Raw genomic sequence first — 57,092 nt, forward strand, 5'->3', positions numbered from 1 at the left:
GGTGCCGTCCTGAACGGCATCTCGCCTTCCTGGCCCGAGCGAGCGACGTGGACTCCCACAACCGCCCTGCTGGCAGCACTGGCTTGGCGAGCTCGCCGGGACGGCTGAGACGTTCCTCCGAGCGGCATGTCCGGATGTTCTGCTCGTCGCTGTGGGTTGGCTTAGAGGCCGCAGGCTGGGACGGGGCCGATGGGCACCACCTAGTGCTACCTCCTGGCTGCGTAGCGAAGCGAGTCAAGCGGGTGTTCCGGCTCAGCCCCTTCGCGACGACGACAACTATTCGAATCAGTTACATGGGGCCGAAGTCCTTAAGTGGTGCCCGACTTTCGGGACGGATGAGTTGGATGCGCTTATGGCGGTACCGTTCGTGGAGGGGGTGATTCTAGTGCGGCGATATCCCATCGTGTGGGTGCTGGTAGTTGGCTCCGTCGCGGCGTTAGTCACCGGCTGCACGTTGAACATCGAGGTACCCACACGAACTGCTGCATCACAGCCCGCGATGACGATCGCGCCCACGGTTGTGAGCAGCGTGACCTCATCCCCTTCGGAGTCTCCTTCGTCCCCTGCCGCCCCTTCGCAAACCAGCGCGAGGACTCACACGCCCGTGCCAGCCCCCATCGACACATCCATCGAGACCCTGGAGGAGTACTCCGAGTTCGTTAGCCCGTCTGGACGGATCTTTTGCGGAATGACGCGTAACCGGGCTTGGTGCACCTTCCCGGACGGGATGGACCGTTCCAGCATTCCGCCCGCGACGGAGGTGTGCGCGCCCGACAGTGGCCCCGTCGGTTCCGTCGAGGTGTCCCCGACGGGCGTCAACTTCCACTGCGGGGATGTGGGGGCAATTGGGGCACCGCCAAACAGGCCAGAAACCCGATGGGCGGACGGCCACAATTTCGGCCTCGTGAACGGCATGGTGACGTTGCCTTATGGCTGGACTTTGGCTGCCCCTCGGGTCTACTGCGTCAGTGCTGAGAACGGCGTGAACTGCGTTCACGTGACGACTGAGGAGGGGTTCCGCGTGGCTCGCGCCGGAGTCACGCAGGTGCGCGCCTGACGCACACGGAGCGATGCTCGGTCGTCGCTGCCAAGGGCACGTTTGGGGAGCGGAGCGGTGTCGGAATGATTTGGCCAGGGTGAACACGAGCACTGTCATCGCCGTGCTGGACACGTTGGCCGGCTTAGTGACCCGCGGGTGCTCCTGCGGCGGGTGTTGCCAATCGCGTTAGCCTCGGTCTTTCGTCGGGCTGGCTTGGGTCGTTGTGACGGCTTGAGGATCACCGTGTTGGTGTGATTCTGCCGGGTGGGTGTGACGGTTTCCCGGAGGTGGCTCCGGTGGGCAGGGGGTTCCAGGGTCCCGGTGGGTGTTTCGGCTTGTCGGGGCAGGGTCCGGGCTGTCGTGTCAGGTGCTGTCCAGAGTGGTGAGGGTGGTCAGGGCGCCGATGAGGACGGCCGCCCAGGGGTGGTGGGCGGCGTAGCGGAGCCGCACCTGTCGGCTGCCCCGGACCAGGACGGCGGGGATCGTGTACAGCCGGTAGCGGAGCCTCTTGGGTTCCCACCGGCGGGCACTGTCAGCGTCGGCCAGGGCGAGCATCTGCATCCAGGCGGTGAGGTCGCAGGCGAGGGCGACGATGGCGCACCAGACCTGGTTCTGCGCGAACGAGTACAGGGGCAGGTTCGTCAGCCCAGTGTCTTTGGCGAGCCGGATCCGGTCCTCGCAGCGGGCCCTTCGACGGTGGCGGAGTTCGAGGTCGGCCAACTGGCCGCGGGTGGTGTTGGTGGCGAACGCGGTGATGCGGTGGCCGTCGACGTCGGTGATCCGTAGTTGGGCGCCGGGATGGGGGCGTTCTTTGCGGATGATGACCCGCATCCCGGGTGTCCAGCCCGACAGGTCGAGCAGCCCGGTGAGTTCGGCGACCCAGGCGCCGTCGCGGGGCTGGCGGTCGGCGTCGTAGGCGGGGGTCCACACGCGGTCTGGGATCTTCTCGATCAGCATGCCGGCGTCGCTGGGCAGGGTCCAGCCGACCGAGTACTGGACCCGTTGGCCGGTGAGCCAGTCGAGGAGTTGGTGGCTGTGCCCGGCACCATCGGCCCTGACCAACACCCGTTTCCCGGGCCGCGTGGCGGACCGGCCCGGCAGCTGCTTGAACGCTTGCCGCAGGACGGTGATGTGGTCGGCGGCGGTGTTGGAGCCGGCGTTCCCGGGCCGCAGCAAGAGGGCGAGGGGCTCCCCGGTCCCATCACGGCCGTGGTCGACGAACACGCACAAGGGGTGGAACCCGTAGCCCTTCTTGAACGTCGGCTTGGCGTGCTCCTTGTCCGAGTGCGCCGTCACCAACGTGGCGTCCACGTCCACGATCAACGGGTGCTCCACGCTCATGCCGGAGTCGGGGGCGTGCTCACCGGCCAGCAACCAGGCGCGGGTCCGGGCGGCGGCGCGGGCGGCGTCGATGGCCTTCAACACCCGTGGGGCATCGGCGGCGAGCAGGCTGATCAGCCTCGAGATGGTCGGGTCGGAAGCCACCATCCCGTAGACGGCCGGCTCGGACCGGAGCAGCGCAGCATCGGCGAGGCAGTCCCCACCCAACGCCAGAGTGATCGCCAGGTCGGACAGGATCTTGCCCGGGTCGTGGGTCGCGAGCGGTTTCCGCCACCGCGCCAACGCCGTCGACAACTCGCGGGTGAGGCCGGTCACCACCGCTGTCTTCGTGAGCAGCATGCCGCCGGCGTGGCCCACGACCCGGGTGGCTCCGGCGTCGTGGCGGGGTTGGGGATACGCGGCGGTACGCTTCACGTTGAAAGTGCTTCCTTCGCGTGGGGTGAGTGGGACTTCGCAATCACATTCTCCCAAGCCGGAAGCACTTTCGCTGTTCAAACCACCGAGTCAGACCCCACCCTCATGAAAGCGCGAGGCTAGTCTTGCCAGTCTCTGGCGCTGCCCTGCCAGGCCGAGAGCGCAGCCGACCATCCGACTTTGCCGCAAGCCTGGCGGCTCGTCCGGGGAGATGCAGGTCGAAGCACCCTAATCGGCTCGATCCTTCGGGCGCTTTGGTGGCTGACCAGGACACGTCTAGTCGGAGTTCGCGAAGCCTAGCGAGGCGTAGATCGCGAGCGCTGCCGGCGACGTTCCGCCCCCGATTCGCAGACTCAGCGCTGCGTCTCCGGCCAGCGCACAGATCTGGACTGCGTGCTGTACCAGGGACCGCCCAACCCCGCGACCGCGAGCCTGGGGAGACACGAATAGGTCGATGATGAACGGACCTTCCAGACCTTCGTCCCAGATGGACCGCTCGACCACCATCACGGCTCCTACGGGATGGTGGTCGATCCATGCAGTGGCGCTGGCATCGGTACGGAGGATGCCGAACTCACCTCGGAAGGTGGCGGCGATCTCCTGCTGGGCGTCGGACAGGTCAGCGGCCGCGGCACCCGACGGGTAGCTCACGAGGTAAAGGTCGGCTAGATCGTCCGCGCTAGCGGCTGCGAGGGTCCCAGGGCGACGTGGGAACTGCTCGCCCCAAGAAACTGGCGGTCGACAAGAGGGAGAGTCAGAAGGTCCTTGGGCATGGGTGATCCGATCGAGGGCAATACGGGCAGCGAGCGTCTCAGAGGCGGAACATGTTGCAGCACTGTACGGGCGAGCGGCAAGGAGGAGCGATCGCGCTCAGCGATCGGTCAGGTACTGTCGACAGAGCTCGGCGACGATCGACTTCCAAGCCGTCGAGGTCACGGTAGTGGTACAGCTGGAACGGCTGCTGAGTCCAGGCGGACTGCTTTCGCAACTCCAGCGCGACGCACTGCTCGGCAAGGGCTCCGAAGTACTCGCGTCCCCCACAGTGCCGACTGCGGCGTTGGTGAAGCCCGTGAGATGGGCGGACAAGCCAGTGTCGTTCAAGGCGACCTTGGGACGGCGCGCGATGCGACCGCGCGGCGACCTCGTCCATGGAGGAAGGAGGACCAGAAGCCGGCTAAACGCTGCCCAAGAACTTGCAGATTTGAGCAGCGAAACTTGCGGATTTGAGGTGCTGAACCCGAAGGTTCGCGCCCAACGTGAGTCGGTCAGTTGCCGCCGAAGCGCTGTTGCGCCGCCAGACGGGTCGTGTCCAGCGCGGACGCCCAGGATCCGACGGGAGTACACGGCGTCGCGGGTCGGGTGTACCGCCGGGGTCGATCTGATCCGCGCTGGCCACGTCGTTCTCGGCGCTGCTCATCTGCAAGCTCCAGTTGTGCGCCTACCGGCCGCCAGTGAGCAGCGCAAGGATCTGGTGGACCTGATCGACCTGCGCGAGCGCGTGAGGCGCGGGGTCAACGCGGGTGACACGGTCGATCGACATCGACTTGACCTGTTCACACATCGCCACGGTGGTTGCCGAGTCTCGGGACGCGAGCTTCACGTGGGTGGACCACCCGCGATCGGTGTGCGTCAGCGGCACCGCGATGAGCAGACCTCGGGCTCGATGGAGCGCTGGCTCGGACAGCACCAGCCAAGGCCGGTGCTTGGCCTGCTCGCGGCCGTTGGTCGGGTCCATGCTCGCCCAGACGACATCACCACGGGCAATCTGCTGGATCACTCGCCCGCCTCGAACCGGGCGATGGAATCCTCGGCGTCGCCGGCGAACGCCGCGTCCGCCTCGGCAAGGTCGTCCAGATACTCCTGGTCGGGGGTCTCGGCTTCGAGCGCAGCCCAGAACTCAGCCTTGCGCCTCTCTTCGAGCATCTCCTCGATGAGCTGGGCCTGGGTCAGGTGCGCCGCTCGGGCAGCGTCGCGCACGCGGTCACGCACCACGCGAGGAACCTTGATGGTAGCCACATCAGTCATACCCAAATGGTACCTCGCCGGGATGCCGGAGTTATGGGCTCAACTGAGCCAGAACGGACGCAGCATGGCGTCGACGTCCTCCGGACGGACGTGCAGGATGCGCCGTCCGCTGGAGAAGACCGGGAGCTGACCGGACGCGATCCGGCGACGCAGGGTCTTCCGGCTGATCCCCGTCCGCTCGGCCGCCTGGGCCAGGGACTCGTAGCGCTGCTGTTCCATGGTGAACTCCTTCCGCAGCCTTAAGCCTCAGAAGGGACCCAATCCGGACACCGGAGGACCAGGGGATGTGAGATCTGCCACCCGACGACCGGGTCGCGCAGACGGGCCTCAGATCTCCGCGAGCTTTGCTCATGTTCTCGGCGAGCCGCGAGCGGGACGCCCGCGTCGCGTGCTGGTAGCGCTCGACCATCCCGGCGGTGGCGTGGCCCATCATGGCCTTCAGCTCGGCGGTCGGGGCGCCGGTCATGCCGGCCAGCGAGGCCGCGGAGTGACACATGTCGTGGAAGGTGAGATCTTCCCGGCCGATGACCTTGCGCGCCTTGCCATAGGCGTAGCGCAGCGCCTTCTCCGACATCGGCGAGACGCCGTCTCCACCCGGGAAGAGGAAGCCGTCGCGTCCGGTCATCGGGAGCGCGGCCACGTACTTCGCCAGGTACGGGATCGGGTGCGGCGGGATGCCGACGTCGCGGGTGCCGGCCGCCGCCTTCTGCGCGCCGACGTGCACCTGGCCCTTCGTCCGCGTCACCGCTTGCCGGACGCGCACCACGCCCTCGGTCAGGTCCAGGTCACGTCGGCGCAGCCCACGCACCTCCCCCGACCTCAGGCCGCACCACCCGGCCAGCAGCACCGGCAGGCCCTGCTTCGGCGGAAGATCCAGCAGCTTGTTGAGTTCGGCGGGCGTAGCCGGCTCGATGTCGCGCGTCCGGCGCACCTTGCCGACGTTCCGGACGCGGCACGGGTTGCGGTCGATCAGGCCCTCGTCCTCGGCCTCGCGCAAGATCGAACGCAGCAGCGAGTAGGCGTGCTTGCGCTGCACCGGACGGTCCGCCGAGAGCACCGTGGAGTACCAACGCCGAATGCGATCCGGCTCGAGGTGCTTCAGCTGGATCGCTCCCAGCGTCGGCGCGATCAGCTTCTCCAGCAGCCGGCCGTACTCCTCGCGCGTCCGCGGCGTCAGCTCGCGCTCGGCCAGGCAGTGCCGCGCGTAGCCGGCCAGGGTGTCCAGGTCGTCCGGCCTGCCCTTCACCTTCACCGGCGGACGCCACTCCTCCCGCGAGATCGAGCGGTGCACCTCGCCCAGCCAGTGCTCGGCGTCGATCCGCTCAGAGAACAGGTGCGGCGCGTCGTGGCGCTGCCGATCGGCGCCGACGTAGCGCGCACGGAAGTACCCACTCCGGCGCTCGATGCTGCCGAAGGACCGCCCCTCCTGACCCATGGGAACCTCCTGATCGGCAGGAAACCCGAAATCCAGTATATCGCTCTGACTAGGGGTTTCGCTTGCCCCAAGTTTGCCCCAATTGGGGCTTAACTGGGGCACCAGAGGTCTTGACATGGCCTCTTCTGGGTGCAGGTCGCCTGTCGCCCCTGCGGCGTTTTGCCTAGTCAGCCAGGCATAATGCCCGGGCGGGGCGGGGGGCACACATGGTCGGGGCGACAGGACTCGAACCTGCGATCTCCTGCTCCCAAAGCAGGCGCGCTAGCCACTACGCTACGCCCCGGTGACTCGGGCGAGTCTACGGGCCTGCGGGGCACTGTGCCCAACCGGCGCCCAGAACGAACGACGGAGAAACCATGTCCGATCGACCTGCGGTGTCCTACGACGCCGACGGACCCGGTGCCGAGATGGTGCGCACCTGGCTGCTCCAGTTGGGGGCCGACCCGGTCGACCGGGCCGCGCCCGGGGCGTCCGACCTGCCCAGCACACCCCAGCACGCGGACGTGGAGCGGGCGGAGGTCGCGAGCTTCGTGCGGGGCCTGCGGGGGAGTGAACGGACGCGGTGGGAGCGCTTCGACGACCACGGTTCGGCCGAGAACTGGCCGCGCGGCAGCTTCTGAGAATCCGCTAGGCTGTAGCGGCGCGTGAGCGCACGCGGATGTAGCTCAATGGTAGAGCCCCAGTCTTCCAAACTGGCTACGCGGGTTCGATTCCCGTCATCCGCTCCGAAGGTTCAACCCGAATCGTCGTCCACACACAGGAGTCAACCAAGTGCCCAGCACCGTCGAGAAGCTCGGCCCCTCGCGGGTCAAGCTCACCATCGAGATCCCCTTCGCCGACCTGAAGCCCCATCTCGACAAGGCTTACAAGGACATCGCCGGACAGGTGAACATCCCTGGCTTCCGCAAGGGGAAGGTGCCCGCCGCGATCATCGACCAGCGCTTCGGGCGCGGCACCGTGCTGCAGGAGGCGATCAACGCCGCGCTGCCGGACGCCTACGCCGCCGCCGTCGCCGAGAACGAGCTCGTGCCCCTGGGCCAGCCCGAGGTCGACGTGACCAAGCTCGAGGACAACGAGCTGGTCGAGTTCACCGCCGAGCTGGACGTCCGCCCCGACTTCGAGGTGCCGGACTTCGCCGAGCTGTCCGCCGAGGTCCCCGCGATCGCCACGTCGGACGCCGAGGTCGACGAGCGCATCGAGGTCATGCGCCAGCGCTTCGCCACCCGCTCCGACAAGGACGGCGCAGCCGAGGAGGGTGACATCGTCACCATCGACCTGGTCGCCTCCAAGGACGGCGAGGAGATCGAGGACGGCTCCGCCGAGGGTCTCACCTACAAGGTCGGCTCGGGCGGCATGCTCGACGGCCTGGACGAGGCCGTCACCGGCAAGTCCGCCGGCGACGAGGTCGAGTTCACCTCCGAGCTGGTCGGCGGCCCCGCCAAGGGCGAGCAGGCCGACATCAAGGTCACCGTCACCAAGGTGCAGTCCGAAACCCTGCCCGCGCTGGACGACGAGTTCGCCCAGATGGTGTCCGAGTTCGACACCGTGGACGAGATGAAGGCCGACCTGGCCGAGGCCGTCGCCCGCATGGCTCGCGCCGAGCAGGTCAACGCCGCGTCGGACAAGATCGTCTCCGACCTGGTCGCCAAGACGCCGTTCGAGCTCCCCGAGGCCCTCCTGGCCACCGAGGTCGAGAACCGCAAGCAGCAGATCAACGACCAGCTCGCCCGCGCCGGTTACACCATCGAGCGCTACCTGGAGGACACCGAGGAGGAGACCGCCAAGGACGCCGACGAGTTCTGGGCCCAGGTCGCCACCAACGCCGAGACCTCCCTCAAGGCGCAGATCATTCTCGACAAGCTGGCAGACGACCGCGAGGTCACCGTCAACCAGCAGGAGCTGACCGAGCTCATCTTCCGCCGTGCCCAGCAGGCCGGCACCTCGCCCGAGGCCGAGATGCAGCACATGATGGAGCACAACCACGCCCCCGAGTGGATGGGTGAGCTCCGCCGCGGCAAGGTCCTGCGCGAGGTCGTGCTGGCCTCGTCCGTGACCGACAGCGACGGAAACGTCGTCAACGTTGCGGCGGTCCGCCCCGACGGCAGCATCGACGAGACCGTCGAGGCCCCCGAGCCTCAGGCCCCGGCCAAGAAGGCGTCCGCGAAGAAGGCCCCGGCGAAGAAGGCCGCCGCCAAGACCGAGGACGCCAAGGCCGACGACGCAGGCAAGAAGAAGGCCCCGGCCAAGAAGAAGGCCGACGCCGAGGAGGCGAAGGCCGAGGAGGCCTGAGTCCCTGACCCACCCGTGACGTGCGGTCCCCGACACCGGGGGCCGCGCGTTCGGCGTCCGGGCCCTCTCTGCCGTCAGCGAACACCGGCGTAGCGCCCTCCGAAATGTCGCCGGCAGCGGGTAGCGTCTGGCACGTGACGGAAAACATGCTTCCCGGCCTGCGAGCCGCAGCCGGCGCCTCGGGCGTCGGCATGAGCGACTCGGTGTACCAGGCCCTCCTGGCCAACCGCATCGTCTTCCTCGGGTCCGAGGTCCGCGACGAGAACGCGAACGCGATCTGCGCGCAGCTGCTGCTGCTGAACGCGGAGGATCCCGAGAAGGACATCTACCTCTACATCAACTCCCCGGGCGGTTCCGTGACCGCCGGCATGGCGATCTTCGACACCATGCAGTGGATCAGCAACGACGTGGCCACCGTCGCGATGGGCCTGGCGGCCTCGATGGGCCAGTTCCTGCTCAGCGCCGGCACCAAGGGCAAGCGCTACGCGCTGCCGCACGCGCGCATCATGATGCACCAGCCCTCCGGCGGCCTGGGCGGCACGGCGTCCGACATCAAGATCCTCGCCGAGCAGATCATCGCCACCAAGCGCGAGATGGCCGAGCTGATCGCCCAGCACACCGGCCAGCCGATCGAGCAGATCGAGGCCGATTCCGACCGCGACCGCTGGTTCACCGCGCAGCAGGCCCTCGAGTACGGGTTCATCGACCACGTGTACGAACGCGCCGCGCAGATCCCGGGCTCTGACGCCCCGAACCAGTGACCAGGAGCTGAACCCAATGGACATTGCAGGCATGAACAAGATGCTCGCCGGCGGCACCGCCCCGGCCGGGCCGATGATGGACTACTTCATCCCCCAGTGGGAGGAGCGCACCAGCTACGGCGTCCGGCGCGTCGACCCCTACACCAAGCTGTTCGAGGATCGCATCATCTTCCTCGGCACCCCGATCGTCGACGACATCGCCAACGCGGTGATGGCGCAGCTGCTGGTGTTGCAGTCGATGGATCCCGAGCGCCCGATCTCGATGTACATCAACTCACCCGGTGGCTCGTTCACCGCGTTGACGGCGATCTACGACACGATGCAGTACATCAAGCCGGATGTGTCGACGGTCTGCCTCGGCCAGGCCGCCTCGGCCGCCGCCGTGCTGCTGGCCGCCGGCGCCAAGGGCAAGCGCTTCGCCCTGCCGAACAGCCGCATCCTCATCCACCAGCCGGCCACCGAGGGTGGCTACGGGCAGGGTTCGGACCTGGAGATCCAGGCCAAGGAGATCCTGCGCATCCGGTCGCTGATGGAGCAGATGCTGGCCAACGACACCGGCCAGACAGTGGAGAAGGTCAGCCGCGACATCGAGCGCGACAAGTACCTGACCGCCACCGAAGCCGTCGAGTACGGCATCGTGGATGAGATCTTCACCTCGCTGAAGGACGTCCGCTGACGCCTGGCGTCTGAGGAAGAAGGGGGAGCGTCATGGCACGCATCGGGGAGACCTCCGACCTGCTGAAGTGTTCTTTCTGCGGGAAGAGCCAGAAGCAGGTGCGCAAGCTGATCGCCGGTCCGGGTGTGTACATCTGCGACGAGTGCATCGAGCTGTGCAACGAGATCATCGAGGAGGAGTTCTCCGAGGCGACCGACGTGGGCCTGCTGGAGGAACTCCCCAAGCCCCGTGACATCGTCGCCTTCCTCGACTCCTACGTCATCGGCCAGCCGACCGCCAAGAAGGCGCTCGCCGTGGCGGTGTACAACCACTACAAGCGCGTCCAGGCCCAGGCCACCAGCCCGCGTCGGGCCGCCGAGGACGAGTTGGTGGAGCTCGGCAAGAGCAACATCCTCCTCATCGGCCCGACCGGTTGTGGCAAGACCTACCTGGCGCAGACGCTGGCGCGCATGCTGAACGTGCCCTTCGCGATGGCGGACGCCACGGCCCTGACCGAGGCCGGCTACGTGGGGGAGGACGTGGAGAACATCCTCCTCAAGCTCCTCCAGGCCGCCGACTTCGACGTCAAGAAGGCCGAGACCGGCATCATCTACATCGACGAGATCGACAAGGTCGCCCGCAAGAGCGAGAACCCGTCGATCACGCGGGACGTGTCGGGCGAGGGCGTCCAGCAGGCGCTGCTGAAGATCCTCGAGGGCACCACGGCGTCCGTCCCGCCGCAGGGCGGGCGCAAGCATCCGCACCAGGAGTTCATCCAGATCGACACGACGAACATCCTGTTCATCGTGGGCGGCGCGTTCGCCGGACTGGAGGACATCATCAACGCCCGCGTCGGCAAGCGCCCGCTGGGCTTCAACAACGACTCGGCCGTGCGCCGCAGGGACGGGAACAACCCGTTCGAGGAGGTCCGCCCCGAGGACCTGCACAAGTTCGGCCTGATCCCCGAGTTCATCGGCCGTCTGCCGATGATCTCCACGGTCAACCCGCTCGACCTGGACGCCATGGTGCGCATCCTCGTCGAGCCGCGCAACGCGCTGACCAAGCAGTTCCGCAAGCTCTTCGAGCTGGACGGCGTCGACCTCGAGTTCACCGAGGACGCGATTGCCGCCATCGCCGAGATGGCGCTGGCCCGTGGCATCGGTGCCCGCGGCCTGCGGTCGATCCTGGAGGAGATTCTCCTCAACGTGATGTTCCACGTTCCCTCCGACGACACCGTCGGCCAGGTCGTGGTCACCGCCGAGGTCGTCCGCGACGGCGCGGAGCCGCGCATGCTGCCGCGCGCGGCGTCCTCACGCAGCAGCAGGCGTAGCAAGTCGGCCTGAGCCGACCGGCCTGCTGTTACTCGCTCGGCACCAGTTGGGCGGTGACCATGACGGCCTCCGCGCCCTGCCACGTGATGGGCGTCGTGATGCGTCCCACGGCCCGCAGGTCGGCCTCCGCGCCCTGGAGCCGCTCGATCGTGGCGTCCGGCCCGGCGACCAGCGCCGAGATCAACTCGGTCTTCATCGAGACCTTCGCGTTCGACTTCACGCCTCGGATGCCGATGAGCGCCGCCGACACGTCCGCCAGCAGGGCCGCGTCGCCGCCGGTGGGCAGCTCGGACGCGCTCGGCCAGGCCGCGTGGTGCACCGAACCCGACTTCCACCACGACCACACCTCCTCGGTCACGAACGGCATGAACGGCGCGAACAGGCGCAGCTGCACGTCGAGCGCCAGGGTGAGGGCCGCCCGGGCCGAGGCCGCGGCGTCCGGCCCCTGGGCGCCGTAGGCGCGCTCCTTGACCAGCTCGAGGTAGTCGTCGCAGAACGTCCAGAAGAACTGCTCGGCGGCCTCCAGCGCGGCCGAGTAGTCGTACGCCTCGAAGCCGCGGGTCGCCTTGTCGACGACCTCGGCCAGCGCCGCGAGCATCGCGCGGTCGACCGGCGTCGACACGTCGGACGCCGTGGGCAGGGCCTCGGCCTGCGCCGCGATGCCGAGCACGAACTTGGACGCGTTGAGCACCTTCATCGCCAGGCGGCGGCCGACCTTCATCTGGGTCTCGTCGAAGGGGGAGTCCATGCCCGGGCGGGCCATCGCCGCGCGCCAGCGCACGGCGTCCGCCCCGAACTTGTCGAGGATCTCGGTCGGCACGACCACGTTGCCCTTGGACTTGGACATCTTCTTGCGGTCCGGGTCGACCACGAAGCCCGAGATGGTCGCCCGCTTCCACGGCAGGGCGTCGTGCTCCAGGTGCGAGCGCACGACGCGGCTGAACAGCCACGTGCGGATGATGTCGTGGGCCTGCGGGGCGATGTCCATCGGGAACGTGAGGTTCCACAGCTGCTCGTCGCGCTCCCAGCCGCAGGCGATCTGCGGCGTCAGCGACGAGGTCGCCCAGGTGTCCATGACGTCGGGGTCGCCGATGAAGCCGCCGGGCACGCCGCGCTGCGCCTCGTCGAAGCCGGGAGCGGGCTGCGAGGCCGGGTCGACCGGCAGGGACGCCTCGTCGGCCAGAATGGGGTGGTCGTAGTCAGGCTCGCCCTCGGCGTCCAACCGGTACCAGACCGGGAAGGGCACGCCGAAGAAGCGCTGGCGGCTGATCAGCCAGTCGCCGTTGAGGCCGTTCACCCAGTTCGAGTAGCGGTGCCGCATGTGCTCGGGCACCCACGCGAGCTCCTCGCCGCGGGCCAGCAGCTGCTGCTTGAGCGCCTCGTCGCGGCCTCCGTTGCTGATGTACCACTGGCGGGTCGACACGATCTCGAGCGGCTTGTCGCCCTTCTCGTAGAAGTTCGCCATGCGCTGGGTGGGCTTGGGCTCGCCGTCCAGGTCGCCGGAGGAGCGCAGCAGCCCCACCATCGCCTCCCGGGCGCTGAAGGTGGTCTTGCCGGCCAGCTGGGCGTAGGGCTCACCGTTGACGAGCCACTCGGGGGTCTCGGCGGCGAGGCGGCCGTCGCGCTGCAGCACCACCCGCGTGGGCAGGTTGAGCTCGCGCCACCAGATCACGTCGGTGAGGTCACCGAAGGTGCAGACCATCGCGATGCCGGCGCCCTTGTCCTTCTCGGCGGCGGGGTGTGCGAGCACGGGGATCTCCACGCCGAACACCGGCGAGGTCACGGTCGTGCCGAACAGCGGCTGGTAGCGCTCGTCGTCGGGGTGGGCCACCAGCGCGCACACGCTGGGGATCAGTTCCGGCCGGGTGGTCTCGATGTGGATCGGCCCGTCGGCGCCGTGGAAGGCGACGCGGTGGTAGTGGCCCGGGTATTCACGTGCCTCGAGCTCGGCCTGGGCGACCGCGGTCTGGAACGTCACGTCCCACATCGTCGGTGCCTCGGACAGGTAGGCCTCGCCGCGGGCGTGGTTGCGCAGGAACGCCCGCTGGGCGACGGTCTGCGACTCGTCGGAGATGGTGGCGTACAGGGTGTCCCAGTCCACCGACAGGCCGAGATGGCGCCACAGGTCCTCGAAAACCTGCTCGTCGACGGCGGTCAGCTCGTGGCACAGCTCGACGAAGTTGCGGCGGCTGATCGGTACCTGGCGCTTCGGGTCCGGCTTGGCCGGCGGAGTGAAGTCGGGGTCGTAGGGCACCGACGGGTCGCACCGGACGCCGTAGTAGTTCTGCACGCGGCGCTCGGTGGGCAGGCCGTTGTCATCCCACCCCATCGGGTAGAAGACGTGCTTGCCCGTCATGCGCTGGTAGCGCGCCACCAGGTCGGTGTGGGTGTAGGAGAACACGTGACCCACGTGCAGCGAGCCGGACACCGTCGGTGGCGGCGTGTCGATGCTGAACACCTGCTCGCGCGACTCCGGGCGCACGAATGCATAGGTGCCCTGCTCCTTCCAGCGGGCCGACCACGTGTCCTCGAGGCCCTCGAGCACGGGGCGCTCCGGTACGACCCACGACGACGTGGTCGACGTGGGCACGGGAGGGAGCGGCTGAGAAGTCATGCGCGCGATCTTAGTGCGCCGGGTAGGCTGTGCCCGCCATGACAACCCACGCCGAGATCTCCCGCGCCCTGCAGGCGCGCTGGCCCGAGCACCGCGTCGCACCCAGCCTCCACCGCATCCGCGCCCTCACGGACCTGCTCGGCGAACCGCAGCGCGGCTACCCGATCATCCAGGTGGCCGGCACCAACGGCAAGGGCAGCACGGCGATCATGATCGAGGCCCTCCTGCTGGCGCTGGGGCTGCGCGTGGGGCGCATCGCGTCCCCGCACCTGCACGACCTCACCGAGCGCATCAGCATCGACGGGCGCCCCATGGCGGTCGAGGCCTTCGACGCGCTGGTCGCCGACGTCCTGCCCCTGGTGGAGATGGTGGACGCCCAGGCTCTCGACGGCGTCTCGATGACCTTCTTCGAGGTCATGACCGGGCTGGCCTACGAGGCGTTCGCCCAGGCACCGGTCGACGTCGCCGTCGTCGAGGTTGGCCTCGGCGGCACCTGGGACGCGACCTCGGTGGCGGACGCCGACGTGGCCGTCGTGTGCCCCGTCGACCTCGACCACACCCACCTGCTCGGCGGCACCGTCGAGGAGATCGCCGCCGAGAAGGCGGGCATCATCAAGGCCGGCTCGGTGGCCCTGCTCGCCCACCAGCAGGCTGAGGCGGACGCCGTCCTTGCGGCCCGCGCGGTCGACGTGGGCGCGCGGGTGCTGCGCGAAGGCGTCGACTTCGGGCTGATCGAGCGCTCCGTCGCCGTGGGTGGCCAGGTTCTCCGCGTCGAGACCGCCAGCGGGCCCGCCACCGACCTGCTCCTGCCCGTCCACGGCGAGCACATGGCCCGCAACGCCGCGCTCGCCGTCGCCGCAGTCGAGGCGTTCCTCGGCGGCAAGCCGCTGCCGCACGACGTGATCGCCGAGGGCTTGGCCGCCGTCACGTTGCCCGCCCGGCTGGAACGCGTCCGCTCCGGCCCCCCGATCGTTGTGGACACCTGCCACAACGTGCACGGCACCCGGGCGACCCTGGCCGGGCTGCGCGAGGCGTTCGACTTCACCCCGCTCATCGCGGTGGTCGGCATGATGGCCGACAAGGACGTCGAGGGCGTACTGGCGTTGATCGCCGAGGAGGCCACGACCGTCGTGTGCACCCAGGTCGCCTCCACCGACCGCGGCCTGCCGGCCGATGAGCTGGGCGAGCTCGCCGCCGAGCACTTCAGCGACGACAACGTGCACGTCCGGGCCTCCCTGCCCGACGCACTCGAGCTGGCGGTCACCCTCGCGGACGAGGCGGGCGCCGGCGCCGGCATCCTCGTCGCCGGCTCGGTGATCCTCGCAGGTGAGGCGCGCACCCTGCTGGTCCACGACGAGGAGGCCGACCGATGAGGCTCCCCGAGGGCAACCCCATGACCAAGACGCTGGCCCTCACCCTGATCTTCGAGGTGGTCGTCTTCGTGCTGGCCGTCCCGGGCATGATCCAGGTCAACGACGTCCCGCCCGGGCTGGCGTTCGGGGCCGGCGGCGCCGCCGCGCTGCTCGCCGGCGTGGCCGGTGGCCTGATCGGACGCCGCCCCGTCGGGTGGCCGCTCGCGTGGCTGGCGCAGCTGGCCGGCATCGCGCTGGGCTTCCTCACCCCGTGGATGTGGGCGGTCGGCGGCGGCTTCGCCGCGCTGTTCGCCGTGGAGTTCTTCCTGGGCAGGAAGATCACGGAGCAGCACTAGGCTGTCGGCATGACCGAACGTTCCCTCGTCCTGATCAAGCCGGACGCCGTCGCCCGTGGCCTCACCGGGACCGTCCTGGCCCGCTACGAGGCCAAGGGGCTCAAGCTGGCCGCCCTCGAGCTCCGGACGATCGACGCCGCGCTGTCGGACGCGCACTACGCCGAGCACCTCGAGCGCCCCTATTACCCGAGCCTGCGTGAGTTCATCACCGCCGGCCCGCTCGTGGCGCTCGTGCTCGAGGGCGAGCGCGCCATCGAGGCTGTCCGCGCCCTGAACGGCGCGACCGACGGTGTCAAGGCCGCCCCAGGGACGATCCGCGGCGACCTGTGCCTGTCCGGCTCGCAGAACATCGTGCACGCGTCTGACTCGCCGGAGTCGGCGGCCCGCGAGATCGCGCTCTGGTTCCCCGGCCTGTGACTCAGCTCGCATACCCACCCCTGGACCCGCGACGCCTGCCCGTCCACCTGCAGCCGTCCCTGCCCGTGGGGGAGCAGGACTACTACGCCTTCTGGCGCGCGCCGCGCTACCGCTGGTGGAAGGGGCTGCTGGCCATCGCCCTGGCCGGCTTCGCCTTCCTGGTCGCCTCCACGATCCTCAGCTTCGTCGGCTGGGCCATCGACGACGTCGACTGGACGGTGGTGGCCACCGGCGCCCTCCCGCCCGTGGGCCCCGGCTTCTTCATCGCCAACAACATCGCCCTGGCCCTGTGCATCCCGTTCGCCGGGCTGTCCGCCTGGCTGTGCGTGCAGCAGCGCCCGGGGTGGCTCTCGTCGGTGGAGGGGGGCGTTCGCTGGGGCTGGCTGCTGCTGCTCCTGGCGGTGTTGCTGCCGCTGTGGGCCGTCGTCATCGGCGGCCTGACGCTGCTCGGCCCGCTCGACGACGTCCGAATCCGCGACCACACCCTGGTGATGATCGTCGGCATCCTGCTCACCACGCCGCTGCAGGCTGCGGGTGAGGAGTACCTGATCCGCGGCCTGCTGGGCCGCGCTGTGGGCTCCTGGTTCAGCTCGCCGGTGTTCGGCGTCGTCGCGGGAACCATCGTGACGGCAGCGGTGTTCATGGCGATGCACGGCGCCGACGACCCGTGGCTGAACGCGTTCTACGTCGTGTTCGCGGTGGTGGGCTCGTGGGTGACGTGGCGCACCGGCGGGCTCGAGGCGGCCGTCGCGCTGCACGTGGCCAACAACCTGACGGCCACGGCCATCCTGCCGTTCATCGATTTCTCCGACCTGTTCAACCGCGAGGCCGGAGCGGGTGACGCGTCCGTCCTGGTCAACGTCGGCCTGCTGCTGGCCGGCGCCGGTGTGGTGGAGCTGCTGATGCGCCGCCGCCGGAACCTGGTGATCCGGTCCGCGCCCGGGCGTCCGCAACTGGACGCCCTCGCCGCGCCCCCGCCCGGATTCGGCGGCCCGCTCGGGGGAGCCTTGCCCCCTTGGTAGGCTGAGGCCGGATTCCCAGCCACCGATCCCCTCGAAAGGTGTGACCGCGTGCTCCTCAGCCTCATCGCCCTGCACTTCGTGCTGGGAATGACGGCGCCCGTGTGGACACGTCTGCTGGGTCGCAACGCCTTCCTGGTGGTCGCCATCGCGCCCGCGATCGGGTTCGGCTGGCTGCTCACCCTGTCCCCGGCGGTCACCGGCGGCTCCGCGTTCGTCGAGTCCACGCGGTGGATCCCGGCGCTGTCGGTCTCGCTCACGTTCCACGTCGGCCTGCTGCAGTGGCTGCTGTCGCTGCTGGTCACCGGCATCGGCGCCATCGTGCTGTTCTACTGCCGCTGGTACTTCACGAATCCGCCCTCACGCACGCTCGGCCTGCTGGTGGCCTTCGCGGGCGCCATGCTGGGCCTGGTGACCGCCGACGACCTCGTGCTGCTCTATGTGTTCTGGGAACTGACGACGGTTTTCTCGTACCTGATGATCGGCCACGACTCGTCCCGCCGCGCCAACCGCGCCGCGGCCACGACGGCCCTGATCGTCACCACCACGGGCGGGCTGGCCATGCTCGTGGGCATCGTCACCTTCGGCGTCCTCACCGGCAGCTTCCGCCTGCAGGCGATCCTCGCCGCTGCGCCGGAGGGCATCGCCCCAACGGCCGCAGCCCTCCTGATGCTCGTCGGCGCGCTCAGCAAGTCGGCGCTGGCCCCCTTCCACTTCTGGCTGCCGGGCGCGATGGCGGCGCCAACCCCGGTGTCGGCCTACCTCCACGCCGCGACGATGGTGAAGGCCGGCGTGTACCTCGTGGCGGCGCTGGCCCCGGTGTTCTCCAACGTCCCGTTGTGGCGCGAGGTGCTCACGATCCTCGGCGCCCTCACCATGATCCTTGGCGGCTGGCGCTCGCTGCGGCAGTCAGACCTCAAGCTGCTGCTGGCCTACGGCACCGTCAGCCAGCTCGGCTTCATCACCATGCTGGTCGGCCTCGGCACCAAGGCCGCCGGGCAGGCCGGCTTGGCGATGCTGCTGGCCCACGGGCTGTTCAAGGCCACACTGTTCCTCACCGTCGGCGTCATCGACCACGCCACCGGCACCCGCGACATCACCAAGTTGACCGGGCTCGGGCGCCGCATGCCCGTGCTCGCCGTCGCGGCAGGGCTCGCGGCCGCCTCGATGGCCGGCCTGCCGCCCCTGTTCGGCTTCGTGGCGAAGGAGGCGGCGCTCGACGCGCTGGTCAAGATCGGCTCGGGCGGCGACGGCACCGGCGTGCTGCCGGCGCCGGCCTTCCTGCTCGTCGGGGCGGTCGTGGCCGGCTCGATGCTGACGGCCGCCTACTCGCTCCGGTTCTGGTGGGGGGCCTTCGGCGCCCGCCGGCGTCCAGTCTCGGTCGAGGTGAAGCACGTGCCGGCCGCCGGCTTCATCGCGGGTCCGGTCGTGCTCGGCCTCGCCGGGCTCGTTCTCGGCTTCAGCGGCGGGCCGCTCACCGACCTGCTCGCCAGCTACACCCGCACCATGCCCGTCGGCTCGGAACCCCACAGCCTGGCGCTGTGGCACGGCTTCACCACGCCCCTGCTGCTCTCGGCCCTGGCGATCGGCGGCGGCGTGGTCCTGTTCTGGCAGCGCGACACGGTGGCGCGGGTTCAGGCGACCTTCCCGCAGGTGCCGGCCGCGAACGACTTCTACCGCTGGTCCATGCGCCTGCTCGACGTCGTCGCCGTCGAGGTGACCGCCCGCGTCCAGCGCGGTTCGCTGGCGTCCTACCTCTCCACGATCCTGACCGTGTTCGTGGTCGCGGTCGGCGGCACGCTCATGCTGATGCCAGTCTGGCCCCAGAACGCGGTCTGGTTCGACAACCCGGCCCAGGTGGCCGTCGGTCTGGTCACGGCGATCGCCGCCGCCAGCCTCATCGCCGTCCGTGGTCGCGTGCGCGCCATCATCACCGTCGGCGTCACGGGCTACGGCACGGCCCTCCTGTTCCTCGTGCACGGCGCCCCTGACCTGGCCCTCACGCAGGTGCTCATCGAGACCGCCTCGCTGCTGGTGTTCCTGCTCGTGCTGCGGACGCTGCCGAAGTACTTCACCGACCGCCCGCTGCACAGCTCGCGGTGGGTCCGCATGCTGCTGGCCGTGGCGGTCGGCGCCACCGTCAGCGCGTCCGTGCTGGTCGCCACGGCGTCCCGGACGGCGCAACGCGCCTCAGCCGGCCTCGAGACCGCGGCGTACGAGTTCGGCTATGGCAAGAACATCGTCAACGTCATCCTCGTCGACACCCGCGCGTGGGACACGCTCGGCGAGATCTCGGTGCTGGTCGTGGCCGCCACCGGGGTGGCCAGCCTCATCTTCCTGCGCTCGCGCGTGCAGCAGCGGCGTACCCGCAAGATCGCGGCCAACACGAGCAGCGGCGCCTGGCTGCGCGCCAGCGGCACGCTCAACCCGGCCGCGCGGTCGCTGGTCTTCGAGGTCACCACGCGCCTGCTGTTCGGCATCATGATCATGGTTTCGATCTACCTGCTCATCGCCGGGCACAACCACCCCGGCGGCGGCTTCGCCGGTGGCTTGGTCGCCGGGCTGGCGCTGGTCGTCCGCTACCTGGCCGCCGGCGGCCGCGAGCTGGAGGAGGCCGCCCCGGTCGACGCCGGACGCGTGCTGGGCATCGGCCTGTTCATCGCGGTCGGCAGCGCGCTGGTGCCATGGGCGTTCGGCGGGCGCATCTTCCAGAGCTACGACATCCACCTCACCATCCCCGGGCTGGACGCCATCACCACCCCGTGGGGCGTCGTCAACGCGTTCGGTGACCTGCACCTGGTCAGCTCGACCGTCTTCGACATCGGCGTTTATCTCGTCGTGCTCGGCATGATGCTCGACCTCGTCCGCAGCCTCGGCGCCGGCGTCGACACCCAGGCGGAGGAGGAGCGGACGCCGCTCCCGCGCCCGGAGTCCACCACCGCGCTGCCCGCCAGCGCCCGGGGGAGGAACTCGTGACCGGCAACCTCACCTTGGCCATCGTCGCCGCCGTCCTCATCGCGGCCGGCGTCTACCTTCTCACCGAACGGTCGCTCACCCGCATCCTCGTCGGGGTGCTGGTGATGAGCAACGGCGTCAACATCCTGTTCCTCATTGCCTCCGGGCCCGCCGGGGCGCCGCCGCTGATCGGGATGTTCGCCGCCGAGGACATGGCAGACCCGCTCCCGCAGGCCATGGTTCTCACCGCGATCGTCATCACCATGGCCGTGTCGGCGTTCGTGGTGACGATGGCCTACCGCAGCTTCCAGCTCAACGGCCACGACGAGGTCTCCGACGACATCGAGGACCGCCGCATCCGTGAGCTCGCCGAACGCGACGACGTCTCCGACAGCTTCGAGGACATCCGCTTCAGCGACACGGGCGAGGACCGGGTGAGCGAATGAACAACCTCCTCACCATCCCCGTCCTGCTGCCCATGCTGGGCGCGGCACTCACGCTCATTCTCGGACGCCGCCCGCGCACGCAGCGCCTCGTGTCGATCCTCGTCCTTCTGGGCGTCGTCGCTGCCGCCGGCACGCTGGCGTGGCAGGCCGACACCCAGGGCGTCCAGAGCCTGTGGGTGGGCGCGTGGCCCGAGGGCTTCGGCATCGCCCTGGTCGCCGACCGCCTCTCGGCGATCATGCTCACCGTCGCCGGGATCGTCACCCTCGCCGTCCTCGTGTTCTCCGCCGGGCAGGAGGAGGACGAGGTCCGCAAGGAGACGCCGGTCTCGATCTTCCACCCGACCTTCCTGCTCATGTGTGCCGGCGTCTCGAACGCCTTCCTCGCCGGCGACCTGTTCAACCTGTTCGTCGGCTTCGAGATCCTGCTGTTCGCCTCCTACGTGCTGCTCACCATGGGCGGGACCGGTTCCCGTATCCGCGCCGGCTCGATCTACGTCGTCGTGAACCTGCTCAGCTCCAGCCTGTTCCTGATCGCGCTGGCCACCACGTACGCGGCGGTCGGCACGGTCAATCTGGCCCAGATCGCCCAGCGGATCCCCGACCTGCCCGAAGGCACCCAGGGGATCATCCAGTACATGCTGCTGGTGGTCTTCGCCATCAAGGCGGCGGTGTTCCCGCTCTCGGCGTGGCTGCCCGACTCCTACCCGACGGCGCCCGCGCCGGTGACCGCAGTGTTCGCCGGCCTGCTCACCAAGGTGGGCGTCTACGCCATCCTGCGTACCCAGACCCTGCTGTTCCCGCACAGGCCGCTCACCGAGCTCCTGCTCGTCATCGCGCTGCTCACGATGGTGGTCGGCATCCTCGGCGCCATCGCGCAGGCCGACGTCAAGCGACTCCTGTCCTTCTCCCTGGTCAGCCACATCGGCTACATGGTGATGGGCATCGCGCTGGCCAGCATCCAAGGCCTCACCGGCACCATCTACTACACCGCCCACCACATCACCATCCAGGCGACGCTGTTCCTCGTCGCGGGGCTGATGCAACGGGTGGGCGGCAGCAGCAACATCGACCGCTTGAGCGGACTGATGACCACCTCGCCGCTGCTGGCCACGCTCTTCATCATCCCCGGCATGAACCTGGCGGGCATCCCGCCGTTCTCCGGGTTCATCGGCAAGCTCGGCCTGCTGAACGCCGGCGTCGCCGCCGACACGCCGCTGGCGTGGACTCTGGTCGGCGCGAGCGTCGTGACCAGTCTGCTGACGCTGTACTCCATCGCCAAGGTCTGGAACCGGGCGTTCTGGGGCACCCCGGTCTCGTTCACGACCGAGGACGAGGAGGGCGAGGACGAGGTGCACCCGGGGCGTCCGATGCCCGCGGTGATGGTCCTCTCCACCTGCGCCCTGATCGCGTTCAGCCTGCTGCTGACGCTCGCAGCCGGTCCGTTCTACGCCTACGCCGAGAACGCGGCCGAGGCGCTGCTGGACGGCGCCTACGGGCTGGCCGTTCTGGGGGAGGTGGTGCCATGACCGAGCCCGAGCCGGTCCGCGCGCGCAGGTTCCGCTGGCAACCCCGCCAGATCGCGGTGCTCGCCCTCGTCTGGCTGGTCCTGGTCGGCGAGGTCAACCTCGTCACCGTGGTGGGCGGCATCGCGCTGGGGGTGTTGGTCACCGTCGTGTTCCCCCTGCCCCCGATCGGGTGGCCCGGCCGCCCGCGGGTGTGGGGCACCCTGCGCCTGCTGTTCCATCTGGTCAAGGACCTCGCGGTGGCGTCCGTGCGCCTGGCGATCTTTGCGTTCGGCCGCAGCATCCCGACGCCGGGCATCGTCCGCATTGACCTGCGCTCGGACGTCGACCTCTACCAGGTCAACACGGCCGAACTGGTCTCGGTCGTCCCCGGCACCATCGTCGTGGACGCCCGCCGCCGCAGCCGCACGTTGTACCTGCACGTCTTCGACCTGCCCGACACGGACCTCCGCGACCAGGTCGTCCACGACACGCTCGCGCTCGAGAGCCGTGTCGTGCACGCGCTCGGCTCTCGGGCCGAGATGGACGCCCTCGACCACCCCCAGGACCGCGACGACCCCGAGTTCAAGGAGGTGACATGACCCTCGTCACCCAGGTGCTGATCGGTGCCACCGTCGTCGTCCTGGTCGTGTCCGCCCTGTTCGCCCTGTACCGGCTCGCCAAGGGCCCCACCGGCCTGGACCGCGGCGTCGCCTCCGACGTGATCATCGCGGTGCTGATCGCGGGCATCGCCACGCACGCCATCGCGGCGCGAATGTCGGTGGGGCTCATCGTCATCCTCATCCTGTCGCTGATCGGCTTCACCAGCGCCGTCGGCCTGGCCCGGCTGATCACGGGCACCTCGGCGCGCGAGCGCCGGTTCCTGGAGGCGGAGGCGCGGGCCGCCAACATCTCCCGCGAGCGCGCCGAGCGGGAGCGGCTGCAGCGCGAGCGGCTCGAGCGGGAGCGCGCCGAGCGTGAGTTGAACGAGATGGAGGGGGAGGCATGACCGAGTTCCTCGACCTGCTGGGCGCCCTGCTGGTGTTCGCGGGCTCGATCTTCTGCCTGGCCGCCGCCGTGGGCATCGTCCGCTTCCCCGACGTCCTCACCCGCCTGCACGCGGCCACCAAGCCGCAGGTGTTCGGGCTGCTGCTCATCCTCTCCGGCGTGGCGCTGACGCTGCGCACCTGGCACGTTGTGGTGCTGGCCGTGTTCACCGTCGGCCTGCAGATCCTGACGGCCCCCGTGTCGGGCCACATGATGGCGCGGACGGCGTACCGCACCGACCAATGGGACGACCAGCACGCCTCGATCGACGAGTTGGCCGACGACCTGGAGGCCGCGGGCTTCCGCAACACCACCGACGACGACGGCGGGCTCGTGGCGGGGCGGGATCACCTCGTCTGACTCGTTTACCATGGGGGACCTATGACTGTTGACTCCGCAACCAGGCCAGACTCGCTGTTCGCCCGCCTCGAGCCCCTGCTCGCGCGGGTCGGCAAGCCGATCCAGTACGTCGGCGGCGAGGTCAACTCCATCAGCAAGCGCTGGGACGACACCGAGGTGCGCTGGGCGCTGATGTACCCCGACGCGTACGAGGTGGGCCAGCCCAACCAGGGCATCGCGATCCTGTACGAGATCCTGAACGAGCGCGACTGGATCCTGGCCGAGCGCACCTACTCGATCTGGCCCGACCTGGCCGCGCTGATGCGGGGTGCGGGCGTCCCGCAGTTCACGCTCGACAACCACCGAGCGGTCCGCGCGTTCGACGTGCTGGGCATCTCCTTCTCGACCGAGCTCGGCTACACCAACATGCTGGCCGCGATCGACCTGGCCGGCATCCCGCTGCACGCCGCCGACCGCCGCCTCGACGACCCGCTGGTGATCGCCGGCGGCCACGCGGCGTTCAACCCCGAGCCCATCGCCGACTTCATCGACGCCGCGGTCATCGGCGACGGCGAGGAGGCCTCGCTGCGGATCTCCGAGATCATCCGCGCGTGGAAGGCCGAGGGGCGGCCCGAGGGCCGTGACGGCCTGCTGCTGCGGCTGGCGTCCGACGGGGTCGTCTACGTGCCGCGGTTCTACGACGTCACCTACCTGCCGGACGGGCGCATCCAGCGCGTCGCGCCGAACCGCTCCGGCGTCCCCTTCAGCGTCGCCAAGCACACGCTGATGGATCTGGACGCCTGGCCCTACCCGAAGGCGCCCATCGTCCCCATCGCCGAGACCGTGCACGAGCGGTACTCGGTGGAGATCTTCCGCGGCTGCACGCGGGGCTGCCGCTTCTGCCAGGCCGGCATGATCACCCGCCCCGTCCGCGAGCGGAACATCGAGACGATCGGCACCATGGTCGCCGGCGGGCTGGAGGCCACCGGACTGGAGGAGGTGGGTTTGCTTTCGCTGAGCAGCGCCGACCACTCCGAGATCGGGGACGTCACCAAGGAGCTGGCTGACCGCTACGACGGCACCAACGTGTCCCTGTCGCTGCCCTCGACCCGCGTCGATGCGTTCAACATCGACCTGGCCAACGAGCTGTCCCGCAACGGGCGCCGCTCGGGCCTGACGTTCGCGCCCGAGGGCGGCAGCGAGCGGATGCGCAAGGTGATCAACAAGATGGTCACCGAGGACGACCTGATCGACACTGTCGCCACCGCCTTCGGCAACGGCTGGCGCAACGTGAAGCTCTACTTCATGTGCGGGCTGCCGACCGAGGAGGACGAGGACGTCCTGGCGATCGCCGACATGGCGGCCCGCGTCATCGAGACCGGACGCCAGGCGGCCGGCACCCGCGACATCCGCTGCACCGTCAGCATCGGCGGTTTCGTACCGAAGCCGCACACCCCGTTCCAGTGGGCGGCGCAGGCGTCGGCCGAGACCATCGACCACCGCCTGTTCGCGCTGCGCGACAAGATCCGCGCCGACAAGAAGTACGGCCGGGCGATCGGCATGCGCTACCACGACGGGCGCCCCGGCATCATCGAGGGCCTGCTCTCGCGCGGCGACCGCCGCGTGGGTGCGGTCATCGAGGAGTGCTGGCGCCAGGGCGGCCAGTTCGACGGCTGGAGCGAGCACTTCAGCTACGACCGCTGGGTGGCGGCCTGCGAGACCGCGCTGGTCGGCACGGGCGTCGACCTGGACTGGTACACCACGCGAGAGCGCGAGTACGCCGAGGTGCTGCCCTGGGACCACCTCGACTCGGGCCTGGACCGCGACTGGTTGTGGGAGGACTGGCAGGACGCCCTCGACGAGCAACCCGTCGAGGACTGCCGCTGGACGCCGTGCTACGACTGCGGCGTGTGCCCCCAGATGGACACCGAGATCCAGATCGGTCCGACCGGACGGCACCTCCTGCCGATCACCCCGGTTCGCGGGTGACCGCGGGCCCGCGCCTGCTGCAGACTGGGGGTATGGCAGCCAAGGATCTGTGGAGCACCGACCCCCGCGACGCCCTGCGCGTCGGACCCGACTTCGACCTCGCCTCGTTCGACCGCAACGGCCAGCCCGGCTGGGACGGGGACAAGGATGACGGACAGGCGTACCTTCCCGAGCGCGGCGAGGAGATGTCCGAGCTGCAGGAGCGGCTGTTCGCGGAGGGCCGTGAGGGCGGGAAGCGCTCGGTGCTTCTCGTTTTGCAGGGCCTGGACACAGCGGGCAAGGGCGGCATCGTCCGGCACGTGGTGGGCATGGTCGACCCCCAGGGCGTGGCGCTGGCCTCCTTCGGCGTGCCGACCGAGGAGGAGCGCTCCCACCACTACCTGTGGCGCATCGAGAAGGAGCTGCCCCCGCCCGGGCGCATCGGCGTCTTCGACCGCAGCCACTATGAGGACGTGCTCGTGGTGCGCGTGGACGAACTGGTGCCCGAGGACGTCTGGCGCGCCCGCTACGACGAGATCAACGCCTGGGAGAAGGAGCTGGTCGAGGGGGGTACGACGATCATCAAGGTCGCCCTCATGGTGTCCTATGCAGAGCAGGGCGAGCGCCTCATGGAGCGACTGGAGCGCCCCGACAAGCACTGGAAGTTCAACCCCGGCGACCTGGACACCCGCAGCAAGTGGCCGGCCTTCCAGGAGGCGTACGCCGACGTGTTCCGGCTCACCTCGACCGAGGACGCGCCGTGGTACGTGGTCCCAGCCGACAAGAAGTGGTACTCCCGGCTCGCGATCACCGAGATCCTCACCCGGACGCTCGAGGAACTCGACCCGCAGTGGCCGGTCGCCGACTTCGACGTCGAGGAGATGAAGAAGGCCCTGGTGGCCACCGGCGAGGACGCCCCCGCCTGAGTCCGCCCGCACAACGCACTGTGGCGCGCCCCGGCGGGGCGCGCCACAGGTGGTTCAGGGGGCTCAGATGAGGCCGAGCTCCTTGACAGCGGCCTGCTCCTCGGCCAGCTCGGCGACGGAGGCGTCGATCTTGGCGCGGGAGAAGTCGTTGACCTCGAGGCCCTGGACGATCTCGTACTTCCCGTCCTTCACGGTGCACGGGAACGAGGAGATCAGGCCCTCCTGGACGCCGTAGGAGCCGTCCGACGGCACGGCCATGGAGACCCAGTCGCCGTCCGGAGTGCCGAGCGCCCAGTCGCGCATGTGCTCGATGGTCGCGTTCGCGGCCGAGGCGGCCGAGGACGAGCCGCGGGCGGCGATGATGGCGGCGCCACGCTTGGCGACGGTCGGGATGAAGTCGTTCTCCAGCCAGTTGTGGTCGTCCACGAGCTCGGCGGCGGACTTGCCCCCCACCTCACAGTTGAACAGGTCGGGGTACTGCGTGGCGGAGTGGTTGCCCCAGATCGTCATCTTCTTGATCTCGGTCACGGGCACGTTCAGCTTCGCGGCGAGCTGGCTGATGGCGCGGTTGTGGTCGAGACGGGTGAGGGCGTTGAAGCGCTCGGCGGGGATGTCGGGGGCGTTGCTCATCGCGATGAGAGCGTTCGTGTTGGCCGGGTTGCCGGTGACCAGAATCTTGACGTCGTCGGCGGCCACGTCGTTGAGGGCCTTGCCCTGAGCGGTGAAGATCGCGCCGTTGGCGCTCAGCAGGTCGCCGCGCTCCATGCCCGCGGTGCGGGGACGCGCGCCGACCAACATGGCCATGTTCACGCCGTCGAAGACCTTGGTCGGATCGTCGCCGATCTGGACGCCGGCCAGCGTCGGGAACGCGCAGTCATCCAGCTCCATGACGACGCCCTCGAGCGCCTTCAGGGCCGGGGTGATCTCCAGCAGGCGGAGCTCGATCGGGGTGTCGGGGCCCAGCAGCGCGCCGCTGGCGATGCGGAACAGCAGGCTGTAACCGATCTGGCCGGCGGCACCGGTGACGGCGACCTTGACGGGTGCATTGCTCATGATTCCTCCACTTTGAAGACGGCTTCGGGGCAGTCCCTGTGCACCTCCGAACCTAGCACCAGCGCCCGCCCGGCTTCACCTTCGCGTGGGCGCTAATAGGGTGGCTGCATGCGCCTCTACCTCGTCCGCCACGGCCGCACCCCCAGCAACGTCGCCCGCCTCCTCGACACCGCAATCCCCGGCGCCGAGCTGGACCCGACGGGGCACGAGCAGGCCCGCACGCTGGTCGAGCGGCTGGACGGCCACACGGTTGACGCCGTGTACGCGTCCGACCTCATCCGCACCCAGCAGACCCTCGCGCCGTTCGCCGAGCAGCGCGGGCTGGAGCCGACGATCCTGGGCGGGCTACGCGAGATCCAGGCCGGTGAGGACGAGATGGCACCCCGCTGGGGCCGCTACGTGGGCTCGCTGAAGGCCTGGGGGGAGGGCGACCTGGCCGCCAGCGTGCCGGGTGGCGAGGACGCGCACGCCTTCTACGAGCGCTACGACGAGGCGATCGCGCAGATCGCCGCCGCCGGCCACGAGTCGGCGCTGCTGGTCAGCCACGGCGCCGCGCTGCGCATGTGGATCGCGGCGCGTGTGCAGGGCATCGACCTGGCCGAGGTCGTCGGACGCCGCCTCGGCAACACCACCGTGGTCACCCTGGAGGGCGACCCCGAGCAGGGCTGGACGTTCGTGGCCTGGGACGAGATCGAGGAGCCCGACGAGTGGCCGGCCTCCCCGACGCCGGAGCCCGAGCTGGTCGAGCTGTCCCGGGCCGAGGCCAGCGCCGCGGCCCCCGGTTGGCGGTACCTGTTGGGGCGCCTGCACCTCACGACCGAGTGGGCGGACTTCGGCGAGGCGGCCTCCTTCGTGGCGGTCGTCGCCGAACTGGCCGGGGCCCTGGACCACCACCCCGAGGTCGACCTGCGCGGCAACCGCGTCCACCTCGCGGTCGGCACGCACGAGGTCGGGGCCGTCACCTCGCGTGACGTCACCCTGGCCAATCGCGTCTCGGTGCTGGTGCACGAACGCGGCGGCCACCCCGTGCCGACGGCGCTGACCGAGGTGGAGATCGCCATCGACACCATGGACGCCACCGCGATCCTGCCGTTCTGGAAGGCCGTCCTGGACTACGCCGAGGACGGAGACGACGCGCTGATCGACCCCCAGCGGATCGGCCCGCCCGTGTGGTTCCAGCAACTGCACGAGCCCCGCGACGTGCGCAATCGCATCCACCTCGACGTGACCGTCGCCCACGACGTCGCCGAGCGGCGCATCGCCACTGCGTTGGCGTCCGGCGGGCGGCTGGTGTCGGACGCCAACGCGCCGGCATTCACGGTCCTGGCCGACGCCGACGGCAACGAGGCCTGTGTCTGCACCTGGCAGGGTCGCGACTGACCAAGCACGTGTGGCAGATCTGGCTGACGCTCCCGACAACCGTGTGGCAAGCCTGAGTGACGGGTTGGACGCCCGGGCGTGCAACCCGTCACTCAGACTTGCCACACGGGCCGGGGAAAGCGCACTCAGTTGCGTCGCACGAACCTCCGCAACGCCGCAGGGCCGCGACGACCAGGTGGTCGTCGCGGCCCTGCGGGTGCGTGGGAACCCACTCAGTGGGCGATGGCCCCGTCGGCGCCGGCGCCGGTCATGGAGCGGACCTCCATCTCGGCGGCCTTGCCCAGGTCCGGCTTCTCGTTGGAGAGGACCGTGCCGAGCCAGCCCATGAAGAAGGCGAGCGGGACGGACACGATGGCCGGGTTGTCGTACGGGAACCAGGCGAAGCTGGCGCCGGGGAACATCGCGCTCGCCAGCGGCTCGGCGCGCCCGATGGGCGTGGAGACCGCGGGGGAGAAGATGATCAGGCCCAGCGCGCTGATGAGGCCGGAGTAGATCGACCACAGCGAGCCCTGCGTGTTGAACCGCTTCCAGTACAGCGAGTACAGGATGGACGGCAGGTTGGCGGACGCCGCGACGGCGAAGGCCAGCGCCACGAGGAACGCGATGTTCATGCTCTTGGCGAAGATGCCACCGAAGATGGCGAGCGCGCCGATGACGAGCACGGTGTTGCGGGCGACCTTCATCTCGGCGGCGGGGTCGGCCTTGCCGTCCTTCATGACCGAGTTGTAGATGTCGTGGGCGAACGACGCCGACGACGTGATGGTCAGGCCCGCGACCACCGCGAGGATGGTGGCGAAGGCGACGCCGGCGATGACGGCCAGGAAGATCTGGCCACCGAGGCCGCCGCCCGGCAGGAAGAACGCCAGGGCGGGGGCGGCGGCGTTGGCCTTGCCGGGCATGCCGTTGATGGCCTGCTGGCCGCCGGGGACGAGCGCGGCGGCGCCGTAGCCGAGCACCAGGGTGAACAGGTAGAAGGCGCCGATCAGGCCGATCGCCCAGGTCACCGACTTGCGGGCCTCCTTGGCGGTGGGGACCGTGTAGAAGCGCATCAGGACGTGCGGCAGGCCGGCGGTGCCCAGGACGAGGGCGATGGACAGCGAGATGAAGCCCAGGGGGTCCTTGTACTTGTCGCCGGGGGCCAGCATCTGGGGCTTGTCGTTGGCTTCCACCGCGGCGCCCATGACGGCGTCGAGGTTGAAACCGAAGGCGGCCAGCACCCAGACCGTCATGATGCCGGCGCCCGCGATGAGCAGGACGGCCTTGATCATCTGCACCCACGTGGTGCCCTTCATGCCGCCGATGAGCACGTACGCGATCATCAGGATGCCGACGATGACGATGACGATGTTCTGCGCCATGTCGCCGGACAGGCCCAGCAGCAGCGACACGAGGCCACCGGCGCCGGCCATCTGGGCGAGCAGGTAGAAGAAGGAGATCGCCAGGGTCGAGAAGGCAGCCGCGAGGCGCACGGGCTTCTGCTGCATGCGGAAGCTCAGCACGTCGGCCATCGTGTACTTGCCGGTGTTGCGCAGCGGCTCGGCCACGAGCAGGAGGGCCACGAGCCAGGCGACGAGGAATCCGATCGAGTAGAGCAGGCCGTCGTAGCCGTTGAACGCGATGGCGCCCGCGATGCCGAGGAAGGACGCGGCGGACAGGTAGTCGCCCGCGATGGCGAAGCCGTTCTGGGTGCCCGAGAAGGAGGCACCGCCGGTGTAGAAGGAGCCCGCCGCCTTGCTCTGGTTCGCGGTGACGCGGATGACCACGGTCAGGGTCGCGACAACGAACAGGGCGAAGATGACGATGTTGAAGACGGGGTTACCGAGGGTCTCGAGGAGGATCACTTGGCCGCTCCTTCCAGGCGCTCGCGGATGCTGGTCGCGATGGGATCGACCTTGGTGCGGGCGTGGCGGAGGTACAGCCACGTGATGACGAAGGTCGTGACGAACTGCATGAGGCCGAGGAAGTGGCCCAGGTTGAAGTGCGGCATGCCCAGGAAAGGCTGGGACATGAAGGCCTTCGCATACACGGACGCGAGGACGTAGGCGAAGTACCACACGAGAAAGGCGATGGTCATCGGGAAGGCGAAACCGCGGAACGTCTTGCGGAGTCGGTCGAACTCCTCCGAGTTCTGTACCTCGATGAACGCCTCCTCCGAGATCTTCGGCTTGGGCGCGTTGGGGTCAGACATGAAACCTCCGTTGGTCAGATCTGCCGACTGCTGGCAGCCGCACACTAGTGCCCGCTCCACACGGGTCGTCAACACTACTACGGGCTGTCGTAGGCAATCGTTGTCATTCCGTGACTATTCCTCGACGTCAAGTATCTCGGCATCGAAGTATGTGGTTCTTCAACGGACGATGCCGATGCCCGACGCCGCCGTCAACGGAAGATGACGGTCCTGTGCCCGTCCAGGAAGACCCGGTGCTCGGCGTAGAGGCGGACGGCCTCGGCCAACGTCCGGCTCTCCTGTTCCTGCCCCAAAGCTACGAGTTCGGGGACCGTTTTGGTGTGGTCGACACGCGTGACGTTCTGTTCCACGATCGGGCCCTCGTCGAGGTCCTCGGTGACGAAGTGGGCGGTCGCGCCGATGAGCTTCACGCCGCGCTCGTGCGCCTGCCGGTAGGGGTTGGCCCCCTTGAAGCCGGGCAGGAACGAGTGGTGGATGTTGATGGCGCGTCCGGCCAGGGTGCGGCACAGCTCGGGGGAGAGGATCTGCATGTAGCGGGCCAGTACCACCAGCTCGATGTCCTCGGCCTCCACGCGTTCCAGGACGACGCGCTCGAAGTCGGCCTTCGTCTCCGGCAGCACGACGTGGTCGGTGAAGGGCACCCCGTAGAAGGTCGCCAGCGCGCGGAGGTCGGCATGGTTGGCCATGACGCCCGACACCTCGATCGGCAGCAGGCCGGAGCGCTGCCGGAACAGCAGGTCGTTCAGGCAGTGGGCCGCCTTGCTCGCGAGGATGAGGGTGCGGCGCGGGCGTCCGACCTCGTCGAGGTGCCAGCTGGCCTGCAGGTAGGCGGCCAGGGGGCGCACCGACTCCTCGAAGGCCGAGCGCTCGAAGCCCGACTGCACCTGCACCCGCATGAAGAAGCGACCTGTGTCGGAGCTGAACTGCTGCAGCTCGGTGATGTTGCCCTGGGCGGCGGCCACCGCCCCGGTCACGGCGTGCACGATGCCGGGACGGTCGGGGCACTCGAGGGTCAACACCCAGTGGGACGAAGCGGTCACGCCGGCCGACTCTACCCTCCGGGACGAGGCGTGGGCGGGGGTGTTACAGACCGGCGGCGTCGAACACCTGCGCAGCCTTCTCGCGCCCGCGCGCGACCAGCTCGTTGGCCCGGTGGAAGTCGAAGGTGGAGGCGATGTCCTGCGGGAACTCGACCAGCACGTCCGGCGGGCTGGCCGCCATCCGGAAGCGCGTGATCAGCTGCTCGGCGGTCTCCAGCGACAGGGAGACCACGTCGGAGGTGCGCAGACCCTTGGGCAGGGCCTCGAAGTCGAAGTCGCGGGGGTCGCGCTCGTCCACCTCGGTGAACCGCGCCGCCCACCACTGCCGGACGCCGCGCAGGGTGTCCGAGTCCAGCACGCTCCGCAGGCGCTCGGTGAGCTCGCCGAGCATGCCCTCGGTCTCGGCGGCGGCCGTCACCGGGCGGGTGCTGGTCTGTTCGTTCGCACGGCGTCCGGACAGCGACACCGCGACCGTGCGATCCGCCGGCGCACCCAGCAGGGCGTCGACGGGCACGGGGTTGAGCAGGCTGCCGTCGGCGAGCAGGCGTCCGCCCACCACCACGGGCGTGAACACGCTCGGGATGCCGATGGAGGCGCGCATCGCGGTGACGACCGAGCCGCGCTGGAACCACACCTCGCGGCTGTGCGTCAGGTCCGTGGCCACGGCGGTGAAGGGGATCGGCAGCTCCTCGATGCGTGCACCGTCGAGGATGGCGGCCACCCGCTCCATGACCCGCTGCCCCCAGAAGACGCCCGGCCCGGTGAAGGCCGGGTCGAGCAGGCGCAGCACGTCGGTCTGGCGCAGGGTGCCCACCCAGTCGGTGTAGTCCTGCAGCCGACCGGCCGCCTCCAGGCCGCCGATCACCGCGCCCATCGAGGTGCCCGAGATCGCCACCACCTCGTGGCCCCGCGCGTGCAACTCGTCGAGGACGCCGATGTGGGTATAACCGCGTGCTCCGCCGGAGCCGAGGGCGAGTGCGATCCGCATGCCGCCAGCGTACTTGCAGGCTCGTGCCAGTACAGTGAGGCGGGTTGGACGCCATCGACTCGACCAGGAAGTGGGCGCAGGAGAAGTGACAGCAGATCTCGTCGTCGTCGGATCCGGGCTCTTCGGGCTCACCATCGCCGAACGGGCCGCGAACGACCTGGGGCTCAAGGTGGCGATCATCGACCGCCGCCACCACATCGGCGGCAACGCCTACTCCGAGGCCGAGGAGCAGACCGGCATCGAGGTGCACCGCTACGGCGCCCACCTGTTCCACACCAGCAACGAGCGCGTCTGGAACTACGTCAACCGGTTCACGACCTTCACCGACTACCAGCACAAGGTCTACACGCGCCACAAGGGCGAGGTGTACCCGATGCCGGTGAACCTGGGCACGATCAACCAGTTCTTCCGGGCCGCCTACAGCCCCGCCGAGGCGCGTGCGCTGATCGCCGAGCAGGCCGCCGAGCTGGGCGACAAGGTGCCCGAAAACTTCGTCGAGAAGGGCATCAGCCTGATCGGGCGCCCGCTGTACGAGGCGTTCATCATGCACTACACCGCGAAGCAGTGGCAGACGGACCCCGAGCAGCTCGAGGCGTCCATCATCAGCCGCCTGCCGGTGCGCTACACGTACAACAACCGCTACTTCAACGACACCTGGGAGGGCCTGCCCACCGACGGCTACACCGCGTGGCTGGAGCGGATGGCCGACCACCCCAACATCGAGGTGCGGCTCGAGACGGACTTCTTCGACGCCGGCCAGGAGATCAACCGCGACAACGTGCGCGGCAACGTCCCGATCGTCTACACCGGCCCGGTCGACCGCTACTTCGACTACGCCGAGGGCGAGCTCAGCTGGCGCACGGTCGACCTGGAGGAGGAGGTGCTCCCGATCGAGGACTTCCAGGGCACCTCGGTCATGAACTACCCCGACCCCGACGTGCCGTTCACGCGCATCCACGAGTTCCGGCACTTCCACCCCGAGCGCGACTACACCAAGGACGCGACCGTCATCATGCGCGAGTACAGCCGCTTCGCCGGCCGCGACGACGAGCCGTACTACCCGATCAACACCGACGCCGACCGCGCGGGCCTGCTGCGCTACCGCGACCGCGCCAACGCCGAGCCGGGCGTCCTGTTCGGCGGACGCCTGGGCACCTACAAGTACCTCGACATGCACATGGCCATCGGGTCGGCGCTGTCGATGTTCGACAACAGGATCAAGCCGCACTTCACCGAGGGCGCGCCCCTGGAGAGCGGTGGAGTGGACGCATGACCGACCTCGAGGTCCTCTGGCGGGTCGCCTTCCCGACGCCGGACCGCCTGGACACCGCCCCCCTCTACGTCGACACCCGTCGCGCCCGGACCAACCCGTCGCAGGTGCCGGGCCGCGAGGCCGAGGCCGAGGCGCCCGTGGACATCCTCGACGCCGCGGTGACCCACAACGACTGGTTCACGTCCCGGCGCTCCCTCACCCTGCCCGCCGGCCACCAGGTGTCCCTGGCGGCCTACTTCAACGCGTTCCCCGCCGCCTACTGGCGGCACTGGACGACGGTGCGCGAGGTCACCCTGCGCCTCGACGTCGAGGGGCACGGCATGGTCGCCGTACAGCGCTCCACGGCCAGCGGGGCCGTGCAGCGCGTGGAGACGGTCGCCGTGGACGGCGGACGGCGCACGGTCGAGGTACCGATCTCGATCCAGCGGTTCGCCGACGGCGGCTGGCTGTGGTTCGACCTGCTCAGCGGCGCGGGCGACCTCGTCCTCCACCAGGCCGACTGGATGGCGCCGGCGCTCGACCGCGAGGCCGGCCGCGCCACCCTCGAGATCACCACCATGAACAAGCCGTCCTACTGCTCGGCGAACCTGGCCAAGCTGGCGGAGCACACCGAGCTGCTGGAGCGGCTGGACGAGGTGCTCGTCGTCGACCAGGGCGACCAACTCGTCGAGGACGACCCGGGCTTCGCGGCCGCCGCCGAGGCACTGGGCGGTAAGCTGCGCGTCATCCGCCAGTCGAACCTCGGCGGCTCGGGCGGGTTCGCGCGCGGCATGTCCGAGGCCGTCCAGAACGGCTCCACGTGGGTCCTGCTGATGGACGACGACATCCGGCTGGAACCCGAGAGCCTCGTCCGCCTGATGACGTTCAGCGACCGCTGCGCGCGGCCGACGCTGGTCGGCGCGCACATGTTCGACCTGAACGACCCCACCGTCCTCCACGCCTACGGCGAGGCCATCGACCGGTTCCGCTGGCACTACGCGGCCGCTCCGGGCGTCGAGCGCGGCGAGGTGGACTTCCGGGTCGAGTCGCTGCGCAACACCCGCTCTTTGCACCGGCGCATCGACGTCGACTACAACGGCTGGTGGATGGACCTGATCCCCACCTCCGTCATCCGCGAGATCGGCCTCAGCCTGCCCATCTTCATCAAGTGGGACGACGCCGAGTACGGGATCCGCGCCCAGAAGGCCGGCTACGCCACGGTGACGCTGCCCGGCGCCGCGGTGTGGCACGAGTCGTGGCTGGAGAAGGAGGACCTGATCGGCTGGCAGGGCTACTTCCACGCCCGCAACCGCCTGATCACCGGCCTGCTGCACTCCGAGGCCCCCAAGGGCGGGCGCCTGCTGCTGGAGAGCTTCAACCTCAATGTCAAGCACCTGCTGGCGATGGAGTACTACACCGAGGCGATTCGGTCCCTGGGCTTCGAGGACGTCCTGGCGGGCCCCGAGCACCTGTTCGGGCTGCTGGACCGCCGTATCAAGGACGTCCGCGCGATGGCCGCGGACTACACCGACGCCCAGCTCAAGCCCGAGGCGTCCGACTTCCCGGACCCGCGGCCGCGCGACATCCCGAACTTCACCAGGCTGCCGGAGCACCCGCGCACCAGGGACCTGCTGCCCGTCGCCGCGCGCATGGGCATCAAGCGGTTCCTCGACCGGGAACGGCCCGAGAACGCGGCCAGCCCGCAGCAACACCTGCCGCACACGCGCAAGCAATGGTGGCGCCTGGCCGGCTACGACTCGGTGCTCGCCTCGAGCGCGGACGGCCTGGGCGTGCGCTGGTACCAGCGGCGTCCGGACGTCTACCGCGCCGAGATGGCGCGCACGGTCCGGCTGGTGACGAGCCTGGTCCGCGAGTGGGACGACCTGCGGCGCCGTTATCGCGCCGCGCAGCCCGACCTGGTGTCGCTGGACGCCTGGGCGAAGGTGTTCGACGAGCACACGGTGGGTGAGACCCGGCCATGACCCCGCCTGAGGTGGCGACCGGGCTGGTGGCACCCGGTCGCGGTCGCGGGCTGCTGGACGTCCATCGCAACCGGTACCTGCTGAGCCTGATCACCCGCAAGGAGATCCAGGTTCGCTACCGCGGGTCGGTGCTCGGCATCCTGTGGAGCTACATCAAGCCAGCGATGCAGTTCGCGGTGTTCTTCGTGGCGATGGGCCTGTTCCTGGGCCTCAACCGGGGCCTCGAGAACTACGCCGTTTACCTGTTCAGCGGCATCATCCTCATGAACCTGTTCAACGAGTCGTTCCGCAACGCCGCCAGGTCGGTCGTCGAGAACTACAACCTGATCAAGAAGATCTACCTGCCGCGCGAGCTGTTCCCGGTCTCCAGCCTCTGGGTCGCGCTGGCGCACTTCTTCCCCCAGGTCGTGGTGCTGGTCGTGGCGTGCCTGTTCTTCGGCTGGGTGCCCGGCCTCGCCCAGGTCGGGGCCGTCCTGCTCGGCACGGCCATCGTCGCCGTGTTCTCCCTCGGCATCGGGCTGCTGTTCGCCACCGCCAACGTCTTCTTCCGCGACGCGGAGAACATCGTCGAGCTGCTGGTCATGATCACGACGTGGGCCTCGCCGGTGCTCTACACGTGGACGATGGTGCGCGATGCCATGGCGCCGTGGATGTTCGCCCTCTACATGCTCAACCCGCTCACCGTGGCGACCGAGCTGTTCCACTTCGGCTTTTGGCAGCCGACCCTCGACGCGTCCAGCACCTGGGCGCTGCCGGACGCCTTCTTCTCCCTCTGGGTGCCCGTGGCCATCGGGGTGTCCCTGCTGTTCCTGTTCCTCGGCGACCTGGCCTTCCGGCGCCACGAGGGCACGTTCGCCCAGGAGCTCTGATGACCGACCGCACGCCGCCCGGCCAAGAAGTCGTCCTGCGCCTCGACCACGTCACCAAGGAGTTCGTGCTGCGGCACACCCGCTCCCTGAAGGAGGCGCTGGTCTGGCTCGTCAAGGGCCGCAAGGGCGACCTGAGCGCCAAGTTCAAGGCGTTGGAGGACCTCAGCCTCACCGTCCACGACGGCGAGTCGGTGGCCCTGCTGGGCCTCAACGGGTCGGGCAAGTCGACCACGCTCAAGATCATCTCCGGGGTCATGCGCCCCGACACCGGCACGATCGGCGTCCGGGGTCGCGTGGCGGGCCTGATCGAGGTCGGCGCTGGCTTCCACCTCGACCTGCCCGGCCGAGACAACGTGTACCTGAACGCGGCGATCCTCGGCATGACCAAGGAGGAGATCGACGCGAAGTTCGACGACATCGTGGCCTTCTCCGAGATCGGCGACTTCATCGACACCGAGGTGAAGTTCTACTCCTCCGGCATGTACCTGCGCCTGGCCTTCGCCGTGGCCGTGCACACCGACCCGGACGTCTTCCTCGTCGACGAGATCCTCGCCGTGGGGGACGAGCCGTTCCAGCGCAAGTGCATCGCCCGCATCCAGGAGCTGGTCTCCCGCGGGAAGACGCTGGTGGTGGTCAGCCACGACCTCGAACTCGTCCAGCAGATCTGCGAGCGGGGCGTCGTGATGGAGAAGGGCCGGATGGTCTTCGACGGCACCTGCGCCGAGGCCGTCGGCTTCCTGCGCGAGCGCAACCGCGGCGCCGCGTGAGGCTCAGGCGTCGCGCCAGCGCGTGAACGCCGCGTAGGCCGGACGCCGCAGGGCGGGCGGCACGAAGCGCCACACCCCCCGGACCACCAGGTTGCGGGCGAACTGCGCCGGCGTGGTGAACCCCAGCCGCAGCATGCGGCCCTGCAGCACCAGCTCGGAGCGGAACAGCTCCCAACCGCCGCGCCGACGGTACGCGCCGGCGCCCACGCGGTAGAGCACCAGCGGCTCGGCCGCGTTCGTCACGCGGGCGCCGGCGTGCAGCATGCGGACGAACAGCCAGTAGTCCTCCAGGCGGGCCAGGTGCTGGTAGCCGCCGGCCGCCGCCACCGCGCTGCGGCGGTAGACCACGGACGGGTGGTTGAAGGGGTCGGCCAGGCGGGCGAGCCGGGCGATCTCCTCGGGATCGGCGGGCCAGGCCCGCTGCAGCCCGGGCTGGGCCTCGTCGGCCTCGAACTCCACGACGGCCGAGGACAGCAGGTCGACGTCGGCCATGAGGGGTACCTGCCGTGCGAAGCGCTGGGGGAGGGAGACGTCGTCGGCGTCCGCACGGGCGACGACCTCGTGGCGGCAGGCGGCGAGCCCGGCCTGCAGGGCCCCGGCCAGCCCGAGGTTGGTGGGCAGCGCGACGACCCGCACCGGGACGCCGGCGGTGAGCTCGCCCGCCTCGGTGCGGCGCAGGACGGCGGCGATGGGGGCGGGCACCGGCCCGTCCACCACGACGACGAGCTCGTCGGGCCGTAGCTCCTGGTCGCGGGTCACCGACGTGATCGCGCGCTCGAAGAAGCCGGCGTCGTCGCCGCGGTAGACCGGCAGCAGGACACTGAAGGGCTCAGGCACGACCGGCACCCCGCTCGACCTGGGCGACGTCGGCGGCCACCGGGGTACCCGCCAGAACCGCGACGGTCGGACGCGGTGCGTGCAACCCCTCGGCGAGCCCGCGGCGTCCGTGTCCGGCCAGCGCCCGCCGGTCGGCGGAGCGGCCGAGCATCCTCGCCCAGCGCAGGGCCGTCGACCCGGCGTAGAGGGCGCGGTCGGCCGGGCCCAGGGCGTCCGAACGCGTGAAGACCCACAGCTTGTTGCGGACCTCGTTGGTGAAGCGGGGGCCGGGGTCGGCGTCCGAGCTGCCGAAGACCTTGGTGAGGTGGTACACCCGGGACGCCGGCACGTACAGGCCGACCCCGTCACGCAGCAGGCGCGCGGTGTACTCGAAGTCGTCGTTCCACAGGAAGTAGTCGGCCTCGGGCAGGCCGTGGCGGCGGATCGCGTCCGCGTCGATGAGGATCGACACGAAGGACGCCGACCGGATCGGGTAGCCGCCCGCCAGTTCCGCGGCCCCGCGGGTGGTGCGGTCGGCGCCGGGTCGGGGACGCGGCCGGTTCATCGGGTGCTCGCGCCCGTCGCTCCAGTCGGCGCGGGAGGCGGCGACCGTGACGCGGCCCGGGTAGCGGACGCGGGCGGCCAGCAAAGCGGCGAGCGCCCCGGGGGTCGGCACGGTGTCGTCGTCCATCACCCACACCAGCTCGGCCCCGTGCCGGACGACGGCCCGCGCGATGCCGGCGGCGAACCCGCCCGCGCCGCCCGTGTTCTCGGGCAGCGTGACGACCTCGGTCACGACCGGGTGGGACGCCGCCAGCTCGGCAGAGTCGTCGGTGGAGGCGTTGTCGATGACGACGACGCCGTCGGCAGGCCGCTCCTGGGCGGCCAGACCGGCCAGCGTCTGGGCCAGCAGGTCGCGCCGGTTCCAGGCCACCACGACGGCCACCACGCGCTGGTCCAACGAGGCGTCGACTCCCATGGCGGCCACCCTATCCGCTCGCGTCCGGCGCCGACGGCGTGCCCCGGTACGCTGTGCGGGTGAGTCCGACCCTGTCGAACGTGCTGCTGATCTTCCTGTTCATCCTCATCGGCGGTGTGTTCGCCGCCGCCGAGATGGCGCTGGTGTCCCTGCGCGACAGCCAGGTGCGGGGGCTGGCGTCCAAGGGCAAGCGCGGCGCCACGGTGGCGCGGCTGGCGGCCGACCCCAACATCTTCCTCTCCGCGGTGCAGATCGGCGTCACCATGTCCGGCTTCCTGGCCGCCTCGTTCGGCGGCGCGACGCTCGCCGAGGACCTGGCCCCGGTGCTGGTCGGCTGGGGCCTGCCCGAGCCCGCGGCCCGCACGCTCGCCCTTGTGCTGGTGACGGTGGCCATCTCCTATTTCTCGATCGTGCTGGGCGAGCTCACGGCCAAGCGCCTGGCCATGCAACGCGCCGAGACATTCGCGCTGACGCTCGGGCCGCTGGTCAACGTGATCGCGACCATCACCCGGCCGGTGATCTGGTTCCTGGGCTTCTCGACCAACATTGCCGTCCGCCTGTTGGGCGGCGACCCCAAGGCCTCGCGCGAGGAGGTCACCGACGAGGAGCTCCGCGCCATGGTCTCCAGCTCGGCCACCCTCGGCGACGAAGAGCGCCAGATCGTGGACGAGGTGTTCGCCGCCGGCCAGGTGACGCTGCGCGAGGCGATGGTGCCGCGCACCGAGGTCGACTTCCTCGACGGGGACATGCCCGCACACAAGGCCATCCGCCTGATCGCCGACGGCGCCCACTCCCGCTACCCGGTCGTGGGCCGCGACGTGGACGATGTGCTCGGCTTCCTGCACATGCGCGACCTGTTCGACCTCGACCCGGCCGAGCGCCAGGCCCCGGTCAGCCAGCTCGTCCGCCCCATCAACGCCCTCCCCGGCACCGTCCGCATCCTGCACGCCCTGTCGGTCATGCAGGCGGCCGGCGACCACATGGTCATCGTCCGCGACGAGTACGGCGGCACCGCCGGCATCGTCACCATCGAGGACCTCGTGGAAGAGCTCATCGGTGACATCACCGACGAGTTCGACCTGGAGGGCCCCGACGGCGCCACCGGCGGCGCCGACGAGCTGGACGGCCTGACCACGCTGGAACAGTTCGCCGAGCGGTTCGACCTCGTGCTGCCCGAGGGCCCCTACGACACCGTCGCCGGCTACGTGATGGCCGAGCTCGGCAGCCTGCCGCAGCTGGGCGATGCGGTCGCCCGCGCGCTGCCGCCGGCGGGGGAGGGCGCCGACACCCCGCAGGAGGTGGAGTTCACCGTCACCGAGCTCGACGGGCGCCGCGCCTCCCGCCTGCGCCTGGCCCGGCTCGGCGCCGGTGCGACGGGCGAGCCGATCCAGTAACCTGCCCGAGCGAGACGGGTGCGTCCACCGGGAGGGAAGGGCATGCCAGCTGACGACGGCGCGGCCCTGCTCACCTCCGAGGGAGTGGGCGGGTTGCTCGAGGCCGCCGTCACGCACGCCGGCGGCACTCTGGTGGCCTGGACGCTGGACCACATCGACGCCAACCCCAGCCAGTCCACGACCGCGACCTACTCGGCGATCGTCGACTGGCCCTATGGCCGGCGCGACGAGCTGCTCGGCGTGAGCGCCCGGGCGCACGGGCTGTCCGGCTCCGACAGCCGCGCCGAGATCTTCGCCGACGGCGACCGGGAGGTCGCGGTGTGGCTCTACCCGTTCGACCCCGACCTGCCCGGCCTCGCCCGCGCCGCGTACCCGACGTCGATGGCGGCCGTCCTCAACGCCTACCGTGCGGTCGCCGAGCCGATCACGCCCGAGCAGCTCGACCTCGAGATGGTCACCTACCGCCCCCGCCGCCGGGCCGTGCTGCGGGCGTCGGTCCACGGCGGAGACACGTTCTTCGTGAAGGTTCTGCGGGAGAGGCTGTTCGCCGACGTGTCCCAGCGCCACAAGCTGCTCTTGGACGCCGGCGTCCCGGCCCCGCGCATCGCCGCCGGCACCGCCGACTTCCTCCTCGTCCTCGGCCAGCTGCCCGGGCGGCCGCTGGCCCGCGCGGTGTTCGACCCGGTGGCGCCCTGCACCGCCGAGGGGCTGATCGAGGTGCTGGACGCCATGCCCGCCGCGGTGGCCGACCTGGAGCGCCGTCCGCCCTGGGCCGACTCGGTCGAGCACTACGCGCGCATGGTGGGGGCCGCGCTGCCCGAGGAACAGGAACGCCTCGACCGGCTGGCCCGCGCCGTGCGCGACGGCCTGGCGGGCCTGCCGCCCGGGGAGGAGCCGACGCACGGCGACTTCCACGAGGGGCAGCTGCACGTCGCGGACGGGCGCATCGTCGGCATCCTCGACGTCGACACCATCGGCCCCGGACGCCGCGCCGACGACCTGGCCTGCCTCATCGCGCACCTCTCGACGATCCAGCGGATGAACGCCGAGCAGGAGGCCCGCGTGCACACGCTGCTGCGCGACTGGGTGCCGGTCTTCGACGAGCGGGTCGACCCGGTCGAGTTGCGCCTGCGAGCCGCCGCCGTGATCATCTCGCTGGCCACCGGCCCGTACCGCGGCCAGGAGCCCCACTGGGAGCGGGAGACCGTCCAGATGCTCGACTCCGCCGAGGCGCTGGTGCGCCAGGTCAGCTGAACCGGAGAAGTTAACCACATAACAAAGCGGTATCAACCCTCCGGCGGCACCTACGCGGAGCGGTGACGCCGGGTGTCGCCGAGTACGCTGCCCCTCAGCCCGGGTACACCAAACCGGCTTCGACCCTCACGTGCCTAGGAGGCATCCAGTGAAGAAGTCCATCGTCATCTCCGGCTTGGCCGCAGCCCTGCTGCTGGCCGGCTGCGCCACGCCGCCCCCCGCCAGCACCGCCGCCCCGTCGGCCACCGCCGGTGGCGCTACCACCGCTGCCGCGCCCGCGTCCGATTTCACCGCCTGCATGGTGTCCGACGCCGGCGGCTTCGACGACAAGTCGTTCAACCAGACCTCCTACAAGGGCCTGACGGACGCCGTCGCCCAGCTGGGTGTCAAGCAGAACGAGGCCCAGTCCAAGACGACCTCGGACTTCGCCACCAACATCGACCAGATGGTCAACGCCGGCTGCAACATCGTCGTGACCGTCGGCTTCATGCTGGGGGACGCGACCCTGGCCGCCGCCAAGGCCAACCCCGACGTCGACTTCGCGATCGTCGACTTCGCCTACTCCGACGAGTCCGGCGCCAACACCGCGCCCGAGAACCTGCGCGGCCTGGTGTTCAACACGGGCGAGCCCGCCTTCATGGCCGGCTACACCGCGGCCTCCCTGTCGCAGACCGGCAAGGTCGGCACCTTCGGTGGCGCCAAGATCCCGAGCGTGACCGCGTTCATGGAGGGCTACGCCCAGGGCGTGAAGTACCACAACGAGAAGAAGGGCACCAACGTCGAAGTGCTCGGCTGGAACTCCGAGTCCCAGGACGGCCAGTTCATCCCCGGCGCGAGCCCCTTCGAGGACCTCGCCGGTGGCAAGCGCGTCGCCGACACCCTGGTCGCTCAGGGCGCCGACGTGATCCTGCCCGTCGCCGGCCCCGCCGGTGAGGGTGGTCTGCAGGCCGCCCAGGCTTCCGGGGGCAAGGTCATCGGCATGTGGGTCGACACCGACGGCTACGTGAGCATGCCGACCTATAAGTCGATCATCGCCACGTCGGTCGGCAAGGCCATGGACGTCGCCGTGTTCGAGGCCATCAAGGCATCGAAGGAGGGCACCTTCAACAACGAGGTGTACGTCGGCACCCTCGAGAACGAGGGCGCCTACCTGGCCCCGTTCCACGACTTCGACTCGAAGGTCTCGGCCGAGACGAAGGCCGAACTCGAGCAGATCAAGGCCGACATCATCGCCGGGACCATCACGATCGAGGCGTGACCCGCACCACCTGATCCGCGAGGGGAGGCCGATACGGCCTCCCCTCGCGCTTCCCCTCCTCATTCCCCGACCCTCATGGAAGGATTCCGGCGTGACCAACGACACGTCCGGCCTGCGGCTTCGCGGCATCACGAAACGGTTCGGCACCTTCACCGCCAACGACGCGGTCGACCTGGACGTCGTGCCCGGCGAGATCCACTGCCTCCTGGGCGAGAACGGCGCCGGCAAGTCCACCCTGATGAACGTCCTGTACGGGCTGTACCAGCCCGACGGCGGCCAGATCCTGATCGAGGGCGTCCCCCAGAAGTTCACCAACCCGAAGCAGGCCATGGCGGCTGGCATCGGCATGGTGCACCAGCACTTCATGCTGGTGGAGCCGTTCACCGTCGCCGAGAACATGATGCTCGGCAACGAGGGCGGCTTCGTCCTCGACAAGAACGCCGCCCGCGCCAAGGTGCGCGAGCTGGCCGAGCGCTACAAGATGCCGGTCGAGCCGGACGCCGTGATCGAGGAGCTGCCGGTCGGCGTCCAGCAGCGCGTCGAGATCCTCAAGGCGCTGGCCAACGACGCCAAGTACCTCATCTTCGATGAGCCCACCGCCGTCCTCACGCCGCAGGAGATCGACGAGCTGATGGCCGTCATGCAGGTCCTGCGCGACGAGGGCAAGGCCATCGTCTTCATCACCCACAAGCTGCGCGAGGTCCGCGCGATCGCCGACCGCATCACCGTCATGCGCCGCGGCAAGATCGTCGGCCACGCCGAGCCCGGCACGTCCGAGGCGGACCTCGCCGAGCTCATGGTCGGCCGTGCCGTCGACCTGCGCATCGCGAAGTCGGCGCCAGCCGCGCAGGACGTCCGCCTTCAGGTCCGCGACCTGAAGGTCGCCAACGCCGCAGGCGGCATCGTCGTCGACGGCGTGAGCTTCGACGTGCGTGGGGGAGAGATCCTCTGCGTCGCCGGCGTCCAGGGCAACGGCCAGTCCGAACTGGCGGACGCGCTCATCGGCAACATCCCGCCCCTGTCGGGCACCCTGACCCTCGACGGGGTCGACATCACCCGTGCGCGTCCGGCGGCCACCATCGGTGCGGGCATGGGCTTCGTGCCCGAGGACCGGGAGGACGACGGGTTCGTCGGCACCTTCTCCGTCGCGGAGAACCTCGTGCTCAACCGCGTCACCCAGGCCCCGTTCAGCAGGGGCGTCGCGCTCGACCTGGGCGCCATCGCCGCCAACGCCGAGAAGCTCAAGGACGAGTTCGACATCCGCACCCAAGCGGTCTCGAGCCCGATCTCGTCGCTGTCGGGCGGCAACAAGCAGAAGGTCATCCTGGCCCGCGAGCTCTCCCGCGACCTGTCGCTGCTGGTGGCCAGCCAGCCGACCCGCGGCGTGGACGTGGGCGCCATCGAGTTCCTGCACCGCCGCATCGTCGAGGAGCGGGACAAGGGCACCGCCGTCCTGCTGGTCTCGACCGAGCTGGACGAGGTCGAGGCGCTCGCCGACCGCGTGCTGGTGATGTACCGCGGCAAGGTGGTCGGCGTCGTCGGCCCCGACACCCCCCGCGACGTCATGGGCCTGATGATGGCCGGCGCGAGCCACGAGGAGGCCGTCCGTGCGGCCGCGGAACAGCCCACCCCGCTGGTGGAGCAGGTGCACGAGGCCGCGGTGCACCACACCGAGGCGTCCGAGGGCCAAGAGGGGAACCGATGACCGAACTCACGACTCCGGCGACCAAGCGACGCGCCACGTTCCAGTGGCGCGGCATCGCCATCACCGTGGCGGCCTTCGTGCTGGCGCTGCTCGTCGGCGCGATCTTGATGATCGTCAGCGACCCCGAGGTCGCCGGGCAGTTCGCCTACCTGTTCACCGCCCCGGCGCTCCCGCTGGGGGCCGCATGGGCCAAGGTCTCCTCTGCCTACGCCGCGCTCGCGGTGGGGGCGCTCGGCTCCCCGGCCGCGCTCGCCGCCACGACCCGTGAGGCCGCCCCGCTGATCTGTGCGGGCCTTGGCGTGGGCCTAGGCTTCCGCGCCGGCCTGTTCAACATCGGTGCGCAGGGCCAGGCGATCGTCGGAGCGATCCTCGCCGCGTGGGTGGGCTTCGCCCTGCAGCTGCCACCGGTCCTGCACGTGATCGTCGCCCTGCTCGCCGGCCTCCTCGGCGGCGCGTTGTGGGGTGGCATCGTCGGCTACCTCAAAGCCAAGACCGGCGCCCACGAGGTCATCGTGACCATCATGTTCAACTACATCGCGGTGGGCATCCTCGCGTGGCTTCTCACCACGCCGGCCTTCCTGCGGCCGGGCCGCCAGGACCCGATCTCGCCCGAGGTGCACCCCACCTCCACGTTCCCCGGCATCTTCGGCCAGCTCCACGTGGGCTTCCTCGTGGCCCTGCTCGCGGCGTTCGGCACGTGGTGGCTCATCGAGCGCTCCACCATCGGCTTCACGATCCGTGCGGTGGGCGCCAACCCGAACGCCGCCGGGACCGCCGGCATGGACGTGGCCAGGACGACCATCATCACCATGGCCATCGCGGGCATGCTCGCCGGCCTGGCTGGCGTCCAGGTCGCGATCGGGCCCGCCGCCAACGGCGTCCCGACCCCGCTGAGCCAGGGCATCGTGGGCTCGGTCGGCTTCGACGCGATCACGGTTGCGCTGCTCGGCCGTTCGCGTCCCCTCGGCATCGTGTTCGCGGGTCTCCTCTTCGGCGGCCTGCACGCCGGCGGCCTGTCGATGCAGAGCATCGCCGGTACCCCGCTCACCCTGTCGATGGTGCTGCAGGCCCTCATCGTGCTGTTCGTCGCCGCGCCCGGCCTCGTCCGCACGCTCGTCCCGTTCCTGCGCGAGCGTCGCGCCGTTGTCGCCGGAGGTCAGGCATGAGCACCGCCACCATCGCTCTCCGTGACGAGGTCATCCGCCTCGACCAGACCGAGTCGCGTGAGGCCCGGCGCGCGCGCCTGTCCTCGGGCGGCCTCATGGCCGGCATCGGCCTGGTCCTGCTGGTGCTCGCCTTCCGCACCAAGGGTGAGGCCAGGTACGCGCTGTCGGGGTATTTTGACGCCGTCCAGCTGCCGACGTTCAGCCTGCCGGGCCTGCCCACCGTCCTCGTGTGCGGCCTCATCACCCTGGCCGTGGGTGCCGGGTTCCTCGGCGGACGCCTCAACCCGCGCCTGCGGGCGGGCGCGGCGACGCTGGCCGGCATCGCCGTGATGCTCGGCCTGGTCACCTGGGCGGCCTCCGGTGTCGGCCTGCCGTTCCAGATCAGCAACCAGCTCGCCGGCACCATCGCGCTGGCGACCCCGCTCGTGTTGGGCACCCTGGGCGGCGTCCTGTGCGAGAACTCCGGCGTGGTCAACGTCGCCATCGAGGGTCAGTTCCTCGTCGCGGCGTTCACCGCGGCCACGGTCGGGTCGGTGACGAAGTCGATCCCGATGGCGCTGGTCGCGGCGGTCATCGCCGGCGTCCTCATGGCGGCGATGCTCGCGGTGTTCGCGATCCGCTACATCGTCGACCAGGTCGTTCTGGGCGTCGTGCTGAACCTGTTCGCCTCAGGCCTGACCGGCTTCATCTTCGACCAGCTGGTCCAGCCGAACTCGAGCCAGCTCAACAGCGCCCCGATCATGCAGGCGATCCCGATCCCGCTGCTGTCGTCGATCCCGCTGCTCGGGCCCGTCCTGTTCAACCAGACGATCCTGGTCTACCTGGCGATCCTGTCCGTCTTCCTTGTGGCGTTCCTGCTGTACCGCACCCGGTGGGGCCTGCGCGTCCGCTCGGTGGGCGAGCACCCCGAGGCGGCCGACACGGTCGGCATCTCCGTGCGTGCGGTCCGCTGGCAGGCGGTGCTTCTGGGCGGCGTGTTCGCCGGCCTGGGCGGCGCGTTCTTCACGATCGGGTCCACCGGCGCCTTCAACAAGGACATCACGGTCGGCAACGGCTTCATCGCCCTCGCGGCGCTGATCATGGGCCGCTGGCACCCCGTGCGCGCCGCGCTGATGGCTGTGTTCTTCGGCTTCGTGACGCAGCTGGCCACCCAGCTGCAGAGCCTGTCCACGCCGATGCCCAGCCAGTTCCTGCTGATGCTGCCCTACATCGCGACCGTGATCGCGGTGGCCGGGCTCATCGGGCGCTCGCGCGGCCCGGCCGCCGACGGCGTGCCCTACACCAAGTAGGCCGGCGTGGACATCGACTTCGACGCCCTGCGCCGCGAGGCCCGGGCTGCCTGCGCGCAGGCGTACGCCCCCTACTCGGGGTACCCGGTGGGTGCGGCCGCCCTGGTCTCGGACGGCCGGGTCGTGTCGGGCTGCAACGTGGAGAACGCCGGCTACGGCGTCACGCTCTGTGCCGAGTGCGGGCTGGTCTCCGACCTCGTCCGGGGCGGGGGTGGACGCCTGGTGGCGTTCACCTGCTGCAACGGCAAGGGCGAGGTCATCATGCCGTGCGGCCGTTGCCGCCAGCTGTTGTGGGAGCACGGCGGCGCGCCGATGCTGATCGAGACGCCGCAGGGCATCCTCACCCTCGACGAAGTACTGCCCCAGGCCTTCGGGCCCGAGGCGCTCGGCCGCTGACCACCCGGGAGGGAACGATGGCACCCAAGACCGATCTGGTCGGCTTGCCCAAGGTCGTCCTGCACGACCACCTCGACGGCGGCCTGCGCGCCGCGACGGTGGCGGAGCTGGCCGCCGAGGCCGGACACGCCCTACCCGCCGGGGCGCCCGGGCTGGCTGAGTGGTTCTTCGACGCCGCGGATTCCGGCTCGCTGGTGCGCTACCTGACGACCTTCGAGCACACCGTCGCCGTGATGCAGACGCGCGAGCAGTTGCGCCGCGTGGCGCGCGAGTGGGTCGAGGACCTGGCTGCCGACGGCGTCGTCTACGGTGAGGCCCGCTGGGCGCCCGAGCAGCACACGCGCCTCGGACTTTCGCTCGCCGACGCGGTGGAGGCGGTGGGGGCCGGCCTGGCCGACGGCATGGCCGCGGCCACGGCGTCCGGCCGGCCCATGGTGGCCCGCCAGCTGGTGACCTCCCTGCGGCACACCCTGCCCAACCCGGAGGTTGTCGAGCTGGCCGTTGCGCGGGAGCATCTCGTCGCCGGGTTCGATCTCGCCGGCCCCGAGGACGGCTTCGGGCCCGAGCTGCACGCAGCGTCCTTCGCCCGGCTGCGGGAGACCTACACCCCCTTCACCGTGCACGCGGGCGAGGCCGCCGGGGTGGCCTCGGTGGCGGGCGCGGTGCAGCTGGGGGCGCTGCGGTTGGGCCATGGTGTCCGCATCGCCGAAGACATCACGCTCGACGCCTCCGGTTACCGGCTGGGGCCGGTCGCCCGCTGGGTGCTGGACCGGCGCATCCCGTTGGAGGTCAGCCCGACCTCGAACCTGCAGACGGGCATCTGCGCGACGGTGGGGGAGCACCCCTTCGGCCTGTTGGAGCGCCTCGGGTTCGTGGTGACGGTGAACTGCGACAACAGGCTGATGAGCCGCACCAGCCCGAGCCACGAGATGGGCCTGCTGGGCGACGCCTTCGGCTACACCACCGACGACCTGCGGCGGTTCACGGTGGACGCCGCGCGCGCGGCCTTCCTGCCCCACGAGGAGAGAGAGCGCCTCGTCGCCGATGTCATCGAGGCGGGCTACGCCGCGGCCTGAGGCCTGTCAGAAGAACAGCTTGTAGCCCAGCCCGTGGGCGACGATCCCGGCGATGCCGAGGGCCACGGCGCCGCCCACGATGCTGAACGCGAGCCAGGCCAGCGTGCGGCGCAGGGGCGCGTTCGCGCCCGGCTCTGAGGCCACCGCCAACTGGCGGACGCCCAGGGAGAACAGGGCAGGCAGGCCCGCCCCGAGCAGCAGCCCGATCGCCAGCACCTTCCACACGGCGTCGATCGCCGCCATCGTCTGCGTCATCGGACCAGCTCCTGCGGGACCGGGACGGTCGTCGACCGGTCCTCGGGCTCCCAGTCGTCGTTGACGTTGTGGTGCCCGATGGGCTTGATGCGGGAGTGCAGCCACATCCACAGCGACAGCACCACGAGGATCATGAAGATGGCGATCGGGCCGAGCCACGGACCCAGAGACGTCCCGATCCACCACATCACGGCGCCGACCAGGCCGGCGCAGGGGAGCGTGATCAGCCACGCCAGGCCCATGCGGCCGGCGATCGACCAGCGCACCTCGGCGCGGCGTCCGAGGCCCGAGCCGAGGATCGACCCGGTGGCCACGTGGGTGGTGGACAGCGCGAAGCCCAGCTGCGAGCTGGAGAGGATGACCGCAGCCGAGGATGCCTCGGCGGCCATGCCCTGCGGCGAGGAGATCTCGACCAGGCCCTTGCCCATCGTGCGGATGATGCGCCAGCCGCCCAGCCACGTGCCGGTGGCGATGGCGCCGGCGCAGGCCACCTTCACCCACAGCGGGATGGCGTGGGTGTCGACCCAGTGGCCGGACGCGATCAGGACGAGCGTGATGACGCCCATCGTCTTCTGGGCGTCGTTGGCGCCGTGCGCCAGGGAGACCAGGGAGGCGGTGCCGACCTGGCCCCAGCGGAAGCCCTTGTCCATGACCTTCTCCGGCACGCCGCGGGCGATGCGGAAGACCAGCCAGGTGCCGACGGTCGCCACGAGGACGGCGATGAGCGGGGAGGCCAGGCCCGGCAGGATGATCTTGCCGACCACGCCGTCCAGCTTGGCTCCCTCGCCGGCCCACTTGACGCCGTTGACGCCGAGGCCCGCGATGGTGGCGCCGATCAGGCCGCCGAACATCGCGTGCGACGAGCTCGAAGGCAGGCCGCGCAGCCACGTGAACAGGTTCCAGACGATGGCGCCGATCAGGCCGGCGAGCAGGATCATCAGCAGCGGACGACCCCCGTCGGTGAGCAGCTCGGTGCGGGGCGACCCGTCCGGGTTCTGGATGCGGATGACCGCGTTGGTGACGGTCAGGGCCACCTCGACTGACAGGAACGCACCGATGAGGTTCAGCACAGCGCACAGCGCGACGGCGACCTTGGGTGTGAGTGCCTTCGTCGCGATCGAGGTTGCCATCGCGTTGGCGGTGTCATGAAAACCATTGGTGAAGTCGAAAGCCAGCGCCGTCACGACGGCCAGCACCAGCAGGACCAGCTCAGGGGTCACACACGAAAGCGTAACCCCCCGTTGACTCCGAATTCATCTACGCGCATCCGGTTGCCGGTGGGGCTGGACGCCCCGGGCGCGCGTCGGGCCGGTGCCGGGGCCTGCCCTAGACTTCGGGCCATGACCTCTCGGATCCTCACCGCCGCTGCCTGGCCGTACGCGAACGGGCCGCGCCACATCGGGCACGTGTCCGGCTTCGCCGTGCCCGCGGACGTCTTCTCGCGCTACCAGCGCATGGCGGGCAACGACGTCCTGATGGTGTCGGGGACCGACGAGCACGGCACGGCGATCCAGGTGAAGGCCGACTCCGAGGGCGTGACCGCGCGCCAGACCGCCGACAAGTACCACCAGGTCATCGTCGAGGACCTGCAGGGCCTCGGCCTGTCCTACGACCTCTACACGCGCACGACGACGCTGAACCACCGCTCGGTCGTGCAGGAGCTGTTCACGTCGCTGCACCGCAACGGCTACGTCGTGGCGAAGAAGCAGATGGGCGCGCTGTCGCCGTCCACGGGCCGCACGCTGGCCGACCGCTACATCGAGGGCGAGTGTCCCTTCTGCGGCGACCCGGGCGCCCGCGGCGACCAGTGCGACAACTGCGGCCGCCAGCTCGACCCGATCGACCTGAAGAACCCCCGCAGCCGCATCGACGGCGAGGTGCCGCAGTTCGTCGAGACCGAGCACTTCTTCCTCGACCTGCCCGCGCTGGCCGAGCAGCTCCAGCAGTGGCTGGCCACCCGCACCGACTGGCGCCCCAACGTCATCCGGTTCTCGGAGCAGTTCGCCAAGGAGCTCCAGCCGCGCGCCATCACGCGCGACCTCGACTGGGGCGTCCCGATCCCGCTTGAGGGCTGGTCCGAGGCGTCCATGAAGCGCATCTACGTGTGGTTCGACGCCGTGATCGGCTACCTGTCCGCCTCGGTGGAGTGGGCCAAGCGGGTCGGCGATCCTGATGCCTGGAAGAAGTGGTGGCACGACGGTGGAGCCGAGTCCTACTACTTCATGGGCAAGGACAACATCACGTTCCACACCGTCATTTGGCCAGGCATCCTGCTGGGCGCCAACGGTGCGGGCTCGCTCGGCGGCACCCCCTCCGATGTGCTCGGCACCCTCGACCTGCCCACGGAGATCGTCAGCTCGGAGTTCCTGACGATGTCGGGCTCGAAGTTCTCCAGCTCGCGCAACAAAGTGATCTACGTGCGCGACTTCCTGCGCGACTTCGGGCCGGACGCCCTGCGCTACTACATCGCGGTGGCCGGCCCGGAGAACCAGGACACCGACTTCACGTGGGACGAGTTCGTCCGCCGCACCAACTTTGAGCTGGCCAACGAGTGGGGCAACCTCGTCAACCGCTCGGTGTCGATGGCGCACAAGAACGTTGGGTCTATCCCGGCGGCCGGCGCCCTGACGGACGCCGACCAGGCGCTGCTGGACGCCTGCGCGGGCGGCTACGCCACCATCGGTGAGCTGCTGGGCAGGGCCAAGTTCAAGCAGGCGATCACCGAGGCGATGCGCATCGTGTCACTGGCGAACAAATACCTCTCGGACGAGGAGCCCTGGAAGAAGAAGGACGACCCGGCCCGCCGCGACACGATCCTCCACGTCGCGCTCCAGGCGGTGCAGGACTGCAACACCCTGCTCACGCCGTTCCTGCCGCACGCCGCGCAGAAGGTGTACGAGGCCCTCGGCGGCACCGGCGTGTGGGCGGCCCAGCCCGAGATCGTCACCGTCTCGGAGGAGGGGGCGCCCGACTACCCGGTGCTCATGGGCGACTACGCGTCCGAGGCGGCGCGCTGGGAGTCCGCCCCGATCGCCGTGGGCACGCCCCTGGCCAAGCCCACGCCGATCTTCGCCAAGCTGGACGAGACGCTGGGCGAGACCGGGCCCGAGTGGGCCCCCGTGCAGGCGGGCTGACCCGTGACGGCGTCCGGGCCCGAGCAGTGGGTGGCCGTGGATGAGCGGCTGGCCGTGTTCGCGCGTGAGGACGCCGTTCTCGCCGCGGCGCGCACCTCGACCGAGGTGACGAGGCCCGGCATCGAGGTGTCACGCCAGATGGGCCGGATGCTGCACATCCTCGCGGCGGCGACCGGCGCCCGGCGGGTGCTGGAACTCGGCATGCTCGCGGGCTACTCCACCATCTGGCTGGCGCGCGCGGTCGGCCCGTCCGGCCGCGTCGTCTCGATCGAGCTCGACCGCGACAACGCCGCGGTGGCCCGCCGCCACCTCGAGGACGCCGGCGTGTCGGCCTGGGTGGACATCCACTGCGGGCCCGCCGCCGACGTGACGGCCCGCATGGTGGCCACAGGCGTGGAGCCGTTCGACCTCGTGTTCATCGACGCCGACAAGGCGAACCTGGCGACCTACGTCGAACGGGCGCTCGAGCTGGCCCGGCCTGGCGCGCTGGTGATCGTGGACAACGTCGTGCGCGGCGGCCGGATCCTCGACCCGGGCGACGACGAGCAGGTCCGGGGCGTCGTGCGCGCGCTCGGTGCGCTTCAGGGCGACGACCGCGTGCAGGTCTCGATCACCCAGACCGTGGGGGAGAAGGGCTGGGACGGCTTCGCGGTGATCCGCAAGGTCGCTCCCTGACGCCTCCCCGGGCGGGCCGGCCGCTCAGGCCGTGGCCACGGCGTCCGGCTCGGGGTCACGGGCGTAGCGGGCGGCCAGCCAGGAGCAGGCCATGAGCTGCGCCTGGTGGAACACCATGAGCGGCAGCATGATCAGGCCGATCGGCTGCCCCGCGAAGAGCACGGTGGCCATCGGCAGGCCCGTGGCCAGCGACTTCTTGGTGCCGCACATCTGGATGGCGATCACGTCCGCACGGTTGAAGCCGAGGCGCCGGGCGGTGAACCAGGTCAGCCACAGCATGAACGCCAGCAGCACCAAACACAGCACGACGAGCGCGACGATGTCGACCCACCCGACCATCGACCAGATGCCCTCGCGGATGCCTTGGGAGAACGCCGCGTAGACCACCATCACGATGGACGCCTGGTCGAACAGCTTGAGCTTCTTGTGTCGGGCCACGAAGTCGGCCGTCCACCGGCGCGACAGCTGGCCGAGGATGAACGGCAGCAGGATCTGGACGACCAGGTCCAGGATCGACCCCAGGCCGACATCGGCGTTGCCGGTGGTGTTCATCAGCGCGATCGCCAGCAGCGGGGTGAGGAACACGCCCAGCAGGTTGGACGCCGACGCGCTCACGATGGCGCCGGCCACGTTGCCGCGCGCGATCGAGGTGAAGTTGATCGAACTCTGCACGGTGGAGGGGCACAGCGTCACGTAGACCATGCCGGGGATCAGTGCGGGGGCCAGCGCCCACCCCGGCAGTTGGCCGATCGCCAGGCCGATCAGCGGGAACACCACGAAGGTAAAGGCGAGGATCGTCAGGTGCAGGCGCCAGTGTTTCAGGCCCCGGACCGCCTCCTCGCGGTGCAGGCGGGCGCCGTAGAGGAAGAACAGGCAGAAGATGGCGACCTTCGTGGCCCACGACAGCACCTGCGCGCCGACCCCGGTCGCGGGCAGGAACGACGCCACCACCGCCGCGGCGATGATCGCCATGAGGAAGGGGTCGAGCTTCACGCGTGCCGTAGCTGCCACGCGGACACCCTAGTGGCTGGCCCCGCTAAGGTTTCGGCCATGGTCGAGGTGAGGGACTTCCGGGAGATGGGGGAGGCACTGGGCGATGCCTGCGCCGTGCTGCGGAGCAACGCCGTGGTGGCGGGGCTGGACGCGGAGGTGCCGACGTGCCCGGGCTGGACCGTCCGCGACCTCGTCGCCCACCAGGGTCTCGTGCACCGCTGGGCCGCGGCCTACATCGCGCGCACGGGACGTCCGGCCCCCGATGCCATCGTCCTCGCCGAGGCCGACGCCGCGCCCGACCTGCTCGACTGGTTCGACGAGGGGATGGTCACCCTGCTCAACGCGGTCGCGGCCGCGCCGGCCGACCTCGACGTGAAGTTCTTCCTCCCCGACGCGCCGCCCCCGCGCGACGCCTGGCTACGGCGCCAGGTGCACGAGACCTCCATCCACGCCGCCGACGCCATGGCGGCCCGCCTGGGCCGCCCCCCGCGCGGAGACGAGCTGTGGGTCTCGCCCGGCCTTGCCGCGGACGGGGTGGACGAGGTGCTCACCGGTTTCCTCGTCAAGAGGCGCCCGGAGACCGACCTGCCGGGGCCGCGCAGCGTGCTGTTCACCGCAACGGACGCCCACCGCGCCTGGTGGGTGAACCTCACCCACGACGGCGCCCTCACCACGCGCGTCGACGGCGAAGCGCCGGAAGCCGACGTCACCGTCTCCGGCACCGCGCGCGAGCTCTACCTCACCGTCTGGAACCGCGGGCGCGCGGCGACGGCGTCCGACCCGGGCCTGTGGGACGAGTGGGCCGAGCGCGTCAAGGTCACCTGGTCGTGAACCGCGTCGCGGTCACGGACGCCGCCGACCCACGGCTGTCCGACTACGTCGCGCTGCGCGACACCTCGCTGCGCAGGTCGCTGGAGTCGGAGCGGGGCCTGTTCATCGCCGAGGGCGAGAAGGTGATCCGCCGCGCGATCGAGGCAGGGCACCGGCCCCGCTCCTTCCTGCTGGCCGAGCGCTGGATCGGCGGGCTGTCCGACCTGATCGAGCGGCACCCCGGCGCCCCGGTGTACGTCGTCACCGAGGCCCTCGCCGAGCAGGTCACCGGCTTCCACGTACACCGGGGGGCGCTGGCGTCCCTGCACCGGGCCGAGCCCACGCCGATGGCCGACCTGCTCGGGCTGGGCCGCCTCGTCGTGGCCGAGGACATCGTCGACCACACCAACGTCGGAGCCATCATCCGCAACGCCGCCGGCCTGGGCTGGGACGGAGTCCTGCTCGCACCGCGCGCCGCCGACCCGCTGTACCGGCGTTCGGTGAAGGTCAGCATGGGCACGGTGTTCTCCCTGCCCTGGGCGCGGGTGGACGACTGGGCCACCGCGATCCCCACCCTGCAGGGGGCCGGCTTCACCGTGGTGGCCCTGGCGCTCACCGCCGACGCCGTGTCGCTGGATCACTACGCAGCCGGGGCGCGCCCCGACAAGCTCGCCGTCGTCGTGGGCACCGAGGGCGACGGCCTGTCGCGGCGCTGGGTGGAGCAGGCGGACGCCGTGGTCCAGATCCCCATGCAGCACGGCGTGGACTCGCTCAACGTCGCCGCGGCGACCGCCGTGGCCTGCTGGGCCCTGCGCTGACCGCCGAGGGCTTGCCTCCACCCCGCCGAGGGCTTGCCTCCACCCCGCCGAGGGCTTGCCTCCACCCCGCCAAGGGCTTGTGCTCAGCGCATCATTCTTCGTCGCCAGTGGTCTTCTTCGGCGTGACCGGCCAGTCGTCGGGGTAGAGGTGGACGAGGTCTGCGTGCTGTTCCTCGAGCTTGCGGTAGGAGCGCGAGGACAGACGGTCGCCGAACACGATCCCGTTGAGGTGGTCGGTCTCGTGCTGCAGGCAGCGGGCCAACAGCCCGTCGCCCACCACCGTGACCTCGTTGCCCCACGGGTCCTGCCCGACACACGTGGCGGTGTCGGGGCGCGCGAGCGGCTGGTAGCCGCCCGGGAACGACAGGCACCCCTCCTCGGTCTTGTCGAGGGTACGGTCCTTGCCGGTCGGGGTCGTCACCACCGGGTTGCAGATGGCGCCCACCTGGATGCGCTCGTCGCCGTCCGGGCACTCGTACACGAACAGTGAGAGCCCGAGTCCGACCTGCGTCGCGGCCAGCCCGACACCGCGTGCGGCGCGCATCGTGGCGAACATGTCGCGCACCAGCGTGCGCAGGTCGTCGTCGAAATCGGTGACCGGCTTGGTCTGCTCATGCATCACCGGCGTGCCCCACCGGGTGATGGGCAGGATGGTCCCGCCGGTCATGAGTTCCTCGATGGCCATGTCTTCTCCGTCCGCGTGGCTGGGCGCTGGGCAACCCGACCATTCTGGCACGCTGGCCGACATGGACAGCCTGCCCCCCGAACCCGTGGCGACGGGGCTGGCGCGCGACCTGGACGCCTGGGCGGACCACCTGCGGCTGGGCCGGAACCTGTCCGAGCACACCCGCCGGGCTTACGCCGGGGACCTCGTCGATCTGGCCACCTGGGCGGCCACGCGGGGCGTCTCGGCGTGGGGGCAGGTCGACCACCGCCTGCTGCGTGCCTGGCTGGCCGACCTTCACCGACGAGGGGCGGAGCGGACGACCATGGCCCGCCGCGCCACCGCCGCCCGCGTCTTCTTCGCCTGGTCCCACGCCGACGGGCGGATCGCCTCCGACCCGGGCAGCGCCCTCCAGGCGCCCCGGGCCTCCCGGACGCTGCCGCCGACCCTGGACCGCGGCGCGGTCGAGGCCCTGTTCGACCACCTCGAGGCGCGCGTCGCCGCCGCCGAGGACGACGCCGAGCGGGCGCTCGCGCGCCGGGACCTCGCCATCATCGAGGTGCTCTACTCGGCCGGCCTGCGGGTTGCCGAACTGTGCGGGCTGGACGCCACCGGCATCGACGAGGCGCGCGGGCTGCTGCGCGTCCGGGGCAAGGGCGA

53 protein-coding genes and 2 tRNA genes (1 of these 55 running past the window's edge) are annotated in these 57,092 nt (G+C 70.1%); 36 read left to right on the forward strand and 19 right to left on the reverse strand.

Features of this window, described 5'->3' with window-relative positions; all coding sequences use genetic code 11:
• Positions 1–1,402: 1,402 nt before the first annotated feature.
• From ET989_RS08695 to ET989_RS08725, 7 genes are all read right to left on the reverse strand, one after another.
• A complete protein-coding gene (locus ET989_RS08695; RefSeq protein ID WP_131168156.1) occupies positions 1,403–2,794 on the reverse strand; it encodes an IS1380 family transposase in 1,392 nt (463 codons plus the stop codon).
• Between the two features lie 276 nt (positions 2,795–3,070).
• The gene (locus tag ET989_RS08700) at positions 3,071–3,445 is read right to left on the reverse strand and encodes a GNAT family N-acetyltransferase (protein ID WP_241656283.1); all 375 of its coding nucleotides are present in this window, start codon (positions 3,443–3,445) and stop codon (positions 3,071–3,073) included.
• A gap of 160 nt (positions 3,446–3,605) precedes the next feature.
• A complete protein-coding gene (locus ET989_RS15970; RefSeq protein WP_206662283.1) occupies positions 3,606–3,944 on the reverse strand; it encodes a DUF4143 domain-containing protein in 339 nt (112 codons plus the stop codon).
• Between the two features lie 288 nt (positions 3,945–4,232).
• Positions 4,233–4,571: a type II toxin-antitoxin system PemK/MazF family toxin gene (locus ET989_RS08710; protein ID WP_131168158.1), complete on the reverse strand. Its 339-nt coding sequence runs from the start codon at positions 4,569–4,571 to the stop codon at positions 4,233–4,235.
• Complete coding sequence (locus ET989_RS08715; RefSeq protein ID WP_131168159.1) at positions 4,568–4,819, reverse strand: hypothetical protein; 252 nt, start codon at positions 4,817–4,819, stop codon at positions 4,568–4,570. Before ET989_RS08715 ends, ET989_RS08710 begins: the two co-directional genes overlap by 4 nt.
• Positions 4,820–4,850: 31 nt before the next feature.
• A complete protein-coding gene (locus ET989_RS15580) occupies positions 4,851–6,254 on the reverse strand; it encodes a tyrosine-type recombinase/integrase (RefSeq protein WP_131168160.1) in 1,404 nt (467 codons plus the stop codon).
• 207 nt (positions 6,255–6,461) lie between these two features.
• Positions 6,462–6,537, reverse strand: a tRNA-Pro gene (locus ET989_RS08725).
• A 73-nt stretch (positions 6,538–6,610) separates the two neighbouring features.
• Here ET989_RS08725 and ET989_RS08730 point away from each other — a divergent pair.
• The 6 genes from ET989_RS08730 (at position 6,611) to clpX (ending at position 11,302) form a co-directional block, all read left to right on the forward strand.
• Positions 6,611–6,874: a hypothetical protein gene (locus tag ET989_RS08730; protein WP_131168161.1), complete on the forward strand. Its 264-nt coding sequence runs from the start codon at positions 6,611–6,613 to the stop codon at positions 6,872–6,874.
• A 34-nt stretch (positions 6,875–6,908) separates the two neighbouring features.
• A tRNA-Gly gene (locus ET989_RS08735) sits at positions 6,909–6,979 on the forward strand.
• 46 nt (positions 6,980–7,025) lie between these two features.
• Positions 7,026–8,543, forward strand: a complete 1,518-nt coding sequence (gene tig / locus ET989_RS08740; protein WP_131168162.1) for a trigger factor — start codon at positions 7,026–7,028, stop codon at positions 8,541–8,543.
• Positions 8,544–8,689: 146 nt separating this feature from the next.
• On the forward strand, positions 8,690–9,304 hold the full coding sequence (locus tag ET989_RS08745) for an ATP-dependent Clp protease proteolytic subunit (protein ID WP_165490107.1): 615 nt from the start codon (positions 8,690–8,692) through the stop codon (positions 9,302–9,304).
• Between the two features lie 31 nt (positions 9,305–9,335).
• Positions 9,336–9,980, forward strand: coding sequence for an ATP-dependent Clp protease proteolytic subunit (locus ET989_RS08750; RefSeq protein WP_277751360.1), 645 nt, complete (start codon positions 9,336–9,338; stop codon positions 9,978–9,980).
• A gap of 32 nt (positions 9,981–10,012) precedes the next feature.
• Positions 10,013–11,302 (forward strand): ATP-dependent Clp protease ATP-binding subunit ClpX, encoded by a 1,290-nt coding sequence (clpX, locus tag ET989_RS08755; RefSeq protein WP_131168164.1) that lies wholly within the window; start codon positions 10,013–10,015, stop codon positions 11,300–11,302.
• A 16-nt stretch (positions 11,303–11,318) separates the two neighbouring features.
• On the opposite strand, the gene valS is transcribed toward clpX, so the two are convergent.
• On the reverse strand, positions 11,319–13,904 hold the full coding sequence (valS, locus tag ET989_RS08760) for a valine--tRNA ligase (protein ID WP_131168165.1): 2,586 nt from the start codon (positions 13,902–13,904) through the stop codon (positions 11,319–11,321).
• A 38-nt stretch (positions 13,905–13,942) separates the two neighbouring features.
• On the opposite strand from valS, the gene ET989_RS08765 reads away from it, so the two are divergent.
• The 12 genes from ET989_RS08765 to ET989_RS08820 are packed head-to-tail and all read left to right on the forward strand — an operon-like array spanning position 13,943 to position 26,231.
• Complete coding sequence (locus tag ET989_RS08765) at positions 13,943–15,277, forward strand: bifunctional folylpolyglutamate synthase/dihydrofolate synthase (protein WP_131168166.1); 1,335 nt, start codon at positions 13,943–13,945, stop codon at positions 15,275–15,277.
• Positions 15,274–15,612 carry a DUF4233 domain-containing protein gene (locus ET989_RS08770; RefSeq protein WP_131168167.1) on the forward strand — a complete coding sequence of 113 codons (339 nt, stop codon included), beginning with the start codon at positions 15,274–15,276 and terminating at the stop codon, positions 15,610–15,612. Before ET989_RS08765 ends, ET989_RS08770 begins: the two co-directional genes overlap by 4 nt.
• A gap of 9 nt (positions 15,613–15,621) precedes the next feature.
• Positions 15,622–16,029: a nucleoside-diphosphate kinase gene (gene ndk / locus ET989_RS08775; RefSeq protein WP_131168168.1), complete on the forward strand. Its 408-nt coding sequence runs from the start codon at positions 15,622–15,624 to the stop codon at positions 16,027–16,029.
• The gene (locus tag ET989_RS08780) at positions 16,026–17,051 is read left to right on the forward strand and encodes a CPBP family intramembrane glutamic endopeptidase (RefSeq protein WP_131168169.1); all 1,026 of its coding nucleotides are present in this window, start codon (positions 16,026–16,028) and stop codon (positions 17,049–17,051) included. Before ndk ends, ET989_RS08780 begins: the two co-directional genes overlap by 4 nt.
• A gap of 48 nt (positions 17,052–17,099) precedes the next feature.
• Positions 17,100–20,024: a Na+/H+ antiporter subunit A gene (locus ET989_RS08785; RefSeq protein ID WP_131168170.1), complete on the forward strand. Its 2,925-nt coding sequence runs from the start codon at positions 17,100–17,102 to the stop codon at positions 20,022–20,024.
• Entirely contained in the window at positions 20,021–20,449 is a 429-nt protein-coding gene (locus tag ET989_RS08790; protein WP_131168171.1) for a Na(+)/H(+) antiporter subunit C, read from the forward strand. The genes ET989_RS08785 and ET989_RS08790 overlap by 4 nt, the downstream gene beginning before the upstream one ends.
• Positions 20,446–21,975, forward strand: coding sequence for a Na+/H+ antiporter subunit D (locus ET989_RS08795; protein WP_131168172.1), 1,530 nt, complete (start codon positions 20,446–20,448; stop codon positions 21,973–21,975). Before ET989_RS08790 ends, ET989_RS08795 begins: the two co-directional genes overlap by 4 nt.
• Positions 21,972–22,553 (forward strand): Na+/H+ antiporter subunit E, encoded by a 582-nt coding sequence (locus ET989_RS08800; RefSeq protein ID WP_131168173.1) that lies wholly within the window; start codon positions 21,972–21,974, stop codon positions 22,551–22,553. The genes ET989_RS08795 and ET989_RS08800 overlap by 4 nt, the downstream gene beginning before the upstream one ends.
• Positions 22,550–22,960, forward strand: coding sequence for an MrpF/PhaF family protein (locus tag ET989_RS08805; RefSeq protein WP_131168174.1), 411 nt, complete (start codon positions 22,550–22,552; stop codon positions 22,958–22,960). The genes ET989_RS08800 and ET989_RS08805 overlap by 4 nt, the downstream gene beginning before the upstream one ends.
• Positions 22,957–23,358, forward strand: coding sequence for a monovalent cation/H(+) antiporter subunit G (gene mnhG, locus ET989_RS08810; RefSeq protein WP_131168175.1), 402 nt, complete (start codon positions 22,957–22,959; stop codon positions 23,356–23,358). The genes ET989_RS08805 and mnhG overlap by 4 nt, the downstream gene beginning before the upstream one ends.
• A gap of 21 nt (positions 23,359–23,379) precedes the next feature.
• Positions 23,380–25,326, forward strand: a complete 1,947-nt coding sequence (locus ET989_RS08815) for a TIGR03960 family B12-binding radical SAM protein (protein WP_131168176.1) — start codon at positions 23,380–23,382, stop codon at positions 25,324–25,326.
• Between the two features lie 32 nt (positions 25,327–25,358).
• Positions 25,359–26,231 carry a polyphosphate kinase 2 family protein gene (locus tag ET989_RS08820; protein WP_131168177.1) on the forward strand — a complete coding sequence of 291 codons (873 nt, stop codon included), beginning with the start codon at positions 25,359–25,361 and terminating at the stop codon, positions 26,229–26,231.
• 63 nt (positions 26,232–26,294) lie between these two features.
• Here the strand turns inward: ET989_RS08820 and ET989_RS08825 are convergent, their stop codons facing one another.
• The gene (locus ET989_RS08825; RefSeq protein WP_131168178.1) at positions 26,295–27,284 is read right to left on the reverse strand and encodes a malate dehydrogenase; all 990 of its coding nucleotides are present in this window, start codon (positions 27,282–27,284) and stop codon (positions 26,295–26,297) included.
• 108 nt (positions 27,285–27,392) lie between these two features.
• On the opposite strand from ET989_RS08825, the gene ET989_RS15260 reads away from it, so the two are divergent.
• The gene (locus ET989_RS15260; RefSeq protein WP_206662284.1) at positions 27,393–28,664 is read left to right on the forward strand and encodes a histidine phosphatase family protein; all 1,272 of its coding nucleotides are present in this window, start codon (positions 27,393–27,395) and stop codon (positions 28,662–28,664) included.
• Between the two features lie 212 nt (positions 28,665–28,876).
• Here the strand turns inward: ET989_RS15260 and ET989_RS08840 are convergent, their stop codons facing one another.
• From ET989_RS08840 to ET989_RS08855, 4 genes are all read right to left on the reverse strand, one after another.
• Positions 28,877–30,505: a solute symporter family protein gene (locus tag ET989_RS08840; RefSeq protein WP_131168179.1), complete on the reverse strand. Its 1,629-nt coding sequence runs from the start codon at positions 30,503–30,505 to the stop codon at positions 28,877–28,879.
• A complete protein-coding gene (locus ET989_RS08845; RefSeq protein WP_131168180.1) occupies positions 30,502–30,852 on the reverse strand; it encodes a DUF485 domain-containing protein in 351 nt (116 codons plus the stop codon). Before ET989_RS08845 ends, ET989_RS08840 begins: the two co-directional genes overlap by 4 nt.
• A gap of 191 nt (positions 30,853–31,043) precedes the next feature.
• A complete protein-coding gene (gene purU / locus ET989_RS08850) occupies positions 31,044–31,892 on the reverse strand; it encodes a formyltetrahydrofolate deformylase (protein ID WP_131168181.1) in 849 nt (282 codons plus the stop codon).
• 43 nt (positions 31,893–31,935) lie between these two features.
• On the reverse strand, positions 31,936–32,880 hold the full coding sequence (locus ET989_RS08855) for a patatin-like phospholipase family protein (RefSeq protein ID WP_241656284.1): 945 nt from the start codon (positions 32,878–32,880) through the stop codon (positions 31,936–31,938).
• A gap of 85 nt (positions 32,881–32,965) precedes the next feature.
• Between ET989_RS08855 and glf the strand changes: the two genes are divergently transcribed.
• The 4 genes from glf to ET989_RS08875 are packed head-to-tail and all read left to right on the forward strand — an operon-like array spanning position 32,966 to position 37,750.
• Complete coding sequence (glf, locus tag ET989_RS08860) at positions 32,966–34,153, forward strand: UDP-galactopyranose mutase (protein WP_131168182.1); 1,188 nt, start codon at positions 32,966–32,968, stop codon at positions 34,151–34,153.
• Positions 34,150–36,114: a glycosyltransferase gene (locus tag ET989_RS08865; protein WP_131168183.1), complete on the forward strand. Its 1,965-nt coding sequence runs from the start codon at positions 34,150–34,152 to the stop codon at positions 36,112–36,114. Before glf ends, ET989_RS08865 begins: the two co-directional genes overlap by 4 nt.
• Complete coding sequence (locus tag ET989_RS08870; RefSeq protein WP_131168184.1) at positions 36,111–36,983, forward strand: ABC transporter permease; 873 nt, start codon at positions 36,111–36,113, stop codon at positions 36,981–36,983. The genes ET989_RS08865 and ET989_RS08870 overlap by 4 nt, the downstream gene beginning before the upstream one ends.
• Entirely contained in the window at positions 36,983–37,750 is a 768-nt protein-coding gene (locus ET989_RS08875; RefSeq protein WP_131168185.1) for an ABC transporter ATP-binding protein, read from the forward strand. Before ET989_RS08870 ends, ET989_RS08875 begins: the two co-directional genes overlap by 1 nt.
• A gap of 3 nt (positions 37,751–37,753) precedes the next feature.
• Here the strand turns inward: ET989_RS08875 and ET989_RS08880 are convergent, their stop codons facing one another.
• Positions 37,754–38,587 (reverse strand): glycosyltransferase, encoded by an 834-nt coding sequence (locus tag ET989_RS08880; protein WP_131168186.1) that lies wholly within the window; start codon positions 38,585–38,587, stop codon positions 37,754–37,756.
• Complete coding sequence (locus ET989_RS08885; protein ID WP_131168187.1) at positions 38,580–39,545, reverse strand: glycosyltransferase; 966 nt, start codon at positions 39,543–39,545, stop codon at positions 38,580–38,582. Before ET989_RS08885 ends, ET989_RS08880 begins: the two co-directional genes overlap by 8 nt.
• A 59-nt stretch (positions 39,546–39,604) precedes the next feature.
• Between ET989_RS08885 and ET989_RS08890 the strand changes: the two genes are divergently transcribed.
• The 8 genes from ET989_RS08890 (at position 39,605) to ET989_RS08925 (ending at position 49,083) form a co-directional block, all read left to right on the forward strand.
• The gene (locus ET989_RS08890; RefSeq protein WP_131168188.1) at positions 39,605–40,939 is read left to right on the forward strand and encodes a hemolysin family protein; all 1,335 of its coding nucleotides are present in this window, start codon (positions 39,605–39,607) and stop codon (positions 40,937–40,939) included.
• A gap of 42 nt (positions 40,940–40,981) precedes the next feature.
• Positions 40,982–42,193: an aminoglycoside phosphotransferase family protein gene (locus ET989_RS08895; protein ID WP_131168189.1), complete on the forward strand. Its 1,212-nt coding sequence runs from the start codon at positions 40,982–40,984 to the stop codon at positions 42,191–42,193.
• Positions 42,194–42,341: 148 nt separating this feature from the next.
• On the forward strand, positions 42,342–43,451 hold the full coding sequence (locus tag ET989_RS08900; RefSeq protein ID WP_131168190.1) for a BMP family lipoprotein: 1,110 nt from the start codon (positions 42,342–42,344) through the stop codon (positions 43,449–43,451).
• A gap of 61 nt (positions 43,452–43,512) precedes the next feature.
• Entirely contained in the window at positions 43,513–45,156 is a 1,644-nt protein-coding gene (locus tag ET989_RS08905; protein ID WP_131168191.1) for an ABC transporter ATP-binding protein, read from the forward strand.
• The gene (locus ET989_RS08910) at positions 45,153–46,322 is read left to right on the forward strand and encodes an ABC transporter permease (RefSeq protein WP_131168192.1); all 1,170 of its coding nucleotides are present in this window, start codon (positions 45,153–45,155) and stop codon (positions 46,320–46,322) included. The genes ET989_RS08905 and ET989_RS08910 overlap by 4 nt, the downstream gene beginning before the upstream one ends.
• Positions 46,319–47,611, forward strand: a complete 1,293-nt coding sequence (locus ET989_RS08915) for an ABC transporter permease (RefSeq protein WP_131168193.1) — start codon at positions 46,319–46,321, stop codon at positions 47,609–47,611. The genes ET989_RS08910 and ET989_RS08915 overlap by 4 nt, the downstream gene beginning before the upstream one ends.
• A 6-nt stretch (positions 47,612–47,617) precedes the next feature.
• Positions 47,618–48,007, forward strand: coding sequence for a cytidine deaminase (locus ET989_RS08920; protein WP_131168194.1), 390 nt, complete (start codon positions 47,618–47,620; stop codon positions 48,005–48,007).
• A 17-nt stretch (positions 48,008–48,024) separates the two neighbouring features.
• Complete coding sequence (locus ET989_RS08925) at positions 48,025–49,083, forward strand: adenosine deaminase (RefSeq protein WP_131168195.1); 1,059 nt, start codon at positions 48,025–48,027, stop codon at positions 49,081–49,083.
• Positions 49,084–49,089: 6 nt separating this feature from the next.
• On the opposite strand, the gene ET989_RS08930 is transcribed toward ET989_RS08925, so the two are convergent.
• Positions 49,090–49,338, reverse strand: a complete 249-nt coding sequence (locus tag ET989_RS08930; protein ID WP_131168196.1) for a hypothetical protein — start codon at positions 49,336–49,338, stop codon at positions 49,090–49,092.
• On the reverse strand, positions 49,335–50,558 hold the full coding sequence (locus tag ET989_RS08935) for an inorganic phosphate transporter (protein WP_131168197.1): 1,224 nt from the start codon (positions 50,556–50,558) through the stop codon (positions 49,335–49,337). The genes ET989_RS08930 and ET989_RS08935 overlap by 4 nt, the downstream gene beginning before the upstream one ends.
• A gap of 120 nt (positions 50,559–50,678) precedes the next feature.
• Here ET989_RS08935 and metG point away from each other — a divergent pair, with 120 nt between their 5' ends.
• Positions 50,679–52,472: a methionine--tRNA ligase gene (gene metG, locus ET989_RS08940; RefSeq protein ID WP_131168198.1), complete on the forward strand. Its 1,794-nt coding sequence runs from the start codon at positions 50,679–50,681 to the stop codon at positions 52,470–52,472.
• Positions 52,473–52,475: 3 nt separating this feature from the next.
• Positions 52,476–53,147: an O-methyltransferase gene (locus tag ET989_RS08945; RefSeq protein WP_131168199.1), complete on the forward strand. Its 672-nt coding sequence runs from the start codon at positions 52,476–52,478 to the stop codon at positions 53,145–53,147.
• Between the two features lie 24 nt (positions 53,148–53,171).
• On the opposite strand, the gene ET989_RS08950 is transcribed toward ET989_RS08945, so the two are convergent.
• The gene (locus ET989_RS08950; RefSeq protein WP_131168314.1) at positions 53,172–54,119 is read right to left on the reverse strand and encodes a bile acid:sodium symporter family protein; all 948 of its coding nucleotides are present in this window, start codon (positions 54,117–54,119) and stop codon (positions 53,172–53,174) included.
• Positions 54,120–54,197: 78 nt separating this feature from the next.
• Between ET989_RS08950 and ET989_RS08955 the strand changes: the two genes are divergently transcribed.
• Together ET989_RS08955 and ET989_RS08960 are read left to right on the forward strand one after the other, a co-directional pair.
• Positions 54,198–54,971 (forward strand): maleylpyruvate isomerase family mycothiol-dependent enzyme, encoded by a 774-nt coding sequence (locus tag ET989_RS08955; protein ID WP_131168200.1) that lies wholly within the window; start codon positions 54,198–54,200, stop codon positions 54,969–54,971.
• On the forward strand, positions 54,968–55,768 hold the full coding sequence (locus ET989_RS08960) for a TrmH family RNA methyltransferase (protein ID WP_421958218.1): 801 nt from the start codon (positions 54,968–54,970) through the stop codon (positions 55,766–55,768). The genes ET989_RS08955 and ET989_RS08960 overlap by 4 nt, the downstream gene beginning before the upstream one ends.
• Before the next feature lie 91 nt (positions 55,769–55,859).
• Here ET989_RS08960 and def read toward each other — a convergent pair whose 3' ends face one another.
• The gene (def, locus tag ET989_RS08965) at positions 55,860–56,453 is read right to left on the reverse strand and encodes a peptide deformylase (RefSeq protein WP_131168201.1); all 594 of its coding nucleotides are present in this window, start codon (positions 56,451–56,453) and stop codon (positions 55,860–55,862) included.
• Between the two features lie 61 nt (positions 56,454–56,514).
• On the opposite strand from def, the gene ET989_RS08970 reads away from it, so the two are divergent.
• A protein-coding gene (locus ET989_RS08970) for a tyrosine recombinase XerC (RefSeq protein ID WP_131168202.1) crosses the window boundary here: on the forward strand, positions 56,515–57,092 show its 5' portion. Its footprint extends 370 nt past the window's final position; 578 of the gene's 948 nt are visible here — the first part of the coding sequence; the start codon lies at positions 56,515–56,517; the stop codon falls past the right edge of the window.

Source organism: Propioniciclava sinopodophylli (genome assembly GCF_004324755.1).
GTDB classification, from domain to species: domain Bacteria; phylum Actinomycetota; class Actinomycetes; order Propionibacteriales; family Propionibacteriaceae; genus Propioniciclava; species Propioniciclava sinopodophylli.

Bases quoted from the DNA above. Each gene is read 5' to 3' on its own strand.
- ET989_RS15970 (WP_206662283.1), bottom strand. From the start codon at position 3,944: ATGGACGAGGTCGCCGCGCGGTCGCATCGCGCGCCGTCCCAAGGTCGC.
- ET989_RS08715 (WP_131168159.1), bottom strand. From the start codon at position 4,819: ATGACTGATGTGGCTACCATCAAGGTTCCTCGCGTGGTGCGTGACCGC.
- ET989_RS15580 (WP_131168160.1), bottom strand. From the start codon at position 6,254: ATGGGTCAGGAGGGGCGGTCCTTCGGCAGCATCGAGCGCCGGAGTGGG.
- ET989_RS08730 (WP_131168161.1), top strand. From the start codon at position 6,611: ATGTCCGATCGACCTGCGGTGTCCTACGACGCCGACGGACCCGGTGCC.
- ET989_RS08745 (WP_165490107.1), top strand. From the start codon at position 8,690: ATGCTTCCCGGCCTGCGAGCCGCAGCCGGCGCCTCGGGCGTCGGCATG.
- ET989_RS08750 (WP_277751360.1), top strand. From the start codon at position 9,336: ATGAACAAGATGCTCGCCGGCGGCACCGCCCCGGCCGGGCCGATGATG.
- clpX (WP_131168164.1), top strand. From the start codon at position 10,013: ATGGCACGCATCGGGGAGACCTCCGACCTGCTGAAGTGTTCTTTCTGC.
- valS (WP_131168165.1), bottom strand. From the start codon at position 13,904: ATGACTTCTCAGCCGCTCCCTCCCGTGCCCACGTCGACCACGTCGTCG.
- ET989_RS08765 (WP_131168166.1), top strand. From the start codon at position 13,943: ATGACAACCCACGCCGAGATCTCCCGCGCCCTGCAGGCGCGCTGGCCC.
- ET989_RS08770 (WP_131168167.1), top strand. From the start codon at position 15,274: ATGAGGCTCCCCGAGGGCAACCCCATGACCAAGACGCTGGCCCTCACC.
- ndk (WP_131168168.1), top strand. From the start codon at position 15,622: ATGACCGAACGTTCCCTCGTCCTGATCAAGCCGGACGCCGTCGCCCGT.
- ET989_RS08795 (WP_131168172.1), top strand. From the start codon at position 20,446: ATGAACAACCTCCTCACCATCCCCGTCCTGCTGCCCATGCTGGGCGCG.
- ET989_RS08800 (WP_131168173.1), top strand. From the start codon at position 21,972: ATGACCGAGCCCGAGCCGGTCCGCGCGCGCAGGTTCCGCTGGCAACCC.
- ET989_RS08805 (WP_131168174.1), top strand. From the start codon at position 22,550: ATGACCCTCGTCACCCAGGTGCTGATCGGTGCCACCGTCGTCGTCCTG.
- mnhG (WP_131168175.1), top strand. From the start codon at position 22,957: ATGACCGAGTTCCTCGACCTGCTGGGCGCCCTGCTGGTGTTCGCGGGC.
- ET989_RS08815 (WP_131168176.1), top strand. From the start codon at position 23,380: ATGACTGTTGACTCCGCAACCAGGCCAGACTCGCTGTTCGCCCGCCTC.
- ET989_RS08820 (WP_131168177.1), top strand. From the start codon at position 25,359: ATGGCAGCCAAGGATCTGTGGAGCACCGACCCCCGCGACGCCCTGCGC.
- ET989_RS08825 (WP_131168178.1), bottom strand. From the start codon at position 27,284: ATGAGCAATGCACCCGTCAAGGTCGCCGTCACCGGTGCCGCCGGCCAG.
- ET989_RS15260 (WP_206662284.1), top strand. From the start codon at position 27,393: ATGCGCCTCTACCTCGTCCGCCACGGCCGCACCCCCAGCAACGTCGCC.
- ET989_RS08845 (WP_131168180.1), bottom strand. From the start codon at position 30,852: ATGTCTGACCCCAACGCGCCCAAGCCGAAGATCTCGGAGGAGGCGTTC.
- ET989_RS08855 (WP_241656284.1), bottom strand. From the start codon at position 32,880: ATGCGGATCGCACTCGCCCTCGGCTCCGGCGGAGCACGCGGTTATACC.
- ET989_RS08865 (WP_131168183.1), top strand. From the start codon at position 34,150: ATGACCGACCTCGAGGTCCTCTGGCGGGTCGCCTTCCCGACGCCGGAC.
- ET989_RS08870 (WP_131168184.1), top strand. From the start codon at position 36,111: ATGACCCCGCCTGAGGTGGCGACCGGGCTGGTGGCACCCGGTCGCGGT.
- ET989_RS08875 (WP_131168185.1), top strand. From the start codon at position 36,983: ATGACCGACCGCACGCCGCCCGGCCAAGAAGTCGTCCTGCGCCTCGAC.
- ET989_RS08885 (WP_131168187.1), bottom strand. From the start codon at position 39,545: ATGGGAGTCGACGCCTCGTTGGACCAGCGCGTGGTGGCCGTCGTGGTG.
- ET989_RS08895 (WP_131168189.1), top strand. From the start codon at position 40,982: ATGCCAGCTGACGACGGCGCGGCCCTGCTCACCTCCGAGGGAGTGGGC.
- ET989_RS08910 (WP_131168192.1), top strand. From the start codon at position 45,153: ATGACCGAACTCACGACTCCGGCGACCAAGCGACGCGCCACGTTCCAG.
- ET989_RS08915 (WP_131168193.1), top strand. From the start codon at position 46,319: ATGAGCACCGCCACCATCGCTCTCCGTGACGAGGTCATCCGCCTCGAC.
- ET989_RS08925 (WP_131168195.1), top strand. From the start codon at position 48,025: ATGGCACCCAAGACCGATCTGGTCGGCTTGCCCAAGGTCGTCCTGCAC.
- ET989_RS08930 (WP_131168196.1), bottom strand. From the start codon at position 49,338: ATGACGCAGACGATGGCGGCGATCGACGCCGTGTGGAAGGTGCTGGCG.
- metG (WP_131168198.1), top strand. From the start codon at position 50,679: ATGACCTCTCGGATCCTCACCGCCGCTGCCTGGCCGTACGCGAACGGG.
- ET989_RS08950 (WP_131168314.1), bottom strand. From the start codon at position 54,119: ATGGCGATCATCGCCGCGGCGGTGGTGGCGTCGTTCCTGCCCGCGACC.
- ET989_RS08955 (WP_131168200.1), top strand. From the start codon at position 54,198: ATGGTCGAGGTGAGGGACTTCCGGGAGATGGGGGAGGCACTGGGCGAT.
- def (WP_131168201.1), bottom strand. From the start codon at position 56,453: ATGGCCATCGAGGAACTCATGACCGGCGGGACCATCCTGCCCATCACC.